This is a genomic window from Achromobacter ruhlandii (genome assembly GCF_002082135.1).
GTDB classification, from domain to species: domain Bacteria; phylum Pseudomonadota; class Gammaproteobacteria; order Burkholderiales; family Burkholderiaceae_B; genus Achromobacter; species Achromobacter ruhlandii.
In genome coordinates this window covers 1,492,676-1,548,675 of the sequence record NZ_CP017433.1, presented here as the reverse complement: position 1 = coordinate 1,548,675, position 56,000 = coordinate 1,492,676, and the positions used below count along the sequence as shown (strand labels likewise).

Annotated in this window: 53 protein-coding genes (2 of these 53 running past the window's edge); 18 read left to right on the top strand and 35 right to left on the bottom strand. The window is 68.8% G+C overall.

Going from position 1 to position 56,000, the window contains the following annotated elements; genetic code table 11:
* The 12 genes from AruCF_RS07045 to AruCF_RS06990 form a co-directional block, all read right to left on the bottom strand.
* Positions 1-944: the 5' portion of an MFS transporter gene (locus AruCF_RS07045; protein ID WP_049072761.1), read on the bottom strand. It extends 343 nt beyond the left edge of the window; the window shows 944 of its 1,287 coding nt (coding positions 1-944); it begins with the start codon at positions 942-944; the stop codon falls past the left edge of the window.
* Between the two features lie 197 nt (positions 945-1,141).
* Positions 1,142-1,714: a CDP-diacylglycerol--glycerol-3-phosphate 3-phosphatidyltransferase gene (gene pgsA, locus AruCF_RS07040; RefSeq protein WP_049072759.1), complete on the bottom strand. Its 573-nt coding sequence runs from the start codon at positions 1,712-1,714 to the stop codon at positions 1,142-1,144.
* A 79-nt stretch (positions 1,715-1,793) separates the two neighbouring features.
* Entirely contained in the window at positions 1,794-3,623 is a 1,830-nt protein-coding gene (uvrC, locus tag AruCF_RS07035; protein WP_083036588.1) for an excinuclease ABC subunit UvrC, read from the bottom strand.
* Positions 3,586-4,641: a beta-N-acetylhexosaminidase gene (gene nagZ, locus AruCF_RS07030; RefSeq protein ID WP_049072757.1), complete on the bottom strand. Its 1,056-nt coding sequence runs from the start codon at positions 4,639-4,641 to the stop codon at positions 3,586-3,588. Before nagZ ends, uvrC begins: the two co-directional genes overlap by 38 nt.
* A gap of 37 nt (positions 4,642-4,678) precedes the next feature.
* Positions 4,679-5,116: a holo-ACP synthase gene (gene acpS, locus AruCF_RS07025; protein ID WP_049072756.1), complete on the bottom strand. Its 438-nt coding sequence runs from the start codon at positions 5,114-5,116 to the stop codon at positions 4,679-4,681.
* A 35-nt stretch (positions 5,117-5,151) separates the two neighbouring features.
* Positions 5,152-5,892 (bottom strand): pyridoxine 5'-phosphate synthase, encoded by a 741-nt coding sequence (pdxJ, locus tag AruCF_RS07020; protein ID WP_049072755.1) that lies wholly within the window; start codon positions 5,890-5,892, stop codon positions 5,152-5,154.
* Positions 5,889-7,376, bottom strand: coding sequence for an efflux transporter outer membrane subunit (locus tag AruCF_RS07015; protein WP_049072753.1), 1,488 nt, complete (start codon positions 7,374-7,376; stop codon positions 5,889-5,891). The genes pdxJ and AruCF_RS07015 overlap by 4 nt, the downstream gene beginning before the upstream one ends.
* The gene (locus AruCF_RS07010; RefSeq protein WP_049072752.1) at positions 7,373-10,594 is read right to left on the bottom strand and encodes an efflux RND transporter permease subunit; all 3,222 of its coding nucleotides are present in this window, start codon (positions 10,592-10,594) and stop codon (positions 7,373-7,375) included. Before AruCF_RS07010 ends, AruCF_RS07015 begins: the two co-directional genes overlap by 4 nt.
* A 63-nt stretch (positions 10,595-10,657) precedes the next feature.
* Positions 10,658-11,902, bottom strand: coding sequence for an efflux RND transporter periplasmic adaptor subunit (locus AruCF_RS07005; RefSeq protein WP_049072751.1), 1,245 nt, complete (start codon positions 11,900-11,902; stop codon positions 10,658-10,660).
* Positions 11,903-12,173: 271 nt separating this feature from the next.
* Positions 12,174-12,635 carry a winged helix-turn-helix domain-containing protein gene (locus tag AruCF_RS07000; protein ID WP_053085996.1) on the bottom strand — a complete coding sequence of 154 codons (462 nt, stop codon included), beginning with the start codon at positions 12,633-12,635 and terminating at the stop codon, positions 12,174-12,176.
* A gap of 151 nt (positions 12,636-12,786) precedes the next feature.
* Positions 12,787-13,983 carry a DUF3734 domain-containing protein gene (locus tag AruCF_RS06995; protein ID WP_049072750.1) on the bottom strand — a complete coding sequence of 399 codons (1,197 nt, stop codon included), beginning with the start codon at positions 13,981-13,983 and terminating at the stop codon, positions 12,787-12,789.
* A 19-nt stretch (positions 13,984-14,002) separates the two neighbouring features.
* A complete protein-coding gene (locus AruCF_RS06990; RefSeq protein ID WP_080977361.1) occupies positions 14,003-14,599 on the bottom strand; it encodes a DUF4136 domain-containing protein in 597 nt (198 codons plus the stop codon).
* A 199-nt stretch (positions 14,600-14,798) separates the two neighbouring features.
* Here AruCF_RS06990 and AruCF_RS06985 point away from each other — a divergent pair, with 199 nt between their 5' ends.
* On the top strand, positions 14,799-15,593 hold the full coding sequence (locus tag AruCF_RS06985; RefSeq protein WP_049072749.1) for a TOBE domain-containing protein: 795 nt from the start codon (positions 14,799-14,801) through the stop codon (positions 15,591-15,593).
* Between the two features lie 88 nt (positions 15,594-15,681).
* Here AruCF_RS06985 and AruCF_RS06980 read toward each other — a convergent pair whose 3' ends face one another.
* The 8 genes from AruCF_RS06980 to AruCF_RS06950 all read right to left on the bottom strand — a co-directional run bounded on the left by AruCF_RS06980 (position 15,682) and on the right by AruCF_RS06950 (position 21,439).
* Positions 15,682-16,368 carry an ABC transporter ATP-binding protein gene (locus AruCF_RS06980; RefSeq protein ID WP_049072748.1) on the bottom strand — a complete coding sequence of 229 codons (687 nt, stop codon included), beginning with the start codon at positions 16,366-16,368 and terminating at the stop codon, positions 15,682-15,684.
* On the bottom strand, positions 16,365-17,048 hold the full coding sequence (gene modB / locus AruCF_RS06975; RefSeq protein ID WP_049072746.1) for a molybdate ABC transporter permease subunit: 684 nt from the start codon (positions 17,046-17,048) through the stop codon (positions 16,365-16,367). Before modB ends, AruCF_RS06980 begins: the two co-directional genes overlap by 4 nt.
* A 31-nt stretch (positions 17,049-17,079) precedes the next feature.
* Complete coding sequence (gene modA / locus AruCF_RS06970) at positions 17,080-17,838, bottom strand: molybdate ABC transporter substrate-binding protein (RefSeq protein ID WP_049072744.1); 759 nt, start codon at positions 17,836-17,838, stop codon at positions 17,080-17,082.
* Between the two features lie 126 nt (positions 17,839-17,964).
* A complete protein-coding gene (gene speD / locus AruCF_RS06965; RefSeq protein ID WP_049072743.1) occupies positions 17,965-18,315 on the bottom strand; it encodes an adenosylmethionine decarboxylase in 351 nt (116 codons plus the stop codon).
* A complete protein-coding gene (locus AruCF_RS29425; RefSeq protein WP_162876642.1) occupies positions 18,312-18,482 on the bottom strand; it encodes a hypothetical protein in 171 nt (56 codons plus the stop codon). Before AruCF_RS29425 ends, speD begins: the two co-directional genes overlap by 4 nt.
* A 3-nt stretch (positions 18,483-18,485) precedes the next feature.
* Positions 18,486-19,955 carry a DUF4178 domain-containing protein gene (locus AruCF_RS06960; protein ID WP_049072742.1) on the bottom strand — a complete coding sequence of 490 codons (1,470 nt, stop codon included), beginning with the start codon at positions 19,953-19,955 and terminating at the stop codon, positions 18,486-18,488.
* A 13-nt stretch (positions 19,956-19,968) separates the two neighbouring features.
* Complete coding sequence (locus AruCF_RS06955) at positions 19,969-21,009, bottom strand: SPFH domain-containing protein (RefSeq protein ID WP_049072741.1); 1,041 nt, start codon at positions 21,007-21,009, stop codon at positions 19,969-19,971.
* A gap of 43 nt (positions 21,010-21,052) precedes the next feature.
* Positions 21,053-21,439 (bottom strand): DUF350 domain-containing protein, encoded by a 387-nt coding sequence (locus tag AruCF_RS06950; protein WP_049072739.1) that lies wholly within the window; start codon positions 21,437-21,439, stop codon positions 21,053-21,055.
* Positions 21,440-21,535: 96 nt separating this feature from the next.
* Between AruCF_RS06950 and AruCF_RS06945 the strand changes: the two genes are divergently transcribed.
* The 4 genes from AruCF_RS06945 to AruCF_RS06930 all read left to right on the top strand — a co-directional run bounded on the left by AruCF_RS06945 (position 21,536) and on the right by AruCF_RS06930 (position 26,812).
* The gene (locus AruCF_RS06945) at positions 21,536-23,047 is read left to right on the top strand and encodes a polyamine aminopropyltransferase (RefSeq protein WP_049072738.1); all 1,512 of its coding nucleotides are present in this window, start codon (positions 21,536-21,538) and stop codon (positions 23,045-23,047) included.
* On the top strand, positions 23,047-24,684 hold the full coding sequence (locus AruCF_RS06940; protein WP_049072736.1) for an NAD(P)-binding protein: 1,638 nt from the start codon (positions 23,047-23,049) through the stop codon (positions 24,682-24,684). The genes AruCF_RS06945 and AruCF_RS06940 overlap by 1 nt, the downstream gene beginning before the upstream one ends.
* Positions 24,685-24,828: 144 nt before the next feature.
* On the top strand, positions 24,829-26,079 hold the full coding sequence (locus AruCF_RS06935) for an NAD(P)/FAD-dependent oxidoreductase (protein ID WP_049072733.1): 1,251 nt from the start codon (positions 24,829-24,831) through the stop codon (positions 26,077-26,079).
* A gap of 94 nt (positions 26,080-26,173) precedes the next feature.
* Positions 26,174-26,812, top strand: a complete 639-nt coding sequence (locus tag AruCF_RS06930) for an aspartate/glutamate racemase family protein (protein ID WP_049072732.1) — start codon at positions 26,174-26,176, stop codon at positions 26,810-26,812.
* Between the two features lie 103 nt (positions 26,813-26,915).
* Here the strand turns inward: AruCF_RS06930 and AruCF_RS06925 are convergent, their stop codons facing one another.
* Together AruCF_RS06925 and AruCF_RS06920 are read right to left on the bottom strand one after the other, a co-directional pair.
* Positions 26,916-27,710 carry an ABC transporter ATP-binding protein gene (locus tag AruCF_RS06925; RefSeq protein ID WP_026384195.1) on the bottom strand — a complete coding sequence of 265 codons (795 nt, stop codon included), beginning with the start codon at positions 27,708-27,710 and terminating at the stop codon, positions 26,916-26,918.
* A gap of 1 nt (position 27,711) precedes the next feature.
* Entirely contained in the window at positions 27,712-28,602 is an 891-nt protein-coding gene (locus AruCF_RS06920) for an ABC transporter permease (RefSeq protein WP_049072730.1), read from the bottom strand.
* Positions 28,603-28,811: 209 nt separating this feature from the next.
* On the opposite strand from AruCF_RS06920, the gene AruCF_RS29070 reads away from it, so the two are divergent.
* On the top strand, positions 28,812-28,964 hold the full coding sequence (locus AruCF_RS29070) for a hypothetical protein (RefSeq protein ID WP_156326857.1): 153 nt from the start codon (positions 28,812-28,814) through the stop codon (positions 28,962-28,964).
* Between the two features lie 28 nt (positions 28,965-28,992).
* Here the strand turns inward: AruCF_RS29070 and AruCF_RS06915 are convergent, their stop codons facing one another.
* Positions 28,993-29,964 (bottom strand): ABC transporter substrate-binding protein, encoded by a 972-nt coding sequence (locus AruCF_RS06915; protein ID WP_049072728.1) that lies wholly within the window; start codon positions 29,962-29,964, stop codon positions 28,993-28,995.
* Between the two features lie 242 nt (positions 29,965-30,206).
* On the opposite strand from AruCF_RS06915, the gene AruCF_RS06910 reads away from it, so the two are divergent.
* Positions 30,207-31,163, top strand: coding sequence for an aldo/keto reductase (locus AruCF_RS06910; RefSeq protein ID WP_049072727.1), 957 nt, complete (start codon positions 30,207-30,209; stop codon positions 31,161-31,163).
* Positions 31,164-31,190: 27 nt separating this feature from the next.
* On the opposite strand, the gene AruCF_RS06905 is transcribed toward AruCF_RS06910, so the two are convergent.
* The 7 genes from AruCF_RS06905 to bktB all read right to left on the bottom strand — a co-directional run bounded on the left by AruCF_RS06905 (position 31,191) and on the right by bktB (position 38,930).
* Positions 31,191-32,165 carry a Bug family tripartite tricarboxylate transporter substrate binding protein gene (locus tag AruCF_RS06905; RefSeq protein ID WP_049072725.1) on the bottom strand — a complete coding sequence of 325 codons (975 nt, stop codon included), beginning with the start codon at positions 32,163-32,165 and terminating at the stop codon, positions 31,191-31,193.
* A 161-nt stretch (positions 32,166-32,326) separates the two neighbouring features.
* A complete protein-coding gene (locus AruCF_RS06900; protein ID WP_049072723.1) occupies positions 32,327-33,868 on the bottom strand; it encodes a malonate--CoA ligase in 1,542 nt (513 codons plus the stop codon).
* 5 nt (positions 33,869-33,873) lie between these two features.
* On the bottom strand, positions 33,874-34,665 hold the full coding sequence (locus AruCF_RS06895; RefSeq protein WP_049072722.1) for an enoyl-CoA hydratase/isomerase family protein: 792 nt from the start codon (positions 34,663-34,665) through the stop codon (positions 33,874-33,876).
* A 47-nt stretch (positions 34,666-34,712) separates the two neighbouring features.
* Positions 34,713-36,026 (bottom strand): malonyl-CoA decarboxylase domain-containing protein, encoded by a 1,314-nt coding sequence (locus AruCF_RS06890; protein WP_049072720.1) that lies wholly within the window; start codon positions 36,024-36,026, stop codon positions 34,713-34,715.
* Complete coding sequence (locus tag AruCF_RS06885) at positions 35,977-36,726, bottom strand: GntR family transcriptional regulator (RefSeq protein ID WP_049072719.1); 750 nt, start codon at positions 36,724-36,726, stop codon at positions 35,977-35,979. Before AruCF_RS06885 ends, AruCF_RS06890 begins: the two co-directional genes overlap by 50 nt.
* A 111-nt stretch (positions 36,727-36,837) precedes the next feature.
* Complete coding sequence (locus AruCF_RS06880; RefSeq protein WP_049072718.1) at positions 36,838-37,608, bottom strand: class I SAM-dependent methyltransferase; 771 nt, start codon at positions 37,606-37,608, stop codon at positions 36,838-36,840.
* A 140-nt stretch (positions 37,609-37,748) separates the two neighbouring features.
* On the bottom strand, positions 37,749-38,930 hold the full coding sequence (bktB, locus tag AruCF_RS06875) for a beta-ketothiolase BktB (protein ID WP_049072717.1): 1,182 nt from the start codon (positions 38,928-38,930) through the stop codon (positions 37,749-37,751).
* Positions 38,931-39,100: 170 nt separating this feature from the next.
* Between bktB and AruCF_RS06870 the strand changes: the two genes are divergently transcribed.
* Positions 39,101-40,252, top strand: coding sequence for an acyl-CoA dehydrogenase family protein (locus tag AruCF_RS06870; protein ID WP_049072716.1), 1,152 nt, complete (start codon positions 39,101-39,103; stop codon positions 40,250-40,252).
* A 9-nt stretch (positions 40,253-40,261) separates the two neighbouring features.
* Positions 40,262-41,275: an acyl-CoA dehydrogenase family protein gene (locus AruCF_RS06865; protein WP_049072715.1), complete on the top strand. Its 1,014-nt coding sequence runs from the start codon at positions 40,262-40,264 to the stop codon at positions 41,273-41,275.
* 11 nt (positions 41,276-41,286) lie between these two features.
* Here the strand turns inward: AruCF_RS06865 and AruCF_RS06860 are convergent, their stop codons facing one another.
* Complete coding sequence (locus AruCF_RS06860; protein ID WP_235432755.1) at positions 41,287-42,183, bottom strand: LysR family transcriptional regulator; 897 nt, start codon at positions 42,181-42,183, stop codon at positions 41,287-41,289.
* A 71-nt stretch (positions 42,184-42,254) separates the two neighbouring features.
* On the opposite strand from AruCF_RS06860, the gene AruCF_RS06855 reads away from it, so the two are divergent.
* The 9 genes from AruCF_RS06855 to AruCF_RS06815 all read left to right on the top strand — a co-directional run bounded on the left by AruCF_RS06855 (position 42,255) and on the right by AruCF_RS06815 (position 52,463).
* Positions 42,255-43,499 (top strand): CaiB/BaiF CoA transferase family protein, encoded by a 1,245-nt coding sequence (locus AruCF_RS06855; RefSeq protein WP_049072713.1) that lies wholly within the window; start codon positions 42,255-42,257, stop codon positions 43,497-43,499.
* The gene (locus AruCF_RS06850) at positions 43,496-43,969 is read left to right on the top strand and encodes a MaoC family dehydratase (protein WP_049072712.1); all 474 of its coding nucleotides are present in this window, start codon (positions 43,496-43,498) and stop codon (positions 43,967-43,969) included. Before AruCF_RS06855 ends, AruCF_RS06850 begins: the two co-directional genes overlap by 4 nt.
* Positions 43,970-44,056: 87 nt before the next feature.
* Positions 44,057-45,022, top strand: coding sequence for a Bug family tripartite tricarboxylate transporter substrate binding protein (locus AruCF_RS06845; protein WP_049072711.1), 966 nt, complete (start codon positions 44,057-44,059; stop codon positions 45,020-45,022).
* Positions 45,023-45,282: 260 nt separating this feature from the next.
* A complete protein-coding gene (locus tag AruCF_RS06840) occupies positions 45,283-46,662 on the top strand; it encodes a carbohydrate porin (protein ID WP_100504572.1) in 1,380 nt (459 codons plus the stop codon).
* A gap of 26 nt (positions 46,663-46,688) precedes the next feature.
* A complete protein-coding gene (xylF, locus tag AruCF_RS06835; RefSeq protein ID WP_049072708.1) occupies positions 46,689-47,705 on the top strand; it encodes a D-xylose ABC transporter substrate-binding protein in 1,017 nt (338 codons plus the stop codon).
* A 14-nt stretch (positions 47,706-47,719) separates the two neighbouring features.
* The gene (locus AruCF_RS06830; protein ID WP_049072707.1) at positions 47,720-49,267 is read left to right on the top strand and encodes a xylose ABC transporter ATP-binding protein; all 1,548 of its coding nucleotides are present in this window, start codon (positions 47,720-47,722) and stop codon (positions 49,265-49,267) included.
* A gap of 5 nt (positions 49,268-49,272) precedes the next feature.
* Positions 49,273-50,460 (top strand): sugar ABC transporter permease, encoded by a 1,188-nt coding sequence (locus AruCF_RS06825; protein ID WP_049072706.1) that lies wholly within the window; start codon positions 49,273-49,275, stop codon positions 50,458-50,460.
* Positions 50,453-51,535 carry a lactonase family protein gene (locus AruCF_RS06820; protein ID WP_049072705.1) on the top strand — a complete coding sequence of 361 codons (1,083 nt, stop codon included), beginning with the start codon at positions 50,453-50,455 and terminating at the stop codon, positions 51,533-51,535. The genes AruCF_RS06825 and AruCF_RS06820 overlap by 8 nt, the downstream gene beginning before the upstream one ends.
* Before the next feature lie 16 nt (positions 51,536-51,551).
* On the top strand, positions 51,552-52,463 hold the full coding sequence (locus AruCF_RS06815) for an NAD-dependent epimerase/dehydratase family protein (protein ID WP_049072704.1): 912 nt from the start codon (positions 51,552-51,554) through the stop codon (positions 52,461-52,463).
* Positions 52,464-52,476: 13 nt separating this feature from the next.
* On the opposite strand, the gene AruCF_RS06810 is transcribed toward AruCF_RS06815, so the two are convergent.
* The 4 genes from AruCF_RS06810 to AruCF_RS06795 form a co-directional block, all read right to left on the bottom strand.
* Positions 52,477-53,496 (bottom strand): LacI family DNA-binding transcriptional regulator, encoded by a 1,020-nt coding sequence (locus tag AruCF_RS06810; RefSeq protein WP_049072703.1) that lies wholly within the window; start codon positions 53,494-53,496, stop codon positions 52,477-52,479.
* Positions 53,497-53,505: 9 nt separating this feature from the next.
* Positions 53,506-53,880 carry a tautomerase family protein gene (locus AruCF_RS06805; protein ID WP_049072702.1) on the bottom strand — a complete coding sequence of 125 codons (375 nt, stop codon included), beginning with the start codon at positions 53,878-53,880 and terminating at the stop codon, positions 53,506-53,508.
* 144 nt (positions 53,881-54,024) lie between these two features.
* Entirely contained in the window at positions 54,025-55,317 is a 1,293-nt protein-coding gene (locus AruCF_RS06800; RefSeq protein ID WP_049072701.1) for a quaternary amine ABC transporter ATP-binding protein, read from the bottom strand.
* Positions 55,314-56,000: the 3' portion of an ABC transporter permease gene (locus AruCF_RS06795; protein WP_049072699.1), read on the bottom strand. Its footprint extends 171 nt past the window's final position; 687 of the gene's 858 nt are visible here — the last part of the coding sequence; its start codon lies beyond the right edge, outside the window; the stop codon is at positions 55,314-55,316. The genes AruCF_RS06800 and AruCF_RS06795 overlap by 4 nt, the downstream gene beginning before the upstream one ends.

Here is a 56,000-nt window from a genome sequence, read left to right as displayed (position 1 = left end):
AGCGTCAGGCCGGCCAGGATCAGCGCCACCATCACCGTGCGTTCGGTGCGCGGGTTGGCCGACACCAGGAAGCCGCCGGCCGCCATGCCCACCGCCGACGCCACCATGTAGCCGGACAGCGCCGAGCTGGCCGCCACCTTGGACAGGTCGTACAGCTGGCCCAGCAGCGGAATGGTGTAGTTCTGCACCGACGACAGCGCGATCGAGGTGCAGGCGAAGAACAGGAACGCGCCCCACAGCGCCGGCTTGGACAGCAGCGTGGCCAGGGTCGTCAACACGCTTTCCTGCGGCTTGGGCGCGGCGCGCGCGCCGGCCTTGGCGTCGTCCGCCTGGGCCGGTTCCGCGCCGCCCAGCAGGTTGCGGCCGAGCACGGTCAGCAGCAGCACGAAGGCCACCAGCGCGGCCGCGCTGTAGGCCGCCACGCGCCAGTTCGCCAGCAGCGTGATCGAGGTCATGAACACGGGCGTGAGCGCCCAGCCCAGGTTGCCGGTCAGGCCATGGGCCGAAAAGGCGTGGCCCAGGCGCGGCGCCGTGACGCGGTGGTTGATGATGGAATAGTCGGCCGGGTGGAACACCGAATTGCCGATGCCGCCGACCACGGCCGCCGCCATCAGCATGGGGTAGCCGGTGGCCGAGCCGATCAGCAGCCCTGACAGCACGAAACAGGCCAGGCCGAACCACAGCACCGGCCGCGCGCCGATGCGGTCCACCACGAAGCCGGACGAGGCCTGGCCAATGCCCGAGACCACGTAGAAGGTCGACACTAGAAGGCCAAGGCGGGCGAAGTCCAGGCCGAACTCGTTGCCAAGCGACACGTATAGCGACGGCAGGACCAGTTGGAAGAAATGCGACGAGGCGTGGGCCACGCCGATCAGGAGGATGATCTGCCAGTCGCGCCGGCGGACGGCGGCGTCCGGGGCCAGAGGGGATGCAGCGGTAGTCATTGCGCAAGGCCGCGGGCAGCGGCGAAAGGCGGCCGCCTGGGGCGGCGCGCGGGTTGTCTCCAGCAACGTCCGGCCCGGCCGGCGTTGTCCCTGTGGCGAATGCGGCGCGCGGCCGGGCCGGTCGCGGTCCACGCCCCGCCGGCTTCGCTCTTGGTCTGTCCTGGCGGCCCCGCACGCGAACCGGGCCGCCGTGATGGTTACTGCGCTTTCTCGCGGATGGCGGGCCAGGCGCGCTGCAGGTAATACAGCATCGACCAGACCGTCAGCACCGCGGCAACGATGATCAGCACGTCGCCCAGCAGCTTGCTGGACACGCCGTAGATCGGCTGGTTGTACAGCAGGCATGGAATCGCCACCATCTGCGCGGCGGTCTTGAACTTGCCCAGCCGGTGCACCGCCACGCTGGCGCTGGCGCCGATCTTGGCCATCCATTCACGCAGCGCCGAAATGGTGATTTCGCGGCCGATGATGATGAGCGAAATGAAGGCATCGACGCGGCTCAGGTCCAGCAGCACGATCAGCGCGGCGCAGACCATCAGCTTGTCGGCCACCGGATCCAGGAACGCCCCGAACGCCGAGGTCTGGTTCCAGCGGCGCGCCAGCCAGCCATCGAACCAGTCGGTCAGGGCGGCGATGATGAAGGCCCAGGCGGCGAACGTGTCGCGCACCGGCACGGACAACCAGCTTTCAGGCAGGTAGAACAGCCCGACTACCAGCGGGATCATGGCGATACGCAGCCACGTCAGGATGATGGGTACGTTAATTGGCATAGTGTCCGTATGCTACATCAGCCGGGTTGCACTGGCTGTCTCGGGGCCGCCGGGCGGCCACGAACCGGCCATCCGGGCCCTATCCGCGCAGCGCCTCATAGATCCGTTCGGCCAATTCCTCGGAAATGCCGTCCACCGACGCCAGGTCCTCGATGCTGGCCGAGGCCACCCCCGAAAATCCGCCAAAGCGGGCCAGCAGACGCTGCCGCCGGCGTGCCCCGACCCCTTCGATCTCCTCCAGCCGCGACACGTTGCGGGTCTTGGCGCGGCGCGCGCGCATGCCGGTGATGGCGAAACGGTGGGCCTCGTCGCGCACCTGGGCAATCAGCATCAGGGCGGCCGATTCCCCGCCCAGCGCCACCGGCGGACGGCCGTCGGCGAACACCAGGGTTTCCAGGCCGACCTTGCGCCCTTCCCCCTTGGCCACGCCCACCAGCGCCTGGATGTCCAGGCCCAGCTCGGCGAATACCTGGCGCGCCACCTCGACCTGGCCCTTGCCGCCGTCGATCAGCACCAGCCCGGGCATCTGCGCCTCGCCGTCGGCCACCTTGGCGAAGCGCCGCGTCAGCACCTGGCGCATGGCGGCGTAGTCGTCGCCCGGGGTAATGCCGGCGATGTTGTAACGGCGGTATAGCGAGGGCTGCATGTCGTGGTGCTCGAACACCACGCAGGAGGCCTGGGTGGCCTCGCCGGCGGTATGGCTGATGTCGAAGCACTCGATGCGCAGCGCGTCCAGCGCCGCCTCGTCGGTATCCAGGTCCAGCGCCTCGGCCAGCGCCAGGGTGCGGGCGGCGCGGGCGCCGGATTCGGTCAGGGCGCGGGCCAATGCCATCTCGGCGTTCTTGAGCGCCTGCTCCAGCCAGGCGCGGCGCGCGCCCTGCGGCCGGGTCAGCACGCGCGACGGGCGGCCCCCGGCCTGCTCCACCAGCAGGTCGATCAGGCCGGCGTCGGGCAGCGCGTGCGAACAGACCAGCACCGGCGGCAGCGCGTTGTCGGTGTAGTGCTGGGCCACGAAGGCTTCCAGCACCTGCGGCGCGGCCTCGCCTTCGGCGTGGGTCGGGAAGAACGGCTTGTCGCCCAAGTGGCGCCCGCCCCGCACCATGGCCAGATTGACGCAGACCTTGCCGCCGGCAATGGCGACCGCGACGATGTCGGTGTCCTCGCCGCTGACGTTCTCCATGGTCTGCTGGTGCAGCACCCGCGCCAGCGAGCCCATCTGGTCGCGCAGCGCGCCGGCCTCCTCGAAGCGCAGCGCCTCGGCGGCCTCCAGCATGCGGGCCTCGATCTCGCCCATCACGTCCTTGGCCTCGCCGTTCAAGAAGCGCACCGCGCGCTGCACGTCCGAAGCGTAGTCCTGCGCCTGGATGGCGCCCACACAGGGCGCCGAACAGCGCCCGATCTGATGCAACAGACAGGGCCGCGAACGGTTGGCGAAGACGGTGTCCTCACAGGTGCGCAGGCGGAACACCTTCTGCAGGATCTGGATGGTCTCGCGCACCGCCCAGGCGTTGGGGAACGGGCCGAAGTATTGGCCGCGCTTGTTGGTGGCGCCGCGGTAATAGGCGATGCGCGGCCAGTCGTGGCCGGTGATCAGCAGATACGGGTAGGACTTGTCGTCGCGGAACAGGATGTTGTAGCGCGGCTTCAGGCTCTTGATGAGGTTGTTTTCCAGGATCAGCGCTTCGGCCTCGGAGCGCGTGACGGTGACCTCCAGCCGCGCCACCTTCGCCACCATCTGGGCGATGCGCGGGCTGGACAGGTTCTTCTGGAAATACGACGAGACGCGCTTTTTCAGGTCGCGCGCCTTGCCGACATACATGACCTCGCCGGCCGCATCCAGGTGCCGGTAGACACCCGGCAGATGCGGCAGGTCAGCCAGGAACGATTTGAGATTGAAGTCGTCGGGCATTCTGGTAACGGCTTTCGGCCTGCAGGGAATCCCAGTCGAGCGCGTCGAAACGCGGCATCAACCGGCGGATGCGGGCCACGGACTCGGGCGCGTGGTCGAATTCGAGCCGCGCCAGCAGCTCGTCGGCCAGGTCGGGCCGGTTGCACACCAGCACCATGTCGCAGCCGGCGCCGAGCGCGGCCTGGGCGCGCGCCAGGATATCGCCGGCGACGGACGCGCCTTCCATGGTCAGGTCATCCGAGAACACCACGCCATCGTAGCCCAGGCGGGTGCGCAGGATGTCCTGCACCCAGCGCCTGGAGAAGCCGGCCGGATGCTTGTCGACCTTGGGGTAGATCACGTGCGCCGGCATCACCGACGGCAGAACCGCGTCGCCCAGCCAGGCGTAGGGCGCGGCGTCGTCCTTGAGGATGCGTTCGAGCGGACGCGGATCGACCGGGATCTCGTGGTGCGAATCCGCGCCGACGAAGCCGTGTCCCGGGAAATGCTTGCCGCAGGCCGACATGCCGGCCAGCGCCAGGCCCTGGATCAACGCGCGCGACAGCATCGTCACCACCCGCGCGTCATGATGGAAAGCGCGGTTGCCGATCACCTTGCTGACGCCGTAGTCCAGGTCCAGCACCGGCGTGAAGCTCATGTCCACGCCGCAGGCGCGCAGTTCGGCGGCCAGCACGTAGCCGGCCTCGGTCGCCAGGCGCATGGCGGTCAGCGGATCGCGGTCCCACAGCGCGCCCAGGTCGCGCATCGCCGGCAGCGGCGTGAAGCCGTCCTCGCGGAAGCGTTGCACCCGGCCGCCCTCGTGGTCGACCAGGATCAGCAGGCGCTCCTTGCGCGCCTTGTGGATCTGGCGGGTCAGCTCGGTCAGCTGGCGGCGGTTCTCGAAATTGCGCGCGAACAGGATGACGCCGCCCACCAGCGGGTGGCGCAGGCGTTTCTTTTCTTCCTTGGTCAGCACGGTGCCGGCCACATCGACCATCACGGGACCGGGCGGCAGCGCCCGGGATTTCTTCTTGGCCATCGGCGTGTCCTTCTGTGTTGCTAGCCGGCCCGCGGGCTCACGGCTTGCGTTCGACCACCACGTAGGCGGCGGCCATGTCGGATTCATCGGTAATGGAAACGTGCGCGGCGCCAAAGCGCTGCACGTACCATTCCAGCAGTTCAGGGGCGATCACCAGCACCGGCCGGCCGCCGGGCGCGTTCAGCGTCTGCACCCGGCGCCAGGTCATGGGCATGCGCATGCCCAGCCCGACCGCCTTGGAGAACGCTTCCTTGGCGGCAAAGCGCGTCGCCAGGAAACGCACGCCGCGCACCGGGTCGCGGGCGCGGCGGGCATGGAACTTGGCCAGTTCCTCGGGCCCCAGGATCTTCTCGGCGAAACGGTCGCCGTGGCGCGCCAGCGCGCGCTCGATGCGATCGATGCGCAGCAGGTCCATGCCGATGCCGCCGATGGCGGCCGGCGCGGGGACGGCGAGAGGGGCTTCGGGCTGGGACATCGCTGCGGCGCCGTTCAAGGGGATCGGGCCCGGGCTCAACGGCCGCGCAGCGCTTCCAGGCGGGCCTGCACCATCAGCGCCTTCATGTCGCGCACGGCCTTTTCCCAGCCGTCGAACACCGCCTGCGCCACGATGGCATGGCCGATGTTGAGTTCGGAAATGCCGTCCAGCGCCGCCACCGGCTTGACGTTGCCATAGTGCAGTCCATGGCCGGCGTTGACGCGCAGGCCATGGCGCAGCCCTTCGGCCACCGCCACGCGGATGCGCTCCAGCTCGGCCAGGGCGGCGTCGCCATCGGCTTCGGCATAGGCGCCGGTGTGCAGTTCGATGACCGGCGCGCCCGCGCGGGCGGCGGCGGCGATCTGCGCCGGATCGGGATCGATGAACAGCGACACGCGGATGCCGGTCTCGGTCAGCAGGCCGACCGCGTCCGTCACCGCCGACAGCGCGCCGGCCACTTCCAGCCCGCCTTCGGTGGTCAGTTCGGTGCGTTTTTCCGGCACCAGGCAGACGTCATTGGGCTTGACCGCGCAGGCGATCTCCAGCATCTCGGGCGTGACCGCGCATTCCAGGTTCATGCGCGTGCGCAGTTGCGGCCGGATCGCGTAGACGTCGGCGTCCTGGATGTGGCGGCGGTCTTCGCGCAGATGCAGCGTGATCAGGTCGGCGCCGGCGTCCTCGGCGCGCAGTGCCGCGGCCACCGGGTCGGGATAGGTCGTGTGACGCTGCTGCCGCAGGGTCGCGACGTGATCGATGTTTACACCAAGTTCTATCATTGCACTTTCGTTGTTTCTTCCCAGCCGCCGCCCAACGCCTTGTAGAGTTCCACACGGTTGATCAGCGCGGCCAGGCCGGTTTGCACCAGCGCCAGCTGGGCATTGAAAAAGTCCACTTGCGCGGTCTGCACCTGCAGGTAGCTGTCGATGCCATTGGTATAGCGCAGGTTCGACAGTTCCAGGGTGCGCGCCGACGAATCCTGCAACGCGCGCTGGGCGTCCAGCTGCGCGCCATAGGTAGCCTCGCCCGCCAGCGCGTCCGAGACCTCGCGGAACGCCTGCTGGATGGTCTGCTCGTACTGCGCCACGGCAATATTGTCGCGCGCCTTGGCCAGGTTCAAGCCTTCGCGGATGCTGCCGCCGGCGAACAGCGGCGTGGTGATCGACGGCGAGAAGCTCCAGTAGCCCTGGCCGCCCTTGAACAGGGTATCCAGCGACGGGCTGGCCACGCCGAACAGCCCGGTCAGCGAGATGGTCGGGAAGAACGCCGCGCGCGCCGCGCCAATGTTGGCGTTGGCCGACTTCAGGTTGTTCTCGGCGGCCAGGATGTCCGGACGACGCTCCAGCAGGTCGGACGGCAATCCGGCCGGCACCGTGGCCAGCAACTGGTCGCGGCCGAACGTGGCCGGCGGCGGCAGGTCCTCGGGCAGCGGCGTGCCCAGCAGCAGCACCAACGCATTGACGGCCTGGGCCTGGGCCCGGGCCAGTTGCGCCAGGTCGGCCGATGCCGTGTCCAGCAGCGACTTGGACTGGTTCAGGTCCAGTTCGGACGCCACGCCGCCATCGAAGCGGCGCTTGACCAGGTTGTACGACTCCTGGCGCGAGGCCAGCGTGCGCTGGGTCAGTTCCAGCTGCACCTGGGCGGCGCGCAGGTTGAAGTACGACTGCGCCACCGCGCCGATCAGCGTGATGTGGGTGCTCTTTTGCGCCTGCTCGGTCGACAGGTACTGCTGGTACGCCGCTTCCGACAGGCTGCGCAGGCGGCCGAACAGGTCGATCTCGAACGTGGTCAGGCCGATGCCGGCCTGGTACGAACTGCTGATCGAACCGGCGCCCGGCTGGCGCATGTTCTCGGGCAAGCGCTGGCGCTGACCCTGGATGCCGGCGCCGATGCTGGGCCATTGCGCGCCGCGCTGCACGCCGTACTGGGCGCGCGCCTCTTCGACGCGCTGCACCGCCACGCGCAGGTCGCGGTTGTTGACCAGCGCCAGTTCGATCAGACGCTGCAGGCGCGGATCGCGGAAGAAATCGCGCCAGCCCAGGTCGGCTGCCGGCGCGCCGGCCTGCGGCGCCACCGCCGCCGCGGGCTGCGTGCCCAGCGACATGGGCGTGGCGTACGCGCCGTACTGCACCTTGGGCTGATCCGGCCAGTTGCCGGAAACCGGCGCGTCGGGACGCTTATAGTCGGGCGCCAGCGAGCAGCCGGCCAACGCCACCGCCACGAAGGCGGACAAGGCGGTCTGTTTGAACATCAGGGCGCTCATTCCTTGCCCTCCTGGCCACCGTTGGGTTGTGCGGGAGCGTCCGGCGGGGTCTGCCCCGCGGCCGCCTTCTTGGCCGCCTGCTCTTCCTCGAAGGCGCGCAGCTCGGCGCCCAGCAGGCGCGGCTTGGTCTTGAACAGGCCCAGCACCACCACGAAGAAGGTCGGCACGAAAATCACCGCGAACGGCGTGGCGGCCAGCATGCCACCCAGCACGCCCAGGCCCACCGCGCGCTGGCTGGCGGCGCCGGCGCCGGTGGCCATGGCCAGCGGCACCACGCCCAGGATGAAGGCCAGCGAGGTCATCAGGATCGGCCGGAACCGCAGGCGCGCGGCTTCCACCGCCGCTTCATATAGCCCCATGCCGCGCGCGTACTGGTCCTTGGCGAATTCCACGATCAGGATGGCGTTCTTGGCCGCCAGCCCGATCACGGTCACCATGCCCACCTGGAAGTACACGTCGTTGGACATGCCCAGCGCGCTGACCAGCGCCACCGCGCCGAGCATGCCCAGCGGCACCACCAGCATCACGGAGATCGGAATGGCCCAGCTTTCGTACAGCGCGGCCAGCACCAGGAACACCACCAGCAGCGACAGGCCCATCAGGATCGGGGCCTGGTTGCCGGCCTGGCGTTCCTGGTAGGACAGCCCGGTCCACTCGTAGCCGAAGCCCTGCGGCAACTGGCCCACCAGCTTCTGCATTTCCTCCATGGCCTGGCCGGTGGTGTAACCGGCCGCGGCGCTGCCGCCGATCCGCATCGATTCGTAGCTGTTGTAGCGCACCACCTGCACCGGGCCTTGCGACCACTTGGCGGTGACGAACGACGACAGCGGCACCATGCCACCCTGGGTGTTGCGGGCGTTCAGCTTGAGCACGTCGGACAGCTGCATGCGGTACGGCGCATCCGCCTGCACCCAGATGTTCTGCATCCGGCCCAGGTTGGGGAACTTGCTCAGGTAGGCTGAACCGACGGCGGTGGAGATCAGCGAGGCGGCCTCGTCGAAATTCACTCCCAGCGCGGCGGCCTTGTCGCGGTCGATGTCCAGCGTCAGTTGCGTGCCGGCCGACAGGCCGGTGATGCGCACCTGCGACAGCACCGGGCTCTTCATGGCCATGCCCATCAGTTGCCCCGTGGCCGCGGCCAGCGCCTCGGTGCCGGCCGCGCCGCGGTCCTGCAGGCGCAGGTCGAAACCGGTGGCGTTGCCCAGCGACGAGATGGCCGGCGGCACGAGCGTGAACACCTGGGCGTCGTGGATGCCCATGAGCTGCTTCTGGAATGCATTGAACGCAATCGCGCCGGCCGAATCGCCCTTGCCCTTGCGGTCCTTGAAGTCCTTGAGCGTGGTGAAAGCGATGGCCGCGTTCAGGCCGTTACCGTTGAAGCTGAAGCCCTGCACGGTAATGATGTTCTCGACCGCGGGGATCTGGCGGAAATAGGCCTCGACCTCCTCGATCACCTCCACCGTGCGGTTGGCGCTGGCGCCCGTGGGCAGCTCGATGTTGCTGATGACGTAGCCCTGGTCTTCTTCCGGCAGGAACGAAGACGGCAGGCGCAGGTACAGCCAGCCCAGCAGGATCACCAGCACCAGGAACGCCAGCATCATGCGGCCGCCCTTGTGCAGGATGCGCGAGACCCAGTTCTGGTAGCCGTGCGTGGTGGCGTCGAACTTGCGGTTGAACCAGCCGAAGAAGCCCTTTTTGTCGTTGTGGTGTCCCTTGGGCACCGGCTTGAGGATGGTCGCGCACAGCGCCGGCGTGAAGGTCAGCGCCAGCAGCGCCGAGAAGAAGATCGACACGGCCATGGCCACCGAGAACTGGCGGTAGATCACGCCCACCGACCCGCTCATGAAGGCCAGCGGCAGGAACACCGTCACCAGCACCAGCGTGATGCCGATGATGGCGCCGCTGATCTGCGGCATGGCCTTCTTGGTGGCTTCCTTGGGCGGCAGGCCTTCGGTCGCCATGATCCGCTCGACGTTCTCGACCACCACGATGGCGTCGTCCACCAGAATACCGATGGCCAGCACCATGGCGAACATGGTCAGCACGTTGATCGAGAAGCCCAGCCCCAGCATGACCGCGAACGACCCCAGCATGGCCACCGGCACCACCAGCGCCGGGATCAGGGTATATCGCACGTTCTGCAGGAACAGGTACATCACCAGGAACACCAGCACCATGGCTTCGGCCAGGGTGTGCAGCACCTGCTCGATCGAGACCTTGACGTACGGCGCGGTGTCGTAGGGGATGGCGTAGGTGATGTTGCCGGGGAAGTACTTGGACAGCTGATCCATCTGCTGACGCACGCCCTGGGCGGTGGCCAGCGCGTTGGCGTCAGGCGACAGCACGATGGCGAAGGCCGCCGTCGGCTTGCCGTTCAGGCGCGCGCCGAACTGGTAGTTGTCGGCGCCGACCTCAATGCGGGCGACGTCGCGCAGCAGCACCTTGGAGCCGTCGGTGTTGGCGCGCAGCACGATCTTGCCGAAACCTTCCACCGTGCTGAGCTGGCCGTTGGCCACCACCGTGGCGGTGATGCGCTGCGAGTCGGGGTTGGGCGGCGCGCCGATGCTGCCGCCGGACACAAGCACGTTCTGCGACGAGATGGCCTGGTTGACCTCGGCCATGCTCAGGCTGAAGCCCACCAGCTTGGCCGGATCGACCCAGATGCGCATGGCGCGCGGCGCCGCGAACAGCTGGAACTGGCCCACGCCCGACACCCGCGACACCGGGTTCTGGACGTTGCGGGTGATGTAGTCGGCCAGCGCCGTCTGGTCGAGCGAGCCGTCGGTGGACGACAGCGTCACGATCATCAGGAAGCCGGTGCTGGTCTGCTCGTACTTCAGGCCCTGCTGCTGCACGGCGGCGGGCAACTGGGCGATCACGTTGGACACGCGGTTCTGCACGTCCACCTGCGCCAGGTCGGGATCGCGCCCGGGCGCGAAGGTGGCGGTGATGGTCGAGGTGCCGTAGGAATCGCTGACCGACTCGTAGTAGATCAGGCCCTTGGCGCCGTTGAGCTTGTCCTCGATGATACTGGTGACCGATTCGGCCACTTCCTTGGCCGACGCGCCCGGATAGGTCGCGGTGATGGTGATGGCCGGCGGCGCCACGTCGGGGTACTGCGACACCGGCATGTTCGGGATGGCCAGTATCCCCGCCAACAGGATGAACAGGGCGACTACCCAGGCGAAGATTGGTCGATCAATGAAAAATTGCGGCATGTGGGCTGACTCTGAAAGCGATGCTCACCAAAGAGGAACGCAGCGCGTTGCGCTGCGAGCCGCTTACGATTTCTGCGGGGCCTGTTGCGCCGGCTGGGCCGGCTTGGCGCCCGGATCCGCGGGCTTGGCGCCGGGCTGCGCCGGCTGCCCGCCCGCGGCGGGCGCGCCGCCCGCCTTGTTCCAGGGGCTGGCCTGCACCGGCGCGCCGGGTCGGATCTTCTGGAAGCCTTCGACCACGACCACGTCGCCAGCCTTCAGGCCGCTGGTGATGATCCAGTCGTTCTTGATGGCCCCGCCGGTGGTGACGGGCAACTGTTCGATCTTGTTGTCCTTGACCAGCATCAGGCTCTGCGAACCGTCGGCCGTGCGCTGCAGCGCCTGCTGCGGCACCAGCAGGGCCTGGTCGTCCACGCCCTGCTCCAGGCGCACGCGCACGTACATGCCGGGCAGCAGGATGCCGTCGGGGTTCGGCACCTCGGCGCGCAGGTTGACCTGACCGGTGCTGGGATCGACGGTGATGCCGGTGAACAGCAGCTTGCCGGGGCGGTCGTACTCGGTGCCGTCCTCGAGCACCACGGTGGCGCGCGCGGCGTCCTTGCCCACCTGCTGCAGCTTGCCGCTGGCGAAGGCGCGGCGCAATGCGGCGAGGTCGGAGGTGGACTGGGTGAAGTCGACGTAGATCGGGTCGAGCTGCTGCACGGTGGCCATCTGCGTGGCCGAGGTGGCCTCGACCAGCGCGCCTTCGGTCACCAGCGGCTTGCCGATGCGGCCCGTGATGGGCGAAACGACGTCGGTGTAGCCGAGGTTGATCGAGGCGTTGTCCTGCGTCGCCTTGGCGGCGGCCACGGTGGCCTCGGCCTGGCGGTACGCCGCCACGGCGTTGTCGTATTCCTGCTTGCTGACGGCATTGGCCTTGACCAGCGGCGCGTAGCGATCGGCCAGCAGCTTGGCGCTGAACAGATTGGCCTGCGCCTGCTTGAGCTGCGCGGTGGCCTGGTCGTAGGCGGCCTTGTAGGGCGCCGGATCGATCTTGAACAGCAGCTGGTTTTCCTTGACGTCACCCCCTTGCTCGAAGGTGATCTTCTGCACGATGCCGGTGACCCGCGAGCGGATCTGGGCGTCGCGCACCGCGTCGACGCGGCCGGGCAGTTCGGAAACGATGGGGGTGCGCTGCGGCTGCACCGTGATGACGCTGACCTGGGGCATGCCAGGGTTCATTTGCGGTTTTTCACCGCAGCCCGCCAACAACAGCGCGAGGACACCACCGGAAAGAGCCAGACCTGAGACACGTTTAGGCGAAAACCGCATTGAAACCCCCGCGAAGTTAACCGCGTCAAGCGACCGCAACAATGTAACGGCGTCTGCCGACTGCCAAGTCCGGTTGCCGAAGGGCGGTCGCGGGCTTGCGCGGCCGTGTCCGACCGCCGTATTTGACCGCAATAAACGTTTGCGATCAAAGCAACACCCTGCGCCCCGCCGATGACACGTGAATAGCCCGTTAATGTAACTCAGTTATTGGGGAAATCACGGATTTTCACGGGCTCGCAAGGCGTTGCGGAGGGGAAGAAAACAACGCCGATCAGACGTCGGCCACTTCTTGCAGGTTGCCCAGGAACACATAGCCCACGCCGTGCACGGTATGCAGCGGCAGGCGCCCGCCCGCCTGGCGCACCTTGCGCCGCAGGCGGCAGATCGCCACGTTCAGCGCACGCAGATTGGTGCTCTGGCGCGGCAGCATCAGTTCCTCGCGCAGCAGCGCCAGTTCTTCGCGCAGCAGTTCCTTGCGGGGGTTGCGCAGCAGGCACTGGAAGCAGGCGCGCTCGACTTCGGTCAGGTCCAGCCGGGTGCCCTGTGGCGTCAGCAGGGTCCAGCCATGGTAGAGCAGGCTCCACCAGCCATCCAGGCGCACCGGGAAGGGTCCGCCGGCCCGCTCGGCGGTTGCGGCCACCTGGGGATCGCCCGGCGGCATCGTCGCGGCGGCGGGTCCGGACGGCGCGGATTGCGGGGCGTACGGGGCGGAATATGGGGCGGGCTGGCTCATGCGGTGTCTCCATCGGGCCGGGCCACCGGAATGACGGTGGCCCGGCGCCGAAACAAGGTTTCAAGTCTTGCCGAAAGACTACCGTTCTTGACGCCGTTATGCGGCCCCCCGCCCCGGGAATCAGACACGTCCTAGTCAATCCGTGCCCGGGTCAAGCCGTATGCGTGCCGTTGCGATGGATGTCGTGCGTGACAAAACAACTGTCCTGGGTGGGACGCGCCAGGATGCCGGGCTTGGCCAGCGTCTGGCGGATATCGGCCAGGCCCGATTCCCAGTGCTCGCGCATGGCCTCGGTGCCGAATTCATAATCCTTGGAGAAACGCTCGCGATGCTTGGACTCGTAGATCAGGTTGATGATGTTGGTGGCCGGCGTCTTGGCCAGCCGGCGGATCTCGGCCAGCTCGGGCGCGCCGCGTTCCTTTTCGGGCAGGCGCTCGAGCAGTTGCTGCAAGCCATGGCGCAGCTTCAGCACCCGCCGCAGCTGGTCCGTGACCATGCGGGTCCGGCTGGAATACTGGATGTCCTTCTGGCGCTCGGCCACCTCTTCGAGCGTGGTCGGCAGGCCGCCCCGGGCGGGCCACAGGTCCACCTGGAACGCCAGCGTGTCGCGCATGGTGTCGCTGGTCAGCACCTGGGCCAGCGGCGTGTTGGAGACCACGCCGCCATCCCAGTAGTGCTCGCCGTCGATCTCGACCGACGGGAAACCGGGCGGCAAGGCGCCCGAGGCCATGATGTGCTCGGGGCCGAGCGTATGGGTCCGGCTGTCGAAATAGGCGAAGTTGCCGCTGCGCACGTTGACCACGCCGAAGCTGGCGCGCACCGCGCCCGAATTGAGCAGGTCGAAATCGATGTACTGGCGCAGCGTCGCGGCCAGCGGCGTGGTGTCGTAGAAACTGGTGGAGGCCGCGCCTTTGCCATGCATCCAGTACGGCGGCGGGAAACGCGGCTTGAAGAAACCCGGCTGGCCCGAGAACAGCGCCTGGAAGGCCGACAGCTGGCCATTCATGGCCGGCGAGCCGAAACCGAATGGAATCCCCTCGAACATGCCGGCCAGGGTGTCGCCCCAGGGCACCGAGGCGAACCCCGCCGGCCGGCAGATGCTTTCCCAGAACCCGCGCAACCGCTCGACCCGCTCGTCCTCGGGCGAGCCGGCGATGATGGCCGCGTTGATCGATCCGATGGAGATGCCGGAAATCCAGTTGGGGCGGATCCCCGCCTCGTGCAGCCCCTGGTACACCCCGGCCTGGTAGGATCCCAGGGCGCCCCCGCCCTGCAGCACCAGGGCCACGGTTTCATAGGACGGCGTCGCGCCGGTGTCGGGGGATGCGGCCTTGCGGCGAGTACTCATGCGGCGGTTCCTTGGGATACTAGGGCTTGGTCTTGTCCGGCCCCTGCGGCGCGGCCACGCCGGCGCGGAACGGATACTTGGCGAAGATGTCGGCCACGGCCTTGTCGATGCTCTGCGGCGAGGTCGCCATTTCGGGGTTCCGTACCTCGCCGACGGCCACGCCTTCCCACACCATCTGCTTGCGGCGCGCGTCCACCAAATCGATGTTGAGGGTGCCTTCGGTGTACTGGTAGACGGTGTCGCCCCAGCCGTAGCCGGGCCAGCCGCCGTAGAAGCCGGCGCGGTAGCCGTAGTACGGCCCCATGGCCGGCGGCGCCTCGGTCACCTGGGTCTTTTGCTGCAGCTTGCCATTGAAATTGACCAGCAGGTCGGGATTGGCGGCGTCGTAGACATAGCCCCGCATTTCCATCTGGCCACGGGTGGCGTCCTTGAGCCGCTCGGTCAGCAGGGTGCTGTAGCCCGCCTTGTCGGTGCCCAACGGCGACATGTAGCCAAAGGTGCGGTACCGCGAGAAGTCGGCCTGGCGATCGTAATCGCCCTTGACGGCGGGTCCGGAGGCGCAGGCCGCCAACAGTGTCGCCATGGAACCCGATGCCAGCATTTTCAGCGCTTTCATGTCGATCTCCAAGAAGGCGGGGCCGCGAGCCGGCCCCCGATGTCAACATCCATCAACACACCCTGAGCGCGTTAATAGTACCGCGAAGCGGATAAAGTTTCAACAGCATCTCATTCTCATCGGATATATCTCAAAGGACAGCGGACCTGGCTCCATTACACTCGGGGTTGCTTCCAGACCCTGACCACACCTGATACCGATGTTGGAACTCGACGGCTCGATTTGGTTTCGTTCCGGCGCCCAGAACTGGGGCGGCAGGAACCGCATAGACCTGCTGGCGCAGATCGACGCCACCGGCTCGATCACGGCCGCCGCGCGCGCGGTTGGCATGAGCTACAAGGGCGCCTGGGATGCCATCGACGCCATGAACAACCTGGCCGGCGAACCGCTGGTGCTGCGGGCGGCCGGCGGCAAGGGCGGCGGCGGCACGCGCCTGACCGACCGCGCCCGCGGCCTGATCGCGACCTTCCGGGCGCTGGAAGCCGAGCACCGCAGATTCATGGAAAACCTGGCGCGCGCCGGCCTGGATGCCAGCGGCGACATTGACCTGATGAGGCGATTCATGCTGAAAACCAGCGCGCGCAACAAGCTCATGGGCACCGTGATGGAAGTCCGTCCCGGGGCCGTCAACGACGAAATCCGGCTGCGCATCGCTGGCGGCCAGGTCATCACCGCCACCATCACGCGCGAAAGCACGCAGGAACTGGAGCTGGCTCCCGGCAAGGAAGCGCTGGCGCTGGTCAAGGCCTCGTCGGTCATCGTCGGCGCGCCAGGCGCCGGCCTGCGCCTGTCGGCGCGCAATCAGCTGGCGGGCACCATCACGGCGGTGCGCACCGGCGCGGTCAACAGCGAGATCCTGATCGGGCTGGAAGGCGGCGCCACGCTGGCCGCCATCGTCACCAACGATAGCGCGCAGGACCTGGGGTTGGGCGAAGGCGCGCCCGCAGTCGCCATTTTCAAGGCGTCAAGCGTGATCCTGGGCGTGCTGGACTGACCGCGCGCCCGCCGGGCGGACACCCGCCCCCGAGCGGCCGCCCCCGGGGCGGCTATGACATCCACGCGCGGCACGCCGCCCCTGTCCGTCAGAGCCCGACATCCTCATCGCGGCGGCGCACCTTGCCGTCGCGCAGCTCGAACACCTCATCGGCCAGCGCCTCGACGTCGGCCGGGTCGTGCGTGATCAGCAGCATCGGCACGTCCAGCTGGCGCTGCAGCGTATCCAGTTCCTGGCGCATCTTGCCGCGCAGTTGCGCGTCGAGCGCCGAAAACGGTTCGTCCAGCAGCAGAATCTCCGGCTTGAGCATCAGCGCGCGCGCCAGGGCCACGCGCTGCTTCTGGCCGCCCGAGATCTCGTGCGGATAGCTGCCCAGGATCGCGCCCAGCTCGAAGGCGTCGACCCAGCGCCGCGCCTCGGCCGACACGGCCCGCCGCGGCGGATTGAGCCACCCGCGGCGCGAGCCGAAGGCGATGTTCTGCGCCACCGTCAGATGCGGGAACAATGCGTAGTCCTGGAACAGATAGGCCACGCGGCGGGCCTGCGGCGCGACGCTCAGGCGCGCGTCGGAATCGAACAGCACCCGGCCGTTGATCTCGATGCGGCCGGCGTCCGGCCGCAGCAGGCCGGCCACCGCCCGCAGCGTCAGGCTCTTGCCGGCGCCCGACGGGCCGAACAGCGCGATGCGCTTGGACTTGGACGAGAACGCCACGTCCAGGGAAAAGTGACGCTCACCCGACACCATGTTCTTGCGGATGCGCAGATCGACGCTCATCGCCCGCCTCCGCGCCGGCTGGAACGGATCGGCACCAGCCTGCCCGCCGCCAGCAGCACCACGATGCAGGTGATGGACGTGACCAGCACCAGGAAGTTGGCGGTGGCGTCATCGCCCGCCTGCACCGCCTCGTAGATGGCGACCGACAGCGTCTGGGTGCGGCCCGGCAGGTTGCCGGCGATCATCAGGGTGGCGCCGAACTCGCCCAGCGCGCGGGCGAAGGCCAGCAGCACGCCGGCCACGATGCCGCGCGCCGCCAGCGGCAAGGTCACGCGAAAGAACACGCCGGCCTCGCGCACGCCCAGCACACGGGCCGCGCTTTCCAAGTGGGGATCGACGTTTTCGAAGGCGGCGCGGGCCGACTTGAACACCAGCGGAAAGGCCACCACCGACGCGGCGATGACCGCGCCCTGCCAGGTGAACACCAGTTCAATGCCCAGCGCCGCCAGCTTCTCGCCCAGCACGCCGCGCCGTCCCAGCAGCACCAGCAGGTAATAACCCAGCACCGTGGGCGGCAGCACCAGCGGCAGGGTCAGGACGGCATCCAGCAGGTCGCGGCCCGGCCAGCGCCAGCGCGACAGGCCATAGGCGGCCGCGGTGCCGGCCACGGCGGCCAGCAGCGTTGCCCAGCCCGCCACTTTCAGGGTAAGCAGCAGGGGCACCCATACCGGATCACTCATCACAGACCGCGTGGGCTACCCGCCCGCGTCCTCAAGGCTTCTGGAAGCCGTAGCGTGACAGGATTTCCTGTCCGGCGGGCGACATCACGTAGGCCACGAAGCGCTTGGCTTCCTGGGCGGAGGCATCGCGCGCCGTCACGGCGATGGGATAGGTGACCGGCGTCTGCGACGGCACGCGCACCGCCACCTTGACCTTGTCCGGCATGATTGCCGCGTCGGTGGCGAACACGAAGCCCGCGTCCACTTCGCCGCGCGACACGTAGTCCAGGCTCTGGCGCACGTTCTGCGCCAGCACGCTCTTGGCCTGCACCGCGTCCCACAGGCCGGCGGCCTGCAGCGCGCCCTGCGTGTAGCGGCCCACCGGCACCGAGGCCGGGTTGCCGTAGGCGATGCGCTTGATGTCGTCGCGCGTCAGGTCCTTGAGCGCGGTGATGTTGGCCTTGCTGTCGGTCGGCACGATCAGCACGACCTGGTTGGCGGCGAAATCCACCCGCGATTCGGGCTTGACGGCCTTTTCCTCGACGGCCTTGTCCATCGCCTTCTGGTCGGCGGACGCGAACACGTCGGCGGGCGCGCCCTTGACGATCTGCTGCAGCAGCACGTCGGAAGCGCCGAAGTTCAGGATGACCTTGGTGCCGGCATGCTCCTTCTCGTACGCCTGGGCCACGTCCTTGAACGCGTTGGTCAGGCTGGCGGCGGCGGACACGACCAGGTCGCCGGCGTGAGCGCTGGGGCCCCAGGCGGCGGCGAGGGCCAGCGACAGCGCCAGGACCGGGTGTTTGCGGAACATGCGTCTCTCCTCGGACAAGATCAATCTCGGTAACGAAATATATATAGGTATATAACGCTCGTCAATTTGTGCCCGCGGCCGACTTGCGCCCGATCAACGAAGGGAGGAAATCGGCCCGGAACCCGCTCAGCCGCGGTCGACCGTGGTGACGCGCACCGTGTCGGGGGCCAGCGCGGCCCGCAGCCGCTCGAGCGCCAGTTCGGGCCGGGCGGCCCCGCACATGAAGATGTCCAGCGCCGCGAACCGGTGCTCGGGCCAGGAATGCACGCTGATGTGCGATTCGCTCAGCATGACCACGCCCGTCACGCCCGCGCCTTCGCCGAAATGGTGGAAGTGGGCGCCCAGCACGCGCGCGCCGGCGGCCTCGGCGGCCCCCAGCAGCTCGCGCTCGAGCGCCTGGGCGTCGGCCAGCAGGCCGGCGTCCACGCCACGGAAGTCGGCCAGGATGTGGCGGCCGGGCGTCGCGTGCGGCGTCACTTGTGCGATCCGCCCGACGACCAGCCCGAGCTGCCCGACGATCCGCCGCCCCAGCTGCTGCTGCTGCCGCCGCTGCCACCGCTGGTGAAGCGGGCGCCGGGCGAGCTGGCGCCGGTGGCTGCGATGACCACGATCAGGGCGTAGATGGCGTAGAAGAACTTGCCCATGCCTCAGTCGTCCTTTGCCGACATCTTGTCCGCGAGGCTGGCCGGCAGCCACAGGAAGGCCAGGCCGATCAGGATCGGCAGGATGCGGCCGCTGAAGATGTTGCCCAAGTTGAGGAATCCCATGGCGATGGTGGCGAACCAGGCCCATTTGCGATAACCGCCCAGCGAGGGCGAGCCCGGCATCGCCTTCTGCCTGGCCAGTTCGGGATTGTCGAACCACTGGGCCAGTTGCGCCGGCGCCACCGGCGCGGCGGCCGACCAGCCCACCTCGGCCGGCCCCTGTTCGCGGGTGAGCTTGAGGTTGCCGGCCTTGTAGTCGGTGATCTTGGTGCTGTCGCCGACCCTGACGCGCCAGTTGAAGGCGCCAAGCGCCAGCTCGACGCGCGAGGTGTAGTCGTACAGCTTCTGGTACAGCTTGGAGCGCCAGCGCACGCTGGTGGCGTTGTTGTAGCTGGGCCAGGTATCGCAGACCTGCACGCGCTCCCAGCCCTCGTCCGTCTCCACCAGCCAGATGAAGCCCTTGGCGGGGTTGAACAACAGATATTCGATCCAGTCCGAGGGCTCTTCGGGGTCCGGATCGGCGCATTTCATCAGGCCGATCAGGGTGTAGGCGGCGCCATCGATCTTGGCGGTGGCGCCCAGCGCCAGCGTGGTCTTGATGGCGTTGATCTTGCGCGCCTTGCCGATGACTTCGGCGGTCTCGCCGGCGCAGTCGACCGTGGCCGCGCACGACGGGCACACCACCTGCGTCGCCATGGCGGCGACGAAGCTGATCGGCGCGCCGCAGCTGGGGCAGTCCAGCGCCTTGATCTGGCCGCGGAAGCGCCCGGCGGTTTCCTCGACCTGTTCGTTCGAACGCAGCGTCGCCGCCTGCATGCCCGCCAGGTCGAAGGCCTTGCCGATGTAGAGCTCGGGTTCGGGGCCATCGGAGAAGTCCAGCGTCAGGAAAGCGTCCAGGCTGCGGAAATCGGCCACCTTGGCTTCCCAGCCATCGCCCGGCACGAACGGCAATTCGCCCTGCGCGCCGCCGGCGCGGCAACGGCGCACGTCGGAGGCGGTGAAGCGCTGGCCGTCCAGCTTGAGGTCATCGCCCGCGGCGATGTCGGCAAATGCCGGCAGGCCCTGCACCGTCTTGACCTTGCGGCGGCGGGTAATGGCGTACTGGCCGGAGGCGTCCGACAGCCAGCCGTCCGAGCCGTCATCGAACCACAGGTACCACTCGTTCCAGAAGCCGTCCTCGTAGCGCAACTGGATGCGGCCGATCAGGTCGAAGCGCTTGCCCTCGAACTGGCCGGCGGCGCCCAAGCACAGCGGCGAATAGTCTTCCAGGACATCGGCGGTCTCGCCGATGCGCTTGACCGACTCGGCGTCCTTGAGCAGCGTGCTGCGGCAGGCGCCGCAGACCGCCATGACCGATGCCGTGGAAGTGAACTTGACGGGCGCTCCGCACTGCGGACACAGGACCTGCTGCATGGGCGTGCGGCGCTCAGCTGGTGAGTTTCTTCAAGACTTCGGCCTTGGCCGCGTCGTAGTCGGCCGGCGTGATCAGGCCCTTGTCGAGCAGGTCCTTGAGCTGCTGCAGGCGCTGCACCGGGTCGGCGCCCGAAGCGGCCGCCGCGCCCGCCGCCGTGCCGGCCGCCGCCTGGGCGCCGGCCGCCGGTTGCCCCGCGGCCACGCCCAGTCCGGCCGCCATGGTCTGGCCCAGCGCCGCGCCGGCCGCCAGGCCCGCGCCGATGCCGGCGATGCCGCCTTCGTTCTGCGCCGCCAGCGGGATCGAGGTGGCGGTCTGGTACTGGGTGAACTTGCCCAGGTCGCCCGCCATGCCCATCGAGATCCGCGTGTCCAGCGCCTTCTGCAGTTCTTCCGGCAGCGACACGTTCTCGACCGTGAAGTTGTCGAGCTTGACGCCATAGCGCTCGAACACCGGGCCGAGCTGTTCGCCGATGCTCTGCGACATCAGGCCCTGGTTGCCGGCGATGTCCAGGAACGGCACCTTGGAGCCGCCCAGCGCGGTGGTCATGGCCGCGACCACCATGTTGCGCAACTGCGCTTCCAGGTCATCGACGGTGTAGACGTCGCGCGTGCCGCTGATCTCGCGGTAGAACTTGGCCGGGTCGGTGATCTGGTACGAATACACGCCGAAGGCGCGCAGCCGCACCATGCCGAATTCGCTGTCGCGCAGCGTCACCGGCTGCGCCGTGCCCCAGCGCCGGCCCAGTTGCAGGCGGGTGCTGAAGAAGATCACGTCCGACTTGAAGGGCGACTCGAACAGCTTGTCCCAGTTCTTCAGGTACGTCAGCACCGGCAGCGTCTGGGTGGTCAGCTTGTACATGCCGGGGCCGAACACGTCGGCCACCTTGCCTTCGTTGACGAACACCGCCATCTGCGATTCGCGCACGGTCAGGCTGGCGCCGTACTGGATTTCGAAATCCTGCATCGGGTGGCGCCAGGCCAGCACGCCGTCGCCGTCCTCGTTCCATTGCAGGATGTCGATGAACTGTTTGCGGATAAATGAACCGAGACTCATGGCTAGTTCTCCTGTGTCAGAGATGGGTCGACGCGCGGGCCGCTCAGGTCAGGCAGGCGGCGTTGACCACGCCGGCGGCCAGCGAGATCGAACCGATCAGGCCGCCCATGGCGATGTTGTTTTCCTCGATGGCCTCGTGCAGGCCCTGGATGGCGCGCGACACGACGGCATAGACGACCAGTTGCACCACCATGGCGGCCACGCCCCAGACCAGGAACATGACGAAGCTCGCATGGATGGCGATGCTGGAGCAGAGCGTGAACGAAAAACCGACCAGCGCGCCGCTGTATGAGAGCACCGCGGCAATGTTGCCCTGGCGGATCAGTTCGAATTCCTTGTAGCGCGTCACCGTGGTGTAGACGGCGGTGAAAATGCCCAGCATGACCAGCGCCGAAACAATGTAGATCAGATAGGTCACCGCCGGATGCATCGCTTCTCCCATAATCGCCCCTCCAGGCCCTGATTGCGCGCAGTATATACGCCGCCTTCGATATACTGCGAACGCATTTTTCGAGTCGGAACCCTCATGCGCGACCGCGTCCTCATCCTGTCGGTATTGATCGTCGCTTCCTGCGGCCTGGGCTACGAGCTGATCAGCAGCGCGCTGGCCAGCTATCTGCTGGGCGATTCCATCCTCCAGTTCTCGTCCGTCATCGGCTGCTATCTGTTCGCGATGGGCATCGGATCGTGGTTGTCAAAATATGTAAGAGACGACGACGTTTTGAATCGATTCATCGACGTCGAACTGGCCGTCGCCTTGTTGGGCGGGGTTTCCGCCGCGGTGCTGTTCCTGGTGTTCGCCTGGCTGTCGGCGCCGTTTCGCGCGGCGCTGTACGCGGGCGTCTTCATCATCGGACTGATGGTGGGCATGGAGATCCCGCTGGTGATGCGCGTCTTCAACCAGCGCAAGGCCGAGTTCCGCGAGATCGTCAGCCGCGTGCTGACTTTCGATTATCTCGGCGCGCTGGCCGTGTCGCTGATCTTTCCGCTGCTGCTGGCGCCCAAGCTGGGCCTGCTGCGCACCAGTTTCCTGTTCGGCATGCTCAACGCCGGCGTGGCGCTGTGGACCACCTGGCTGTTCCGGGGCGAGATCCGGCGCCCTGCCGAACGCGCCATACGCGGCGGCGTGGTGCTGGGGCTGCTGGCGCTGGGCTTCCTGTTTTCCGGCCAGATGACGGCCTGGGCCGAGAAGGGCCTGTACGGCGACGACGTGGTGCACGCCGAGACCACGCCCTACCAGCGCCTGATCGTGACGCGCTGGCACGACGACCTGCGGCTGTACATCAACGGCAACCTGCAATTCTCGTCGCGCGACGAACACCGTTACCACGAGTCGCTGGTGATCCCGGGCCTGCAGGCCCTGCCCTGGGCCCGCAACGTGCTGGTGCTGGGCGGCGGCGACGGCCTGGCGGTGCGCGAGATCCTCAAGTACAAGCATGTGGAGCACGTCACGCTGGTGGACCTGGACCCGGCCATGACCGGCCTGTTCTCGCGCTCCGAGCCGCTGACCAAGCTGAACCAGGGCTCGCTGACCGATCCGCGCGTCACCGTCATCAACGACGACGCCGGCCGCTGGCTCGAAAGCCACGCCGAGGTCTACGACTTCATCGTGGTGGACTTTCCGGATCCGTCCAACTTCGGCCTGGGCCGGCTGTACTCGGTGCCGGTCTACCACCTGATGGCGCGGCACCTGGCCGAGAACGGCTACATGGTGATCCAGTCGACCTCGCCCTACTTCGCGCCGCGCTCGTTCTGGAGCGTGGACGCCACGCTCAAGGAAGCCGGCCTGAACACCTGGCCGTACCACGCCTACGTGCCGTCGTTCGGCGACTGGGGCTTCATCCTGGCCGGCAAGCGCCGCGACTACACGCCGCCGGACGCCGTCACCGTGCCGACCCGCTACCTCGATCCGGCCACGCTGCGCGAGCTGTTCCACTTTCCCGCCGACATGCCGGCGCTGGCCATGCCGCCGAACCGCCTGAACGAACAATCGCTCGTGCGTTACTTCGACGAGGACTGGCGCAAGGTCATCCGCTGATGCGGCGCCGCACCTTCCTGCTGGGCGTCGCCACCGCCGCCGCCGCCGGCACGGCGGGCTACTACCGTTCGCGCGTGGTCGAGACCACGCCCGAGGTGCGCTACCCGGGCATGCAGGCCGGCCATGCGCTGCGCGATGGCGCGGCGCTGCCGCCGTCGTCCGGCGCCCGCCGCTGCCAGGTGGCGATCCTGGGGTCCGGCGTGGCCGGCCTGTCGTGCGCCTGGAAGCTGGCGCGCGAAGGCTTCACCGATTTCGTCGTGGTCCAAGGCCCCGAGTACGGCGGCAACGCCGCCGCCGGCGCCCGCGACGGGCTCGACTACCCGCTCGGCGCGCACTACCTGCCGCTGCCGTCGATGCAGTCCACCCACGTGCGCGAGATGCTGGCCGATTTCGGCATCGCCGAGCGCGACGCCTTCGGCGAGCGGCCCTATTACGACGAGGCCATCCTGGCGCACTCGCCGCAGGAACGGCTGCTGCGCGACGGCCGCTGGGAAGACGGTCTCTTGCCGATGCACGGGCTGCCCGAAGCCGATATCGAACAGCACCGCAAGTTCCTGGCGCTGGTGGAGCGGCTGCACGGCGCGTTCGGCAACGACGGCCGCAAGGTCTTCTGCATCCCGATCGTGCTGTCCTCGCGCGACCCGGCCTGGCGCGCGCTGGACGCGCTCACATTCAAGCAGTGGCTGGACCGCGAAGGCTACACCTCCCCCGCCCTGCACTGGTACCTGAACTACTGCTGCCGCGACGACTACGGCGCGCCCTACGACCGGGTCTCGGCCTGGGCCGGGCTGCACTACTTCGCCAGCCGCGACGGCCATGCCGCCAACGCCGCCGAGGGCGCCGTGCTGACCTGGCCCGGCGGCCTGGCGCCGCTGGTGCAACGGCTGCGCAACGCCATCAGCGCCCGTCTCGGCCATGAGGGCTGGCTGCTGCCCGGCACCGCCGCGCGGTTGCAGGAAAGCGCGGCCGGCCCGCGCATCGATTGCCTGGCGCCGGGGCCCGCCGCCCGCGTCTTTACGCTGCAAGCGCAACGCGCGGTCTGCGCCATGCCGCTGTTCGTGGCCCAGCGCCTGCTGCCCGACATCCGCGCCTACGGTTACGATCCGGCCGCGCACGCGTCGCCGCACGCGCCCTGGCTGGTGTCGAACTTCGTCATGGACGGCTATCCGCGCGAAGCGCCGGGCGAACCGCTATCGTGGGACAACGTGGTCTACCAGGGCCAGGCCCTGGGCTACGTGGTCTCGACCCACCAATTGCTGCGCGTGGCGCGTTCGCCGCGCACGGTGTTCACCGCCTACCATGCCCTCAGCAACCAGACGCCACAGGCCGCGCGGCAATGGCTCGCCGAGGCCCGCCCCGAGGCGCTGCGCGACGAGGCCGCCGCCGACTTGGTCGCCGCCTATGGCGACGAGTTCTGGCGGCGCGCCCGGCAGTTGGAGATCACGGTGCGCGGCCATGCCATGGCCTCGCCCTATTGCGGCTATCTATCGAACGCCGGCCTGGCGGCGTTGCGCGAGGTGGACGGCCCGGTGCTGTTCGCCCATGCCGACCTGTCCGGCTATTCGGTGTTCGAAGAAGCCGCGTGGTGGGGCGTGGCGGCGGCCGGCCGCATCCTGGGGCAGCGGCCGCCGGCGTGACCGGCGCCGGCCCACCCGCCTGGTGGCCGCCCGGCGCGGCGTCGCAATCCTGGAATGCCCGCCTTCGCTGGCGCCCGCCCGCTGCCCTACAATCGGCCGCTCACCTCCCTTGGTTCCATACCGACTCAAGCAGCGACAGCGACGATGGGAAAGCAAGTCATAGTGCTCGGCGCCGGCATCGTCGGCGTCTGCTGCGCGCTGGAACTGCAGCGGCGCGGCATGCAGGTCACCCTGGTCGACCGCCAGGCCCCCGGCCGGGAGACCTCATCCGGCAACGCCGGCGTCCTGGCCCGCAGCTCCCTCATGCCCTTCAACCATCCCGGCCTGTGGCGCCAGTTGCCCCGGCTGCTGCGCAACGACACCGTCCAATTCCGCTACCGCGCCGCGTACCTGGCCCGCAACCTGGGCTGGGCGGCGGGCTTCCTGGCGCGCGCCCGGCCGTCGGTGTTCGGCGAAACCACGGCGGCGCTCGACGGCCTGATCCGGCGCTCCGCCGTCGAACACCTGCGCCTGCTGGAGGCGGCCGGCGCGCGCCAACGCCTGCGCGACAGCGGCTGGATCTTCCTGTTCCGCAGCGAACAGGCGTGGCAGGGCGGCGCCCTGGCGCGCGAGGCCTACGCCCGCCACCAGGTGCCGACCCAGGCGCTGGCCCCGGCCGAACTGGCGCAACTGGAGCCGGCCCTGGCGCCGATCTTCCCGCGCGCGCTGTGGATCCAGGGTTCCTATTCGGTGGACGATCCCGGCGCCGTGACCACGGCCTACGCCGACCTGTTCCAGCGCTCGGGCGGCGTCTTCCGCACACTGCGGGCCGCCGCCATCCGCCGCGATGGCGGACGTGGCTGGATCGTGCAAGGCGACGCCGGCACGGAAACGCTGACGGCGCCCGACCTGGTGGTGGCGCTGGGCCCGTGGTCCAAGGCCCTGCTCAAGACCACCGGCATCGACCTGCCGCTGGCGTTCGAGCGCGGCTATCACATGCATTACGGCGCCGCCGGCGGCCCGGCGCTGGGCCGCCCCATCTACGACACCGGCGGCGGCTACGTGCTGTCGCCGATGGCGCGCGGTCTGCGGCTGACCACCGGCGTCGAGCTGGACGACTGCGACGCGCCTGCCCGTCCCATCCAGTTGGACCTGGCGGAAACCCGGGCGCGCGAGGCCATCGACCTGGGCGAGCGGCTGGACCCGCGGGCCTGGCTCGGCCGCCGCCCGACGCTGCCGGACAGCCGCCCGATGATCGGCCAGGCGCCGCGCCATCCCGGCCTGTGGCTGGCGCTGGGCCACCAGCACATCGGTTTCAGCACGGCGCCCGGCACCGCGCAGATACTAGGGGAATTGATGACCGACGGCGACGCCACCGGCCGCCACGACGCCTTCCGTCCGGGACGATTCCTCTAGGGCGTATCGACATTCACGGGAGCCCCGCGTGGCCACGAACGATGCAACCCTCCCGGCCGCGCCCGCGGCCCCAGGCGCCTTTCTCGGCCTGCTGATGCTGGACACGCGCTTTCCGCGCCCGCCCGGCGACGTCGGCAACCCCGAGACCTACGCCCGCGCCGGCATCCCGGCGCGCTTCGTCACGGTGCCGGGCGCCTCGCCGCGCAAGATCGTGCAGGAAGCCGACCCGGCCTTCCTGCGGCCGTTCATCGATGCCGCCGTGGGTCTGGCGCGCGACGGCGCGGCGCTGATCTCCACCAGTTGCGGGTTCCTGGCGCGCTACCAGGACGCCTTGCAGGCCGCCGTGCCGGTGCCCGTCGTGTCGTCCAGCCTGCTGCAATGCCATGGCCTGGCGCGGGTGGGCATCGTCACCTTCGATGCGGCCTCGCTCGATCGCGTCTTGCTGGATGCGGCCGGCGTGCCCGCCAACGCCGTGGTCGAAGGCCTGGCGCCCGGCTGCGAGATGCAGGCGCGCATCCTGGAAAACGCGCCGGACATGGATCTGGCGCGCGTCGAACGCGACGTGGTCGAGGCGGCCGAACGGCTGGCGCGGCGCGCCCCGGACCTGACCGACATCGTGCTCGAATGCACCAACATGCCGCCCTACCGCGAGGCCGTGGCGCGCGCCACCGGCCTGCCAGTGCACGACATCGAGACGCTGCTGCTGCGCAGCTGGCGCGCGCTGGCGGCCTGACCGCCAATCCGCGCGGGCGCCGCGCGCCGGCATGAAAAAAACCCGGCGTGATCCCGAGGGATCCGCGCCGGGTCTTGCGCCTGTCGGCGCCCGGAGCGTCCGTTCAGCCCAGCAGCAAGGCGTCGTCCGACAGCTTCTCGCCGCGCACGCGCTCGAACATGGCCAGCAGGTCGGGCACGTCCATGCCGCGGCGTTCATCGCCGGACACGTCCAGCACCACCTGGCCCTGGTGCAGCATCACCGTGCGGTCGCCCACGTCCAGCGCCTGGCGCATGCTGTGCGTGACCATCATGGTGGTCAGCTTGCTTTCGGCCACGATGCGCGCCGTCAGTTGCAGCACGAAGTCGGCGGTGCGCGGGTCGAGCGCGGCGGTGTGTTCGTCCAGCAGCAGGATGCGCGACGGCTGCAGCGCCGCCATCAGCAGGCTCACGGCCTGGCGCTGGCCGCCCGAGAGCAGGCCGATGCGGTCGGTCAGGCGGTTTTCCAGGCCCAGGCCGAGCGTGGCCAGGCGTTCGCGGAAACCTTCCTTCATCGAGGCCTTGACCGCGCGGCCATAGCCACGGCGCGCGCCGCGCAACTGCGCCAGCGCCATGTTCTCTTCGATGGTCAGGTCTTCGCAGGTGCCAGCCATCGGATCCTGGAACACGCGCGCCACGCGCGAGGCGCGGGCCCAGACCGGCTGGCGCGTGACGTCGGCGCCGTCGATCTCAATGCGGCCGGAATCGACCGGCAGGTCGCCCGACACGGCATTCAGGAAGGTCGACTTGCCCGCGCCGTTGGAACCGATGACGGTGACGAACTGGCCCGACGGGATGTCCAGCGACAGCCCGCGCAGCGCCCGCGTCTCGATCGGCGTGCCGGCGTTGAAAGTGATCTTGAGGTCTTTTGCGGACAACATATCAGCGCCCCTTCTTGCCGACCAGCCGGCGCTTGAGCATGGGAATGACCAGGGCGATCGTGACCAGCACCGCGGTGACGAGGTTCAGGTCCTGCGCCTTCAGGCCGATGAAATCGCTGTTCAGCGCCAGCGCGATGAAGAAGCGGTAGACGATGGCGCCGATGATGACGGCCAGCGTGGCCAGCACCAGCTTGCGCGACGGCAGGATGCTTTCGCCGACGATCACCGCGGCCAGGCCGATGACGATGGTGCCGATGCCCATGGAGATGTCGGAACCGCCCTGGGTCTGCGCGAACAGCGCGCCCGCCATGGCGACCAGCGCGTTCGACAGCGCCATGCCGCCCAGGATCATGCGGCCGGTGTTCACGCCCTGCGCGCGGGCCATGCGGCCGTTCGAGCCGGTGGCGCGCACCGCCAGGCCGGTCTGGGTGGCGAAGAACCAGTCCAGCGCCAGCTTGGCCAGGATCACGATGACCACCAGGATCAGCGGCCGCGCCACGTAGTCCGACAGCCAGCCCGGCTGCAGGATGGTGAAGACGGTGGGTTCGGTGATGAGCGGCACGTTGGGCTTGCCCATGATGCGCAGGTTCACGGAATACAGCGCGATCATCATCAGGATGCTGGCCAGCAGATCCATGATCTTGAGCTTGACGTTGAGCCAGCCGGTGACCAGCCCGGCGGCGGCGCCGGCGAAGGTGGCGGCGATGGTGGCCACGAACGGGTCGGTGCCCGAGGCGATCAGCGTGGCACAGACGGCGCCGCCCAGCGGGAAACTGCCATCAACGGTCAGGTCCGGAAAGCGCAGCAGGCGAAAGGAGATAAATACGCCCAAGGCCACCAGGCTGAAGATCAGGCCGATCTCCAGTGCGCCTAACAACGAGAACAATGACATGGGTCAAATCCAATCAGGTAGGGAACGAGCATATTAGAGATTAGGAACGTCCAACTTCTTGCGTTTCGGGGTCAGTTTTACCCGAGCTTTCGCAATAAACGTTTCCTGCCGTGCGATTTTCTCTCGATTCCTGCCAAGGCGTTGCCGGGCTTGGCGGCCAGGGCCGCAAGCGGGCTGCTTGAGGGACGCTCCGGGGAGCAAAACGCGGCATGTGGTCCGTGACCAACCTGCCGTTCAAGGCCAACGCCATCGCGCCGGGCCGCGCGCACCTTGTGGATGCTGCCGCCCTGTGGACCCCGCGTACCGGCGCGGGGCAAACACAAGAAAACAAGATAAAACAAAACCCCGCTCATGCCGGGTAGGCACGGGCGGGGCCGAACGACTTGCGCTTTACTTTACCACCACCGCGGCCGACTTGATGATCGCGTCGGACAGGGTCACGCCTTGCTTGGCGGCCGCGCCCGGGTTCACGTAGAGCTCCAGCTTGGAGATGGTTTCGGACGGAATCGCGCCGGGCTTCTCGCCCTTGAGGATGCGCACCACGACCTTGCCGGTCTGCACGCCCAGGTCACGGTAATTGATGCCCAGGGCGGCGATGCCGCCGCGCTTGACGCTGTCGGTGTCCGAAGCGATCAGCGGGATCTTGGCGTCGTTGCCGACCTTCACCAGCGACTCGTAGGCCGAGACCACGTTGTTGTCGGTGTTGGTGTAGATGACGTCGACCTTGCCGATCAGGCTGCGCGCGGCGGACGCAACGTCAACCGAACGCGGGGCGGCGGCTTCGACCAGGCTCATGCCCGACTTGGGCAGGATTTCCTGCAGTTTCTTGACCACCACGACCGAGTTGGCCTCGCCCGGGTTGTAGACCATGCCGACGCGCTTGGCGTTGGGCACGATCTTCTTGATCAGCTCGACCTGCTTGTCCAGCGCCAGCAGGTCCGACACGCCGGTGACGTTGGTGCCCGAGGCGTCCATGCTGGCGACCAGCTGGGCGGCGACCGGGTCGGTCACGGCGGAATACACCACCGGCACGTCCTTGGTGGCGGCCACGACGGCCTGGGCCGACGGGGTGGCGATGGCGACGATGGCGTCGGGCTTGTCGCCGACGAACTTGCGCGCGATCTGGGCGGCGGTGCCGGTGTTGCCCTGGGCGCTCTGGTACTGCCACTTCAGGTTCTTGCCCGGCTCGTAGCCGGCTTGCTTGAGGGCGTCCTGCACCCCGTCACGCACGGCGTCCAGCGCCGGGTGCTCGACGATGGCGGTGACCGCCACCGACTTCTGCTGCGCCGCCACCGGCGCGGCGATCGCCATCGCCAGCGCCATTGCGCCAACCGTCAGAAAATGTTTTTTTCCGATCAGCATAGGTAAGCTCCTTGAACCCTTGGTATTTGTTCATTATTACGGCTGTTCCGCGGGCTTCCCCACGGTCCGGACAGCCGTAAAGCCGTATAGTCTAACGTGTCGCAACACAAATTCACTTGGGGGGAATCCCTGAAATGGTGCATGCGTGGCGCGGCTGCCCCATGCCGGGGCGGGCGGCGCCAATATACTAAAAGCGCCGCGCCCGCGCGACACGACATCCGCGACATCCAAAGGGCCACATCATGATCAAACGCGCATTGGGCCGCTCCGGCCTGCAGATCCCTCCCCTCACCTTCGGCGGCAACGTCTTCGGCTGGACCGTCGACGAGGCCGGCACGTTCTCGCTGCTGGACGCGCTGGTTGACGCCGGCCTGAATTTCATCGACACCGCCGACGTCTATTCGCGCTGGGTGCCCGGCAACCAGGGCGGTGAATCCGAAACCCTGATCGGCAAGTGGCTCAAGCGCTCGGGCAAGCGCGACCGCTTGCTGATCGCCACCAAGGTCGGCATGGAGATGGGTCCGGACGCCAAGGGCCTGGCGCCGGCCTACATCCGGCGCGCGCTGGAGGCGTCGCTGGCGCGGCTGCAGACCGACCACGTCGACCTGTACCAGTCGCACAAGGACGACCCCGACACGCCGCTGACCGACACGCTGGGCGAATACGCCAAGCTGATCGAGGCCGGCAAGGTGCGCGCCATCGGCGCCTCCAACTACACCGCGGTGCGGCTGTCCGAAGCGCTGATCGCCAGCGAACGCCACAACCTGCCGCGCTACGAGAGCATCCAGCCGGAATACAACCTGTACAGCCGCGAACCGTTCGAGGGGCACCTGCAGGCGCTGGTCAAGGCGCAGGACCTGGGCACCATCAACTATTACGCGCTGGCCAGCGGCTTTCTCAGCGGCAAGTATCGCGGTCCGGCCGACGTCGGCAAGAGCGCGCGCGGCAAGAAGATCGTCGACACGTACCTGAACGACCGCGGCTACCGCATCCTCAAGGCGCTGGATGAAGTCGCCGAGGACGCCAACTGTACGCCCGCCCAGGCCGCGCTGGCCTGGCAGATCGCGCAGCCCGGCATCACCTCGCCGATCGTCAGCGCCACGTCGCTGGCGCAGTTGGACGAACTGGTCAAGGCCGCCAGCCTGACGCTGACGCGCGACCAACTGGCCAGGCTCAGCCTGGCCAGCGACTGGCGTTGACACGCGCCCGCGCCCACGCCGCGGGCGTCAATCCAGCTTGACGCCCGAGTCCGACACCACCTTGGCCCAGCGCGACACCTCGCTGTCGACGAACTTGCCGAAGGCCGGCCCGGTAAGGGTCGGAATGGCGGTGCCGTTGCTCTCCCAGGTCTCCTTGATCTTCGGCGTGTTCAGGGCCTTGGTGATTTCCGCCGTCATGCGGTCCACCGCCTCCTGCGGCGTGCCCGCGGGCGCCCAGATCGCGTACCAGGTCGACACCACGTAGTTCGGCACCCCGGCCTCGGCCGCGGTCGGCACGTCCGGCAGCGACGGCGAGCGCTTGTCGGCGGCCACCGCCAGCGGCTTGATCGCGCCCGAGCGGATATGGCCCGATGACGAACCCAGGCCGTCGAACGCCAGGTCCACCTGCCCGCCGATCAGCGCGGTCAGCATCGGCCCGGCGCCCTGGTACGGCACGTCGACCAGCTTGATGCCGGTCTGCATGGCGAACAGTTCGCCGGCCAGGTGGTGGGTACTGCCCTTGCCGGCCGTGCCGAAGTTGATGTCGCCGGGATGCTGCTTGGCGTAGGCAATGAATTCCTGCAGCGTCTTGACGGGCAGCTTGGTGGCATTGATGACCACCACCTGCGGCGGCTGCGCCACCAGCGCCACCGGCACGAAGTCCTTCTGGATGTTGTAGTTCAGGCTCTTGTACAGCGACGGCGCCAGCGCATGGTGCGCGCCCCCCATGAAGAAGGTGTAGCCGTCCGGCCGCGCCTTGGCGGCCACGCCCGCGCCGACGGTGCCGCCGGCGCCGCCCTTGTTGTCGATCACTACCGACTGGCCCAGTTGCATCGTCAACTGCTGGGCCAGGGGCCGGGCGAAGGTATCGGTGCCGCCCCCGGCGGGAAAGGGCACGATGAGCGTGATGGGCCGTTCCGGCCAGGACGCGGCGCTGGCGGTGCCGGCGAAACCGGCGGCCAGCGTGGCCAGCAGGGTCGCGGCGAACATGCGGTATTTCATATTGTCTCCTCTTGCTGCAGCGTGGGACGGCGCGTTTCCCGCGTCTCGTCTCTTGTGTTCTTGGGTTGGGATGCTGCCTGGTTCGGGAATCGTTCTGGAAAGGGGGCGGGCTCCTTGGAAAAAAATGGCCGGTCCGCGTGGACCGGCCTGGCATGACGACGCTACAGCGCCTGATAGGTTTCGCGCAGCACGTTCTTCTGCACCTTGCCCATGGTGTTGCGCGGCAGCTGGTCAACGATGTGCACGCGCTTGGGCACCTTGAAGTTGGCGATGCGCGCCTTCAGCTCGGCCTGCATCGCGGCGGCGTCCAGCGTGGCGCCGTCCTTGGGCACCACCACCGCCACCACCGCTTCGCCGAAATCGGCATGCGGCACGCCGATGACGGCCGACTCGGCCACGCCCGGCATGTCGTCGATCAGCGTCTCGATCTCTTTCGGATAGACGTTGAAGCCACCGGAGATGATCAGGTCCTTGCTGCGGCCGACGATCGACAGATAGTCGGCAGGCACGTCGCGGCCGGCGGATTCGCCGCCCCAGCGGCCCACGTCGCCGGTCTTGAACCAGCCGTCCTGCGTGAATTCCTCGCGCGTCTTTTCCGGCATGCGCCAGTAGCCCGAGAACACGTTGGGTCCGCGCACCTGCACGTTGCCGATCTCGCCCGGCGCCAGCGCGATGCCGGCATCGTCCACCACCCGCACCTGCACGCCCGGCAACGCCCGGCCCACGGTGCCGGCCAGGCGTACGCCATCGGCCGCGTCATACGGATTGGAGGTCAGCATGACGGTCTCGCTCATGCCGTAGCGTTCCAGGATGGCGTGGCCGCTGCGCTCGCGGAAATCGTTGAAGGTCTCGGACAGCAGCGGCGCCGAGCCCGAGATGAACAGGCGCATGTTGGCGCACACGTCGCGATTGAAGCGCTTGTCGGCCAGCAGCCGCACGTAGTAGGTCGGCACGCCCATCATTACCGTGCTCTGCGGCAGGTAGCGCAGCGCCTGGTCGGCGTCCAGCTTGGGCAGCCAGATCATCTTCGCCCCCGCCAGCAGCGCGCCGTGCGAGGCCACGAACAGGCCGTGCACATGGAAGATCGGCAGCATGTGCAGCAGCACGTCGTCCGAGCGCCAGCCCCAGTACTTGTGCAGCACCTGCGCGTTGGACGCCAGGTTGCCATGCGACAGCATCGCCCCCTTGCTGCGGCCGGTGGTGCCGGACGTGTAGAGGATGGCGGCCAGGTCGTCCGGCTTGCGCTTGACGGTCCTGAAGGTCTGCGACAGGCCGCCGGCGGCTTCCAGCAGCGTGCCGGTGCGGTCTTCGTCGAGCGTGTACACATGCGCGCAGCCGGCCTTGTCGGCGGCGCGCTGGACCCAGTCGCGGTTCTTGCTGGCGCAGACCACCACGGCCGGCTCGGCGTTGCCCAGGAAATACTCGATTTCAGCTTCGCGATAGGCGGTATTCAGCGGCAGGTACACCAGGCCGGCGCGCAGCGTGGCCAGGTACAGCAACAGGGCTTCGGGCGATTTCTCGACCTGCACCGCGACCCGCGCGCCCTCGGGCAGCTTGAGCGAGGCCAGCAGGTTGGCCAGGCAGGCCGTGGCGCGGTCGATGTCGTCCCAGGTGTAGGCCAGCTCGGGGGTTTCGAGCGCGACCTGTTTGCGATCGGCGGGGAATCCGCCCTCCAGCACAGCGTATAGATTGGCGTTGCTCACCGTTTTCAGTCTCCGGAAAAGTGGGGGTCTACGCCGGCCAGGAAGGCGCGCACGCCCTCCTTGTGGTCCCGGCTGTCGGCGTAGGAGAAATAATCCTGGTATTCGGCTTCGGTCAAGGCGCCGCCCTGCGCCAGGCGCGCCGACAGGCGCTTGTTGATGCGGGCGGCCAGCGGCGCGCCCTGGCAGATGCGTTCGGCGCTGCGCCGGGCCTGCGCGGCCACCTCGGCATCGGCCACGATGCGCGTCAGCAATCCCAGGTCGCGCGCCTCGGCGGCGCCGAACACGCGGCCTTCGAGCAGGATGGCCAGCGTCGCGGCGCGGCCGGCCAATGCCAGCAGGCCGCGCATCTCGTCGGGCGCCATGGGAAAGCCCAGCCGGTTGATCGGCACGCCAAAGCGCGCCGATTCGCCGGCGATGCGCAGGTCGCACTGGCAGGCGATCTCCAGCCCGCCGCCGACGCACACGCCTTCGATCTGCGCCACCACCGGCTGCGGGCATTGCGCCACGGCCATCAATGCGGGCGCCAGTATCTCGCGGTGGTAGCGCTGCACGCCCGCGGCGTCGGCGCGCTCGGCCGGAAACTCGCGGATGTCCGCGCCCGCGGCGAAATTGCCGCCCTCGCCGCGCACGATCACGCAGCGCAGCGCGTCGTCGGCGGCGATGCGCGTGAAGACGTCGCGCAGTTCGCGCCACATGCCCACGGTGATGGCGTTCAGGCGCCCCGGGTGCGACAGCGTCACCCAGGCCAGTTGCCCGTCGCGTTGCAGCAGCACACGGCCTGCCGTGTTGTCCGTCATGTCCCCTCGCTGGTTATCGCTTTTTTCTTTTGACGACGCGCCGCCGCTCAGGCCGCGCGTCCCACGCCGCGGCTCACTTGCGGCTTGCCTTCATGCAGGCGCGCCAGGTTGCCGTCCAGTTCATCCAGGTCGTACAGGTAATTGACCATCAGGCCGCAGGACTGCTTGAGTCCCTTGGCCGACGTATCCGCCGCCCAGTTCAGGCGCTCGATGCGCGCGCCGTTGCCCAGGTGGAAGCGCGCCACCGCGTCCAGCGGCAAGCCGTTCTTCATCGCCTGCAGGTAGTGCGCGGCCAGGCGGAACGCGGCGCGCTTGACCACGTCGGACGTCTTCCTGCCCTGTGCCGCGCGCGTCAGCCGCGCCACCCAGCGCCGGCCGTCGGGCACGCCGGCACGCTGGCGCGCCTGGGCGCGCGACTTATCCTCGCGCAGGACCGCCTCGACCGCGTCGGCGTCGAGCTTGCCGAGCCAGTCGGCGAAGCCGGGAATCGGCGACAGCGTGGCGAACGACTTGAGCTTGGGCAGTTCCTCCAGCAATTGCTCGACCACGCGCTTGAGCAGGAAATTGCCGAAACTGATGCCCTTCAGGCCCGGCTGGGTGTTGGAAATGGAATAGAAGATCGCCCAGCGCGCCTTGTCCAGGTCCTGCCGTGGCGCGGCGCTGTCCAGCAGCGCCTGCACGTTGTCGGCCATGCTGCCGGCAAAGGCCACTTCGACGAAGATCAGGGGCACGTCGGGCAACTGCGGATGGAAATAGGCGTAGCAGCGGCGATCCGGCGCCACGCGGTGGCGCAGGTCGTCCCACGACTGGATCTCGTGCACGGCCTCGTAGATGATCAGTTTTTCCAGCAGCGAGGCGGGCGAGTCCCAGGTCAGCGGCCGCAGTTCCAGCAGGCCGACGTCGAACCAGGCCGACAGCAGGCCTTCGAGATCCTTGTCCAGCGCCTGGATGCCGGCGACCTGCTTGCGCCAGCGCAGCATGTCGGCGCGCAGCTCGACCAGGAAGCGCAAGCCCATCGGTTGCGCGTTGAAGCGCTTGAACAGGCGCGCGCCCTCGGCGGCATCTCCCGCGAAGGTGCCGCGCACCTGCGCCAGGGCGGCCAGCATCAGGCGCCGGTCCTTGCCGTCGGCGGCGCTATAGCGCTCGCACCAGCGCCGCGCCAGCTTGTTGGCGGCCACGTCGGTCAGGCGCGCCTCGAACAGCCGCCGCACTTCGGATTCACTGGGCAGGCGGCCGCGTTCCCACAACCGGCCCAGGCGGGTGATCAGGCTTTCGCCGGCCTCGGCGGCGTCCGTGTCGACCGGTTCGGCATCAGGCGTGCGTGCGCCGCGCGCGGGCGCGAGATTGGCGGGTGCGTTCATGGGCGGTTTCCTCGGCTGCGGGAAGATCGGAAAGCGGTGGCGCGTCGTCGGCGGCGGCCAATGCGCGCAGCACCTCGAGCTGGCGCATCAGGTGATGACGCGCCAGCGCCTCGGCGCGTTCGGGCTCGCGGGCCCGGAGGGCCTCGAAGATGGCCAGGTGCTCGGCACAGGACTCCTGGATGCGGCCGGGCCAGGCCAGGCTGCGGTGGCGCGACAGGCTCAGCACCTTGCGCAGGTTGCCCACCATGTCGACCAGCCACTGGTTACCGGCCAGCGCCTGCACCGCTTCGTGGATCAGGTAATTGGTCTGGTAATAGGCGTCGATGCGGCCGGCGGCGGCATGGCCGGCCAGCGCCTCGTGCAACGGCGCCAGCGCCGCCAACTGCGCGTCCGACGCCTTGCACGCGGCTTCATGGGCGCAGCGGCCTTCCAGCATGGCCATCAACGGAAAGATGTCTTCCAGGTCCTGCACCGACAATTCATTGACGAAGCAGCCGCGGCGCGGCTCCAGCCGCACCAGGCCCTCGGTGGCCAGCACCTTCAACGCCTCGCGCAGCGGCGTGCGCGAGATGCCCAGTTCACCCGCCAGGCGCAGTTCGTCGATCCACTCGCCGTTGCGCAGCGCGCGCGCGTGGATCATGCCGCGCAGGCGATCCGCGACTTCCAGGTACAGGGCTTGCCGGACGATGGGTGAGGTCATGGGCAGACGGCCTGACGGCGCCGTAATTCATAATTATGAATAAGGCCATCATATCTCCGGTCTGTGGAAGCGGACCAGTCCGATGTTGTAAGGACTTGCCCTAACCCGTCCCTAAAAATGCAGAACGCCGTCGACCGCGTGACGGGTCAGCGCACGCGCCCAGCGGCGCGCCGGCAGGCCATACTGGGATTCGACCACCTCGGCCCGCGCCAGCAGCTCGGCCGGCGTGACCGCCAGGCGCGGACCGGAAAACGCCAGCACGATCTGGTTGCCGGCGTCGATCTCGGGCAGCAGCACAATGCGGTCGTCGAAGGCCTTGGCCAGATTGTCGATGTTCTTGCCGAAACTTTCGTGACGGCCGAACAGGTTCACCGCCACCACCCCGACCTCTCCCAGCACGCGGCGGCAATCACGGTAGAACTTGACGCTGTCGCGCACCGGCCCCTGCGCCGAGGCGTCATACAGGTCGACCATCAGCACGGGACAGCGGCCGGCGTTGAGCGGATCCGCGGCCCATTCGGCGGCGTCGGCGTGCTCGACCCGCAGGCGGTTCTCGCCCGGCAGGCGGAAGAACATGTGGCAGGCGGCCGTGACGCGCGGGTTCCATTCCACCGCCAGCAGCGGCGCGCGCGTCTGCCTGGCGCAGAAGCGCGCCAGCGAGCCGGCGCCCAGGCCGAACATGCCGATGGCCTCGTCCTTGGGCGGTTCCAGGAACAGCAGCCAGGCCATCATCTGGCTGGTGTATTCCAGCACCAGCTCCGCCGGGTTCTTGATGCGCATGGCGCCCTGGACCCATTCGGTGTTGAAGTGCAGATAACGCACGCCGTCCAATTCCGACAGGGTCGGCTGGTCGAGTTCGGAGGGGAATTTGGATTTGTACATGGGCGCGATTGTAGGCCCGGCGCGCACAGCCGTCGGCGCCACGCCGCCATGCGACCGGAATGCGGGCCGGCGCGGGCGGACCGTCGCGGCCCGCCCCGGGATACCGATGCGCGGTCAACGCCGCACCGGCGAAGCGTCGCTCAGATGCGCTCGAAGATCGCCGCGATGCCCTGGCCGCCGCCGATGCACATGGTCACCAGCGCGTAGCGGCCTTGCACGCGCTGCAATTCGTGCAGCGCCTTGACCGTGATGATGGCGCCGGTGGCGCCAATCGGGTGGCCCAGGCCGATGCCGCTGCCGTTGGGGTTGACCTTGGCCGGGTCCAGCTTCAGTTCGCGGGTCACGGCGCACGCCTGCGCGGCGAAGGCCTCGTTGGCCTCGATCACGTCCAGCTGGTCCACGGTCAGGCCGGCGCGCTTGAGCGCGGCCTGCGTGGCCGGCACCGGGCCGATGCCCATGATGGTCGGGTCGACGCCGGCGTGCGCGTAGGCCACCAGGCGCGCCAGCGGCTTGACGCCGCGCTTGGCCGCCACCGAGGCGTTCATCAGCACCAGCGCGCCGGCGCCGTCGTTCAGCCCCGAGGCATTGCCGGCGGTGACGGTGCCGTTTTCCTTCTGGAACACCGGCTTGAGCGCGGCCAGGCTGTCGGCCGTGACGTCACGACGCACGTGCTCGTCGGTGTCGAACACCACTTCGCCCTTGCGCGTCTTCTGCACGATCGGCACGATCTGGTCGCGGAAGTAGCCGGCCTCGATGGCGTTGGCGGCGCGACGATGCGATTCGGCGGCCAGCGCGTCCTGGTCCTGACGGCTGATGCCGAACTGGGCGGCGACGTTCTCGGCGGTCACGCCCATGTGCATGCGGCCGAACGGATCGGACAGCGCGCCGGTCATCATGTCCTGCATGATGCTGTCGCCCATGCGCGCGCCCCAGCGCTGCGCCGGCGCGATGTAGGGCGCGCGGCTCATGCTCTCGGCGCCCGCGCCGATGGCGATGTCGGCATCGCCCAGCAGGATGGTCTGCGCCGCCGACACGATGGCCTGCAGGCCCGAACCGCACAGGCGGTTGACGTTGAAGGCGGGGGTTTCCTTGGCGATGCCCGCGTTCATGGCGGCCACGCGCGACAGGTACATGTCGCGCGGTTCGGTGTTGATGACGTGGCCGACGGCGACATGGCCCACTTCGTCGCCCTTGACGGCGGCGCGTTCCAGCGCGGCCTTGATGACGGCGGCGCCCAGATCGCAGGGCGGCACGTCCTTCAGCGCGCCGCCGAAATCGCCGATGGCGGTGCGGACGGCGGATGCGACGATGACTTCGTTCATGATGTGTTTCCTCCTGGTGATCCTTTCATCATACTCGCGCCGCCGCGCGCTCCCGGTCCGATATCGGATCCTTATCGGCAGGCAAGAATTTACTATTGGACAGCCCGCGCGCGGCTCGCGGATAGTGGCCAGCGGCGCGCCGCCCCGGCGCCCGCCAGACCGGACCCGCCATGATCGAAACGCTGGAACTGACCGCCATCCCCCCGCAGGACGAGGCGCTGCGCGCCGACGTACGCGCCTTCCTGGCCGACGCGCTGGACGGGCTGGAACCCGATGAACGCGCCCGCTCCTGGATGGGTTACGACGCCGGTTTCAGCCGCCAGTTGGCCGAACGCGGCTGGCTCGGCCTGACGCTGCCGCGCGAATACGGCGGCGCCGGGCGCGGCCATTTCGCGCGCTTCGTGCTGTCCGAGGAATTGCTGGGTGCGGGCGCACCGGTGTCGGCGCACTGGATCGCCGACCGCCAGAGCGCGCCGCTGATCCTCAAGCTCGGCACGCCGGCGCAGAAGGCCTTCTACCTGCCGCGCATCTGCCGCGCCGAGGCCTTCTTCTGCATCGGCATGAGCGAGCCCGGCTCGGGCTCCGACCTGGCCAGCATCCGCACCCGCGCCGAGCCCGTGGCGGGCGGCTGGCGCCTGAACGGCAGCAAGGTCTGGACCACCAATGCGCACCGCTCGCACTACATGATCGCGCTGGCGCGCACCTCGGGCACGCCGGAGGACCGTCACCAGGGCCTGTCGCAGCTCATCGTCGACCTGTCGCTGCCGGGCGTGTCCATCCGGCCGATCAAGGATCTGGCCGGCGACGCGCATTTCTCCGAAGTGTTCTTCGACAACGTCGAGCTGGCGCCGGACGCGCTCATCGGCCAGGAGGGCGCGGGCTGGGCCCAGGTCAACGCCGAGCTGGCGTTCGAGCGCAGCGGGCCGGAACGCCTGTATTCCTCCATCTCGCTGTTGCAGTGCTGGCTGGCGCACGGCCGCGCCGGCGGCGGGCTGGACGCCGCCGACCAGGCCCTGCTGGGCGCCCTCCTGGCGCAGATGGCGGTACTGCGCGCCCTGTCGCTGGCGGTCGCCGGCAAGCTGGCGGCGGGCCAGAGTCCGGCCATCGAGGCGGCCCTGGTGAAGGACCTGGGCACGGAACTGGAGCAGGACATCCCGCGCCTGATCGCCGACGCGCTGGGCCGCCGGCCCGAGCGGCCGCCCCCCTTGCCGCTGCTGCGCACGCTGGCCTACCTGGAACAGGTGGCCCCGACTTTCTCGCTGCGCGGTGGCACCCGCGAAATCCTGCGCGGCATCATCGCGCGCGGCCTCGGCCTTCGATAGGAACCCATCATGGAATCGATGCTTGGCGATGCCGCCAACCGCCTGTTCGCGCAGACCTGCACCCCCGACGTGATCCGCCAGGCCGAACAGAGCCAGCCGCCGGCGCAAGCCTGGCAGGCCTGCGAAGACGCCGGATTCGCCGACGCGCTGGTGCCGGAATCCCGAGGCGGCGCCGGGCTGGCGCTGGCCGACGCGCTGCCGCTGGCCACCGCCGCCGGCCGCCACCTGTGCCCCTACCCCATCGTCGATACGCTGCTGGCGCGCGCCTGGCTGGCACACGCCGGTCATGCGCCCGCCCCCGGCGCGATCGCGCTGGCGCCGCATGGTTGGCAGGCATCCGGGCGCCAGGCAGCGGGCGCCAACGTGCCCTGGATCCGCGGCGCCGACGCGGTGCTGGCGCGCATCGGCGAACAGACCTGGCTGCTTCCGGTCCGCGCCGCAACCATTGAATCCAGCGGCGTGCACGGCAGCCTGGACGCGCCGGCGCGCTGGTCGCTGGAGGACGGCGAGCGCATCGACGCCGGCGCCGGCCTGCCGGCCCTGGACGAACTGGCGGCCACCGCCTGCGCCGGCCTGATCGCCGGCGCCATGGACCGGGTGCTGGCCATGACACTGGACCATGCCAACCAGCGCCAGCAATTCGGCAAGCCGATTGGCCGTTTCCAGGCCGTGCAGCAACAGATCAGCGTCATGGCCGAACAGGTCTGGGCCGCGCGCATGGCGGCGCAACTGGCCTTCCAGGGCCGCGACGGCCTGCCACGGCCCTTGCTCGCCGCGCTCGGCAAGGCCCGCGCCAGCCTGGCGGTGGCGCGCGTGGCCGACATCGCCCATGCGGTGCACGGCGCCATCGGCATCACCGAGGAATACGACCTGCAGCTGTACACGCGCCGGCTGCGCGAATGGCGGCTGGCGGCCGGCTCGGAATCGCACTGGCACGCGCGCATCGGCGCGCATGCGCTGGCCGACGGCGGCGACGCGGTGTCCTACCTGCGCACCGCGCTGTTCGATCGCGAGACCGCCTGAGGCGGCGCCGCTCAGTCCATTTGCGCCAGCATGCTGTCGCGCAGGCGCAGCACCGAGGCACAGGACGTATCGCGGTGCGTCACCAGCGACAGCGACAACGCGGCGCGCGCCTCGGCATCGGCCAGCGGCACGAATGCCACCAGCGGCGTGCTGTAGGCGCGCGTCACGCCCGGCACCAGCGCCAGCCCCATGCCGCTGGCCACCAGGCTGACCAGCGTCTGCACCTGGATCGCTTCCTGGCTGATGCGCGGCGAAAAGCCGGCCTTGCGGCACAGCGCCTGCGCCACGCCGTGCAGGCCCGGCACCTTGGCCGGCGAATACATCACGAAACGCTCGCCGCGGGCGCGGGACAGTTCGACCGGCGCGGCGCCGGCCAGCGGATGCCCCGCGGGCACCGCCAGGATCAGGTCGTCGTGCTCGACCACCCAGGAATCCAGCGCCGGATCCTCCGCCAGCGGACCGCGCACCAGGCCGGCATCGATATCGTTGGCGCGCAGCATCGCCGCCAGGCCCACGGTGCTGTCCTCGCGCAGCTCCAATTGCACGTCCGGATACTGCGCGCGGAAGGCCGGCAGGCAGCGCGGCAGCAGCGTGTAGGTGGCCGAGCCGACGAAACCCAGCCGCAGCGTGCCCCACTCGCCCAGCGCCACGCGGCGCGCGGCCTGGCGCGCCTGCTCGGTATGGAACAGCGCGCGGCGGGCGTCGGCCATCAGCGCCTCGCCGGCCGGCGTCAGCGTCACGCCCTTGGCGCCGCGCGCCAGCAGCGGCACGCCGACCGCGTGCTCCAGTTTCTGGATCGACACCGACAGCGCGGGCTGCGCGATATGCAGCGCGTCGGCGGCGCGGCGATAGCTGCCCAGTTCGGCGATGGTGACGAACTGGCGCAGTTGCCGTAGATCGATAGCCATAACGGATTCCATATCAAGCAATACCGAAGCCATATTAGACGGGTATCAACCGCGCCGATAGGATTCCCGCCATGAGCTCCGCTACCCTCCCCCAAGCCGCCGCCCTGGGCGGCCTGCGCGTGCTGGACCTGACGTCCGTGGTGTTCGGTCCCTACGCCTCGCAGATCCTGGCCGACTACGGCGCCGACGTCGTCAAGATCGAGGCGCCCGCCGGCGACTCCACCCGCAACACCGGCCCGGCCCAGGAACCCGGCCTGGCCGCCATCTTCCTGGGCCTGAACCGCAACAAGCGCAGCGTGGTGCTGGACCTGAAACAGGCCGCCGCGCGCCAGGCGCTGCTGACGCTGGTGGACGGCGCCGACGTACTGATGCACAGCATGCGGCCGGCCAAGATGGCCGCGCTGGGCCTGGATCCCGCAACGCTCTGCACCCGTAACCCGCGCCTGGTGTATGCCGGCCTGTATGGCTTCGGCGCCGGCGGCGCCTACGACGGCAGGCCGGCCTACGACGACATCATCCAGGGCCTGTCGGGCTTTGCCGACCTGGCCGACCGCCAGACCGGGACGCCGCGCTACCTGCCGACGGTCGCGGCCGACAAGACCTGCGGACTGATCGCCGCGCACGCCATCCTGGCCGCGCTGTTCCAGCGCGAACGCACCGGCCAGGGCCAGCAACTCGAAGTGCCGATGTTCGAAAGCATGGCCTCGTACGTGCTGATCGAGCACTACTACGGCCGGCACCTGGCGGACACGCCCGGCGAGGCTGGCTACCCCCGGGTGCTGACGCCGTGGCGGCGGCCCTGCCGCACCGCCGACGGCCACGTCTGCCTGATGCCATACACCGATGCCCACTGGCGCAGCTTTTTCGAGGCCGCCGACCGCCCCGACCTGGCCGCGGACCCGCGCTTTGCCGACATCGCCGCGCGCACCCGCCACATCGAAACGCTCTACGAGCTGCAGGCCGGCATCGTCGCGGCGCATGACACCGCCTATTGGCTGGCGCTGTGCGAAAGGCTGGAGATCCCGGCAGCCCGCGTCAACCGCCTGCAGGACCTGGAGACCGATCCGCACCTGCGCAGCGTGGACTTCTTCCAGCCCCTGCAAAGCGTCGCCGGCAGCCGGTATCGCTTCCCGCGCAACCCCGTGCGGCTGCAGCGTTCGCAGGTGCCGCCCGCGATGCCGCCGCGCCTGGGGGAACACACCCGCGAGGTGCTGGCGCAAGCCGGCCTGGGTGGCGCCGCCATCGACGCGTTGCTGCAAACCGGCGCCGCCCGGCAAGCCGACGCCCCTTCCGCTTCCACCAAGGACTCCGCATGACCCAAGACCGCTCCGCCCCCACCCCGCTCGGCCAGGGCTATTACTGGCAGGACCTCGCCGTCGGCCAGCGCTTTCGCACCTTCCGCCGCACGGTCACCGAAACCGACATCGTCAACTTCATCAGCGCCACCGGCATGCTGGAGACGATCTTCATCGATGCCGCCTATGCGCATGGCGCGATCCAGGGCCGTCCCGCGCCGGGCGCGCTGACGTACGGCCTGATCGAGGGCCTGATCATGCAGGGCATGGTGCAGGGCACCGGCCTGGCGCTGCTGGAAGTGCACAAGAAAATGCTGGCGCCAGTGGTGGCCGGCGACACCATCTGGGCCGACATCGAAGTCACCGGCGTGCGCCCGACCTCGGCGCACAACCGCGCCGTGGTCACCTCCGCCATCGAGGTTTTCAACCAGCACGGCAAACCCGTGATGGCCTACACCGCGACGCGCATGCTGGCCGGCCGGCCGGACTGACGCGGCGCGCGGCGGACAAGCGTCCCATCCAGAGGACGCTGCCGCCACGGGGCTTCGGTCCCGCCCACCAAAGCAAGGAGACAAACCATGAAACGCGCATTGCTCGCGGCCGGCGTGGCCGCGCTGACATTCATCGGCGCCCCCACCGCCCGGGCCGCCTGGCCCGAACGCCCCATCACGATGGTGGTGCCCTTCCCGCCGGGCGGCCCCACCGACCTGGTGGCGCGGGTACTGGCCAAGCAACTGACCGACCAGTTGGGCCAGACCGTGGTGGTGGAAAACAAGGGCGGCGCCAATGGCAACATCGGCATGCAGTATGCGGCCGCCGCCAAGCCCGATGGCTACACCGTGCTCTACAACACCTCGTCGATCGCGCTCAGCCCCAACCTGTACCGCGCACTGGCGTTCGACCCGGTCAGGGACTTCGCGCCAGTGTCGTCCACGGCGGTGATCCCGCTGGTGCTGCTGGTGCATCCCTCGGTGCCGGCGCGGGACGCGCGCGGCTTCGTCGACTACGCGCGTCAGCATCCGGGCAAGCTGTCGTACGGTTCGGCCGGCGCCGGCAATGTCACGCACCTGGGCGCGCTGTTGCTGTTGCGTTCGTTGGACATCGACGCGGTGCACGTGCCCTATCGCGGCAGCGCGCCGGCCATGACCGATCTGGTCGGCGGCCAGGTGCAGCTCATGACCAACACGCTGAACGACTCGCTGGGTTTCATCCGCGAAGGCAAGCTGCGCGCCCTGGCGGTCACCAGCCGCGAACGCAGCGCGCAATTGCCCGATGTGCCCACGGTGGCGGAGACCGTGGCGCCGGGCTTCGAAATGGGCGCCTGGCAAGGCGTGGTGGTCCCCGCCGGCACGCCGCAACCGGTGATTCAGAAGCTCAATGCCGAGATCCGCCGCGCCCTGCAATCGGACGAGATGCAGAAACAGCTCAAGGCGCAGGGCGCCCAGGCCCTGGGCTCGACCCCGCAGGCGTACGGCGCCTACATCCAGAGCGAGATCCAGCGCTGGGGCGCGGTGATCAAGGAAGCGGGCGTCAAGCTCGACTAGGCGCGGGCGTGCAGGGCGCGCCGCCGCGCGCCAACGCCCGCTTTTCCCCGGCCGCCGCCCTGGCGCGGCGGTCCGGCATCGACCTCTCCAGACGGCAAAAACGCGCTTGCAAAAATGGGATTGCCCCCGGGCAATCCCTAGTCCCAGCCACAATTGACAGCGCTGTCATTTTTGCAGACACTAGCTTCGCCGGTACCCGCCGGCCCACAAAAAGCAAGCCGCAACGGCCTCAGGCACGGGCGGCGTCAGGAGACAAAGACATGGCAACACCTCCCTGCTTCACGGCAGCGGCAGGCACCGGCGTGCACCTCCGGCCTCCGCGCTTCCCATTTCACTCGTCGCGGCCATCGCGCCTGCTGTCCTGCCTGCTGGGAGCCAGCCTGCTGTCGGTCGCGGCCTCGGCCCAGGCCTACGACCTGCAGACCAGCCCCTACCTCTTCGGCGACTGGGGCGGCCTGCGCACCCGCCTGGCCGAACGTGGCGTCACCCTGAACCTGGGCTACACCGGCGAAGCCGCGCACAATTTCAGCGGCGGCCAGGACAAGCTGACCCGCTACACCGACCAATGGGTGTTCGGCGCCACCATGGACCTGGACAAGCTGCTCGGCTGGCACGGCGGCACCTTCCAGATGACCATCACCGACCGCAACGGCCGCAACCTGGGCGCCGACGCCGGCATCGGCAACAACATGCTGATCCAGGAGGTCTACGGCCGCGGCCAGACCTGGCACATGACGCAGTTCTGGCTCAATCAATCGTTCCTGGACGACCGGGTGCAATGGAAGATCGGCCGGCTCACCGTCGGCGAGGATTTCGCCAGCTTCTCGTGCGACTTCCAGAACCTGACCTTCTGCGGCGCGCAGCCCGGCAACCTGGTCGGCAGCTACTGGGTCAACTGGCCCACCAGCCAATGGGCCACCCGCCTGAAGGTCAGCACGTCCGAACGGACCTACGTGCAGGCCGGCGTCTACCAGGTCAACCCCAACTACGTCGACGACGGCTACGCGCGCCGCCACGGCCTGTCGCTGGACAATCCCAACGGCACCACCGGCGCCCTGATCCCGGTCGAAGTCGGCTGGCTGCCGGCCTGGAACGGCCTGCCCGGTTCGTACAAGTTCGGCGCCTGGTACAACACCTCGAACGGCAAGGACCTGTACCAGGACGTCAACCACGCCCCGCGCGGCGAAACCGGCCTGGCGCCGCGCGAGCGCAACGGCCAGTACGGGATCTACATCAACTTCGAGCAACAGGTCAGCGGCACCGCCGGCGGCCGCGGCGCTTCGGTGTTCCTGAACGTCTCGCAGGCCGATCGCGACACGGCGGCGCAGGACCACCAGATCGCGCTCGGGCTGCAATACAAGGGACCGTTCGCCCAGGCCCGCGACGTCATCGGCGTGGCCGTCGGCGCCACCCACAACAATGGCCGCTACGCCGACTACGTGCGCCAGCAGGACCAGCGCCTGGGCACCAGCACCAAGGTTGGAGACGGCTACGAATACGTGGCCGAGGCGTATTACAGCTGGTCACCGATCCCCTCCATTTACCTGCGCCCCAATCTGCAGTACATCAGGCATCCTGGGGGCACCAGCGCCAACCACGACGCCTTCATCGTAGGCCTGAAGACCGGCATCACATTCTGAGCGCATCGCGCCACAAGGAGACTGACATGACCCCAATCCTGCGCCGCCTGCTGGCCTGCGCGCTGGCGTTGCCCGCCGCGCTGTTCGCCGCCCACGCCGCCCATGCCAGCAAGGAGGCTCCGGTGATCGGCTTTTCCATCGACGACCTGCGGGTCGAGCGCTGGACCCGCGATCGCAATTATTTCGTCGAGGCCGCCACCGCGCTGGGCGCCAAGGTCAACGTGCAATCGGCCAACGCCAGCGAATCGCGCCAGATCGCCCAGGTCGAAAACCTGATCGCCGAGGGCGTGGACGCGCTGGTGATCGTGCCGTTCAATTCCAAGGTGCTGGGCAGCGCCATCGCCAAGGCCCAACGCAACGGCATCAAGGTCATCGCCTACGACCGCCTCATCCTGGGCGCGCCGCTGGATGGCTACGTGTCGTTCGACAACGTCAAGGTCGGTGAAATGCAGGCCCAGGGCATGGTCGATGCCGTGCCCAAGGGCCGCTACTACCTGCTGGGCGGCGCCGCCACCGACAACAACTCGCGCATGTTCCGCGAAGGCCAGATGAACGTGCTCAAGCCGCTGGTCGCCAAGGGCGATATCACCATCGTGGGCGAGCAGTGGACGCCCGAATGGGACCCGTCCAAGGCGCAGAGCATCATCGAGAACGCGCTGAACGCGAACAACAACGACATCCAGGCCATCGTCGCCTCCAACGACGGCACCGCCGGCGGCGCCATCCAGGCCCTGGCCAGCCAGAAGCTGGCGGGCAAGGTGGCGGTATCGGGCCAGGACGCCGACCTGGCGGGTGTGCGCCGCGTCGCCGCCGGCACGCAGACCATGACGGTGTACAAGCCGATCAAGGCCATCGCCGAAGCGGCCGCGCACATGGCGGTCGACCTGGTGCAAGGCAAGACGCCCGCCTTCAACGCCAAGCTCGACAACGGCAAGGGCGAGGTCAATTCCCTGCTGATCAAGCCCACGCTGGTGACGCGCGACAATCTGGACATCCTGGTCAAGGACGGCTTCTATACGGCTGACCAGATCGCGGGCAAATAGCCGGGAGACGCGTCATGGACCAGCGACAGCCGCTGTTTGAAATGCGTGACATCGTCAAGGAATTCTCGGGCGTGCGCGCGCTCTCGGGCATCAGCCTGGGCGTGCGGCCCGGCGAATGCCTGGGTCTGTGCGGCGAGAACGGCGCCGGCAAATCGACCCTGATGAAAGTGTTGTCCGGCGTCTATCCCCATGGCAGCTACGGCGGCCGGATACTTTGGGAGGGCCGCGAACTGCGCGCCCGCTCGACCCGCGACAGCGAACGCGCCGGCATCGTCATCCTGCACCAGGAACTGATGCTGGTGCAGCAACTCAGCGTCACCGAGAACATCTTCCTGGGCAACGAACTGCGGCTGCCGGGCGGCCGCATGGACTACCCCGCCATGCACCGGCGCGCCGCCGAGCTGCTGGCGCGCCTGAAGCTCACCGACGTCAACGTCGCCGCGCCCGTCATGAACTACGGCAACGGCCACCAGCAACTGTTCGAGATCGCCAAGGCGCTCGCCAAAGAGGCCCGGCTGCTGATTTTCGACGAGCCGACCTCCTCGCTCAGCGCCAAGGAGATCGACGTGCTGCTGTCCATCATCGACGACCTCAAGCGCGCCGGCGTGGCCTGCATCTACATCTCGCACAAGCTCGACGAGGTCAAGCGCGTCTGCGACACCATCACGGTGATCCGCGACGGCCAGCACATCGCCACCCGCGCGGCGGACACGCTGGACGAAGACGGCATCATCGGCCTGATGGTCGGCCGCGCGCTCGAATCGCGCTTTCCGCGCACCGAACGCCAACCCGGCGCGGTCATGCTGGAAGCGCGCGGCGTGACCTGCTGGGACGTGACCAACCCGCGGCGCAAGCGCGTCGACGACGCCTCCCTGCAGGTGCGCGCCGGCGAGATCCTCGGCATCGCCGGACTGGTGGGCGCGGGCCGCACCGAATTCGTGTCGGCGATCTACGGCGCCTACGCCGGCCGCGGCGCCGCCCAGGTGTGGGTGGCGGGCCAGCCGGCCCGCATCGCCTCCCCCGCCGACGCCATTGCGCTCGGCCTGTGCCTCGTGCCCGAGGACCGCAAGCGCCACGGCATCGTGCCGCTGATGAGCGTGGCCGAGAACATCACGCTGGCCAGCCTGGCCGACCACGCTCGCGCCGCGCGGGTGGACGGCGATTCCGAGCTGGCGACCGTCGAACGCGAGATCGCCCGCCTGCGCATCAAGACCGCCAGCCCGGGCCTGCCGGTGGCCAGCCTGTCCGGCGGCAACCAGCAGAAAGTCGTGCTGGCCAAGATGGCGCTGAAGCACCCCAAGGTGCTGATCCTGGACGAACCGACGCGCGGCGTGGACATCGGCGCCAAGTACGACATCTACAAGATGATCTTCGACCTGGCCGATCGCGGCGTGGCCATCATCATGGTGTCGTCGGAACTGCCCGAGATCCTCGGCATGAGCGATCGCGTGCTGGTCATGAACGCCGGCCGCATCACGGGCGACTTCCCGATCCAGGGCCTGACGCAGGAACGCGTGCTGGCCGCCGCCCTCCAATCCGAACCGTCGCGGCACGCCGCCTGAACGCCATGACCCAGATGCTCGCTTCCTCATCCTCCGAACCCCGGCCGCGCGGCGGCCATCCGCCGCTGCGGCAACTGTTCGCGCGCCACAAGCTGCTGGCCATGCTGCTTGCGCTCGGCCTGATCTGGCTGTTCTTCTGGCACCAGACCCACGGCAGCTTCCTGCGTCCCAACAGCATTTCCAACCTGCTGCTGCAGATGTCGGTCACCGGCATGCTGGCCTGCGGCATGGTGCTGGTCATCATCGCCGGCGAGATCGACCTCTCGGTGGGCTCGCTGCTCGGCCTGCTGGGCGGCCTGGTCGCCATCCTGACCGTCAACCTCGGCTGGAACACCTGGCTGTCGGTGGCCGTGGTGCTGGCGGCCGGCGCGGGGCTAGGGCTGGTCAACGGCTGCCTGACCACGCGGCTGCGGGTGCCGTCCTTCATCGTCGGCCTGGGCGGCATGCTGGCCTATCGCGGCCTGCTGCAATTGAGCACCGACAGCGTCACCATCGCCCCCGTGCCCGACGATCTGGGCGCCATCGCCCAGGCCTTCGTGCCGCCCGCGTTGTCGTGGGCCATCGCCACCTTGATCATCGCGCTGGCCTGCGGCCTGACGCTGGCGCGGCGCCGCCGCCATCGCCGGCTGGGGCTGGAGGTGGCGCCGCGCTGGATCGACGGCCTGAAGATCGGCGCCATCGCCGCCGCGGCCGCCGGCTTCGTGCTGGTGCTGAACCAGGCCCATGGCGTGCCGCTGCCGGTGCTGATCCTGCTGGCGCTGCTGGGGGTGTTCTCGTGGATCACCACCCAGACCGTGTTCGGCCGTCACGTCTACGCGGTCGGCGGCAACGTCGAAGCCAGCCGCCTGTCCGGCGTCAACGTCAAGCGCGTCAAGCTGATGGTGTTCATGCTGATGGGGCTGATGTGCGCCTTCGCCGGCATCGTCACCACGGCGCGCTCGGCGGCCGGTTCGCCGTCGGCCGGCGTGGGCGGCGAACTCGACGCCATCGCCGCCTGCTTCATCGGCGGCACCTCCATGCGCGGCGGCTCCGGCACCGTCTACGGCGCGCTGATCGGCGCATTGGTCATGGCCAGCCTGGACAACGGCATGCAGCAGATGAATGTCGACACCTCCTGGCAGATGATCGTCAAGGGCGCCGTGCTGGTGCTGGCAGTGTGGATCGACGTGGCGACGAGGTCCGAACGTGCATAGCCCGCCCCTATTCGACGCGCCCGGCAGCTGCGTGCTCGCCGTCGGCACCTATACCGAGATCCTGCCTCACGTGCAGGGACGCGGCCGCGGCATCCAGCTGCTGGCGTTCGACGGCGCGACCGCTTCGTTCCACGAACGGCAGGTGCTGACCGGCCCGGTCAACCCGTCATACCTGTGCGCGGCCGCGGGGCGGCTCTACAGCGTCAGCGAGCGGGAACAGGACGCGGTCCTGGAAATCTTCGCCATCGAGGACGGGGCCGCCGCGCTGCGCGCCGTCGGCCGCGTCGCGGTGCCCGGCGCCGCGCCCTGCCACGTCAGCGTCAACCTGCCCGCGCGGCAGCTATACGTGTCGAACTACGGCTCGGGCGAGCTGCTGTGCTTCGCGCTGGACGCCGACGGCCTGCCGCTGGGCGCGCCGCAGGTGATCGCGCGCCGCGGCGCCGGCCCGCGCGCGGACCGCCAGGAAGGGCCGCACGTGCACTATGCCGCCGCCACCGGCGACGGCGCCTGGGTCTACCTGTGCGACCTGGGCACGGACACCATCGCCCGCCACCAGGTACGGCCCGATGGCCTGGCCCCCGCGCCGGCGCGGGAACTGCGCGCGCGGCCCGGCGCCGGGCCGCGCCACCTGGTCCTCACGGCCGATGGCACGCTGGCGGCGGTGGCCGAGGAACTCTCGAATACCGTGGCCGTGTATGCGCTTGACGAGCCGGCGGGAGAACGCGCCCGCGCCAGCACCCTGCCGCGCGACTGGCGCGGCGCCAACACCGCCTCCGCCATCCGCCTGCATCCCAATGGCGAACTGCTCTATGCCGCCAATCGTGGCCACGACAGCATCGCGGTCTACCGCCTGCGCCACGCCGCTCCCTGGCTCGATCCCGTCGGTTTCATCGAGGTCGGCGGCCGCGCCCCGCGCGACATCGCGCTCACTCCCGACGGCGCGTTCCTGCTGGCCGCGTCCCAGGACGACCACTTCATCCGCGCGTGGCGCATCGACCCGGCCACGGGCCTGGCGCACGCGCAGGGCGAGCCCTATCCCCTGGCCTCGCCCGCCTGCCTTTGCCCCTTGCCTTGAACCGGAAGCTTTCACCGTGACCTCTCCCCTGCCCCCCGCCCGCATTGTCGTCACCGGCGCCACCGGCCAGCTCGGCCGCAAGGCGCTCGCCATCCTGGCGCGCCAGCCCTGGTGCGAGCACCTGATCGGCATCGACCTGCAGGCGGACGATACCGTCTTCAGTCCGGAAGTGCGCGAACGCCTGACGCTGGTCGCCGCCGACCTGGAGCGCCCCGCCCCCGCCTGGACCCGCCATTTCGAGGGCGTCGATGCCGTGCTGCACCTGGCGGCCCGGCACTCCACCCCCGACGCCAGCTGGGAAGAAGCGCTGGGTTCGTACAACATGACACTCAACGTCCTGACCACGGCCGCCACGCATGGCGCGCGACGATTGGTGTTCGCGTCCTCCAACCACGCCATGGGCGGCTACAAGGACCCGCCACTGGCCGCCGCCATGGGCCCGGGCAAGCTGACCGCCAGCACCGAACCGGCCCCCGGCACGCGCTGGTTCGATGGCGAGCGCGAGGTGCATTCGCTGGCCTACGGCACCTCGAAGGTCATGGGCGAACGCCTGTGCCGCGCCTATGCCGCCGTCACGCAAGGCCGGCTATCCACCGTGATCGCGCGCATCGGCTGGATCCTGCCGGACGACAACGACCCGCGCGACATGACTTACTCCGGCGTGGCCCACCGGCGGGCGCCCGAACCGGATGCGCACGACGAACCGGCGCGCCGCGCGCTGGCGTGGTTCCACGACATGTGGTTATCCAACGGGGATTTCGAACGCCTGCTGGTCGCCTCGCTGACGGCGGACGCGGCCGGCTGGCCCGGCGCCAGCGTGACGGTCAACGGGGTGTCCGCCAACCGGGGCAGCGCCTGGGACGTGACGGAGGGGCGCGCCAGTCTCGGCTACGACCCGCGCGACGACGTGCGCCGCCATCTGGGATAGCGGCCGGGGAGGTTCAGGCCGGCGCGCGGGTCGAATCGCGCAGCACGATCTCGTACCCCAGGGTCCGGACCCTCGCCTGCGGCTCGCGCGAAGCCAACTGCTCGACCGCCGCGTAGGCCATGTCGCGGATCGGCTGGCGCAGGGTGGTCAGCTTGGGCCAGGTCTGGCGCGACAGCGGCGTGTCGTCGTAGCCCGCCACCGACAGCTCCTGCGGCACCTTGATGCCGCGCGCGTGCGCCGCGTACAGCACGCCGGCCGCCATGTCGTCGTTGGCCGCGAAGATCGCGCTGGGGCGGTCGGCGCGATCGAGCAACCGTTCGCCGCAACGCACGCCGGAATCGAAGGAGTGCAGTCCCTGCTCCACCAGGTCCGCGTCATACGCCAGGCTGCGCTCGGCCAGCGCGTCGCGATAGCCCTGCAAGCGGCCGCCGACGGCGCCATGGTCGGGATGCCCGGCCACGAAGCCGATGCGGCGGTGACCCAGGTCCAGCAGGTAGCGCGTCATGTCGCGCGCCGCCGAACGGTCATCGGTGCTGACTTCCAGCCCCCTGGCGCTGGGCGAACTGGGCGCCAGCCGCACGAACGGCACGTCGCTCCGGTCGAGCGCGTCGATCAGGGCGCGCACGTCCGACAACGGCGGCGTCAGCACCAGGCCGGCACAGGCGTGCTGGCGCGCCGACTGTTCGATCTGCGCGGCCAGGTCGGGCGCGCGGTAGTCGCAGGGGTGCAGCAGCAGGCTGTAGAAATAGCGCTTGCAGGCGTCGAGCGCGCCTTGCTGGATGTTGATCAGGTAGTTGTCGCTGGGATTGTCGTAGACCAGCATGATCAGGTCCGAGCGCTTGCTGGCCAGGCGGCGGGCGGAAGGGTTGGGCTGGTATTTCAGCAGCGCGATCGCCGCCATCACCTTGGCGCGGGTCTTCTCGCTGGTGTTGGGCTCGTTGTTCAACACGCGCGAAACGGTCTTGATGGACACGCCCGCCTCGGCCGCCACGTCGTCGACGGTGACGGAACCCTTTTCCTTGCCGGTCGCCATGCTCCGGTCTCAGCGGCCGGCGGCCTTGGCGCTCAGGCCGTTGGCCACGCCCATGTCGGTCTTGGGCACGTCGCGGATCAACACCCGGACGTCTTCACCCGAAATGCCGATGCTGGCGCACACGGCCTGGTTCAGCGCCGCGATCAGCGCCGATTTCTTGGCCTCGTCACGCCCCTCGATCAGGGCCGCGTCGACGCGCGCCATGGGCTTGCCGATCTGGCCGGCCACGATCACGTGTTCGGCGGGGATTTCCTGCAACACGATGCGCACGCTGGACAGCGGTGCGGCGATGCTCTCGACCACCGCCTGCGATGCCGCCTTCAGCAGCGCGGTCTTCTGGGCGGCCGAATGGCCCTGCATGATCTGGACATTCAAGATGGGCATGACGGGTTCCGATATTCCGAATAGTGTCGAACCGGCGATCATTGCCGGCCAGCCATCATATCCGGACTGGCCCCGGGCGCAAGCCTGCCGCCCGGGAACCGGGCCGCGGCGACGGGTCGCCCCGCCGCCGCGCGGCTTGCGCCGTCAGGCTGCCTCGCCCCGTTGCGCGGGCTGCGGCTGGCCTTGCAGCTCGGCCTCGGCCGGGTCGCCGCCGTCGGTGGCCGGCGCGGAGTCGGAAGCCTCCGTTGCGGGCGCGGTCTCGGCCAGCACCGGCGTCACCAGCTCGACCACCTTCTTGCGCGACAACATGCCGATGAACTCATCGTTCTCACCCGTCACCGCCACCGGCTGGTCGCTGTGCACCAGCTGCGCCAGCACCTCGCCCAGGCCGGCCGTGGCCGGCACCGAGGCCAGGTCCTCGACGAAGCGCGACACGTCGCGTCCGCCCTCGCGAACCGCCTGCTCGGCCGCTTCCAGCGTCAGCACGCCGGCCAGCCGCTTGCCGTCCAGCACCGGCGCGTACTCATAGTTCAACGCGCGCATGCGATCCACCGCGTGGGCCGGACGCGACCGCATGGTCAGCGTCAGGCGCGCCGGGTTCACGGCATGGGTCGCGTTCAGCACCTTGGTGCGGTTCACGTCCTGCAGGAACGACTGCACGTAATCGTTGGCCGGGTTCAACAGGATGTCTTCCGGCGTGCCTTCCTGCACCAGTTCGCCGTCCTTCAGGATGGCGATGCGGTTGCCCAGGCGCAGCGCCTCGTCCAGGTCATGGGTGATGAAGACGATGGTCTTGTTGAGCTTGGATTGCAGCTGCAGCAACTGGTCCTGCATCTCGCGGCGGATCAGCGGATCGAGCGCCGAGAAGGCCTCGTCCATCAGCAGGATCTCGGCGTCGGTCGCCAGCGCGCGCGCCAGGCCGACGCGCTGCTGCATGCCGCCCGACAACTGGTGCGGATACTGCTGCTCGAAGCCCGACAGGCCGACCTGCTCCAGCCATTCGCGGGCGCGCTGCTCGCGCTCGGCGCGGCCCACGCCCTGCACGGCCAGGCCGTAGGCGGCGTTATCCAGCACGGTGCGGTGCGGGAACAGGCCGAAGCGCTGGAACACCATGCTCATCTTCTTCTGGCGGAAGGTCTCCAGGTCGCGCTTGTTCAGGCTGACCACGTCGACGCCGTCGACCAGGATGTGGCCCGCGCTGGGCTCGATCAGGCGGTTGAAGTGGCGGATCAGCGTCGACTTGCCGGAACCCGACAGGCCCATGATGACGTAGATGCTGCCCTCTTCGATCGACAGGCTGATGTCGCGCAGGCCCAGCGTGTGGCCGCTTTCGGCCAGCAGCGCTTCCTTGCTCATGCCGCCCTGGGCGGCTTCCAGCCATTTCTTCGGATGCGGCCCGAAAATCTTGTAGATGTTCTTGACTTCGATCTTGCTCATCGCTGGCCTCCCATGCGCATGCGCTGTCCATACGATTGCGTGATCCGGTCGAACAGCACGGCCAGCACCACGATGCCCAGGCCCGCCAGCAGGCCGCGGCCCACTTCCAGGCGATTGATCCCGAGCAGCACTTCATAGCCCAGGCCGCGCGCGCCGATCATGGAGGCGATCACCACCATCGACAGCGCCATCATCGTGGTCTGGTTGATGCCGGCCATGATGTTGGGCAAGGCCAGCGGCAACTGAACGCCGAACAACTGCTGGCGCGGATTGGCGCCGAAGGCGCGCGACGCTTCCAGCACCTCGCGGTCGACCAGGCGGATGCCCAGGTCGGTCAGGCGGATCAGCGGCGGCACGGCGTAGATCACGGTGGCGATGATGGCCGGGATCTTGCCCAGGCCGAACAGCATCACGACCGGAATCAGGTACACGAAGCTGGGCATGGTCTGCATCACGTCCAGCACCGGCAGCATGATCGAGCGCAGCCAGTTGACGCGCGCCATCAGCACGCCCAGCGGAATGCCGATGATCACCGACAGCCCCGCCGCCATGATCATCAGCGCCAGCGTCTGCATGCCGGCGTCCCACAGGCCGAGCACGCCGATCACGCACAGCAGCGCGCCCATGGCCAGGCTCAGGCCGATGCGGCGGCTGACCAGCCAGGCGATGACGATGGTCACGCC

Coding starts and splice junctions, on each gene's coding strand:
- AruCF_RS06935 (WP_049072733.1), top strand. CDS start 24,829: ATGGGAAAGCAAGTCATAGTGCTCGGCGCCGGCATCGTCGGCGTCTGC.
- AruCF_RS06865 (WP_049072715.1), top strand. CDS start 40,262: ATGGAATCGATGCTTGGCGATGCCGCCAACCGCCTGTTCGCGCAGACC.
- AruCF_RS06945 (WP_049072738.1), top strand. CDS start 21,536: ATGCGCGACCGCGTCCTCATCCTGTCGGTATTGATCGTCGCTTCCTGC.
- AruCF_RS06910 (WP_049072727.1), top strand. CDS start 30,207: ATGATCAAACGCGCATTGGGCCGCTCCGGCCTGCAGATCCCTCCCCTC.
- AruCF_RS06950 (WP_049072739.1), bottom strand. CDS start 21,439: ATGCATCCGGCGGTGACCTATCTGATCTACATTGTTTCGGCGCTGGTC.
- AruCF_RS06860 (WP_235432755.1), bottom strand. CDS start 42,183: ATGGCTATCGATCTACGGCAACTGCGCCAGTTCGTCACCATCGCCGAA.
- AruCF_RS07010 (WP_049072752.1), bottom strand. CDS start 10,594: ATGCCGCAATTTTTCATTGATCGACCAATCTTCGCCTGGGTAGTCGCC.
- AruCF_RS06940 (WP_049072736.1), top strand. CDS start 23,047: ATGCGGCGCCGCACCTTCCTGCTGGGCGTCGCCACCGCCGCCGCCGCC.
- AruCF_RS06840 (WP_100504572.1), top strand. CDS start 45,283: ATGGCAACACCTCCCTGCTTCACGGCAGCGGCAGGCACCGGCGTGCAC.
- bktB (WP_049072717.1), bottom strand. CDS start 38,930: ATGAACGAAGTCATCGTCGCATCCGCCGTCCGCACCGCCATCGGCGAT.
- AruCF_RS06980 (WP_049072748.1), bottom strand. CDS start 16,368: ATGAGCGTCGATCTGCGCATCCGCAAGAACATGGTGTCGGGTGAGCGT.
- nagZ (WP_049072757.1), bottom strand. CDS start 4,641: ATGGCCAAGAAGAAATCCCGGGCGCTGCCGCCCGGTCCCGTGATGGTC.
- AruCF_RS07005 (WP_049072751.1), bottom strand. CDS start 11,902: ATGCGGTTTTCGCCTAAACGTGTCTCAGGTCTGGCTCTTTCCGGTGGT.
- AruCF_RS07000 (WP_053085996.1), bottom strand. CDS start 12,635: ATGAGCCAGCCCGCCCCATATTCCGCCCCGTACGCCCCGCAATCCGCG.
- uvrC (WP_083036588.1), bottom strand. CDS start 3,623: ATGCCCGACGACTTCAATCTCAAATCGTTCCTGGCTGACCTGCCGCAT.
- AruCF_RS06925 (WP_026384195.1), bottom strand. CDS start 27,710: ATGTTGTCCGCAAAAGACCTCAAGATCACTTTCAACGCCGGCACGCCG.
- AruCF_RS06960 (WP_049072742.1), bottom strand. CDS start 19,955: ATGCAGCAGGTCCTGTGTCCGCAGTGCGGAGCGCCCGTCAAGTTCACT.
- AruCF_RS06905 (WP_049072725.1), bottom strand. CDS start 32,165: ATGAAATACCGCATGTTCGCCGCGACCCTGCTGGCCACGCTGGCCGCC.
- acpS (WP_049072756.1), bottom strand. CDS start 5,116: ATGTCCCAGCCCGAAGCCCCTCTCGCCGTCCCCGCGCCGGCCGCCATC.
- AruCF_RS06870 (WP_049072716.1), top strand. CDS start 39,101: ATGATCGAAACGCTGGAACTGACCGCCATCCCCCCGCAGGACGAGGCG.
- AruCF_RS06810 (WP_049072703.1), bottom strand. CDS start 53,496: ATGGCGACCGGCAAGGAAAAGGGTTCCGTCACCGTCGACGACGTGGCG.
- AruCF_RS06885 (WP_049072719.1), bottom strand. CDS start 36,726: ATGACCTCACCCATCGTCCGGCAAGCCCTGTACCTGGAAGTCGCGGAT.
- AruCF_RS06850 (WP_049072712.1), top strand. CDS start 43,496: ATGACCCAAGACCGCTCCGCCCCCACCCCGCTCGGCCAGGGCTATTAC.
- AruCF_RS06880 (WP_049072718.1), bottom strand. CDS start 37,608: ATGTACAAATCCAAATTCCCCTCCGAACTCGACCAGCCGACCCTGTCG.
- xylF (WP_049072708.1), top strand. CDS start 46,689: ATGACCCCAATCCTGCGCCGCCTGCTGGCCTGCGCGCTGGCGTTGCCC.
- AruCF_RS06930 (WP_049072732.1), top strand. CDS start 26,174: ATGCTGGACACGCGCTTTCCGCGCCCGCCCGGCGACGTCGGCAACCCC.
- AruCF_RS29425 (WP_162876642.1), bottom strand. CDS start 18,482: ATGGGCAAGTTCTTCTACGCCATCTACGCCCTGATCGTGGTCATCGCA.
- AruCF_RS06995 (WP_049072750.1), bottom strand. CDS start 13,983: ATGAGTACTCGCCGCAAGGCCGCATCCCCCGACACCGGCGCGACGCCG.
- AruCF_RS06895 (WP_049072722.1), bottom strand. CDS start 34,665: ATGACGGACAACACGGCAGGCCGTGTGCTGCTGCAACGCGACGGGCAA.
- AruCF_RS07015 (WP_049072753.1), bottom strand. CDS start 7,376: ATGAGCGCCCTGATGTTCAAACAGACCGCCTTGTCCGCCTTCGTGGCG.
- AruCF_RS06990 (WP_080977361.1), bottom strand. CDS start 14,599: ATGAAAGCGCTGAAAATGCTGGCATCGGGTTCCATGGCGACACTGTTG.
- AruCF_RS06955 (WP_049072741.1), bottom strand. CDS start 21,009: ATGAGTCTCGGTTCATTTATCCGCAAACAGTTCATCGACATCCTGCAA.
- AruCF_RS06830 (WP_049072707.1), top strand. CDS start 47,720: ATGGACCAGCGACAGCCGCTGTTTGAAATGCGTGACATCGTCAAGGAA.
- AruCF_RS06805 (WP_049072702.1), bottom strand. CDS start 53,880: ATGCCCATCTTGAATGTCCAGATCATGCAGGGCCATTCGGCCGCCCAG.
- AruCF_RS06845 (WP_049072711.1), top strand. CDS start 44,057: ATGAAACGCGCATTGCTCGCGGCCGGCGTGGCCGCGCTGACATTCATC.
- AruCF_RS29070 (WP_156326857.1), top strand. CDS start 28,812: ATGTGGTCCGTGACCAACCTGCCGTTCAAGGCCAACGCCATCGCGCCG.
- pgsA (WP_049072759.1), bottom strand. CDS start 1,714: ATGCCAATTAACGTACCCATCATCCTGACGTGGCTGCGTATCGCCATG.
- modA (WP_049072744.1), bottom strand. CDS start 17,838: ATGTTCCGCAAACACCCGGTCCTGGCGCTGTCGCTGGCCCTCGCCGCC.
- modB (WP_049072746.1), bottom strand. CDS start 17,048: ATGAGTGATCCGGTATGGGTGCCCCTGCTGCTTACCCTGAAAGTGGCG.
- pdxJ (WP_049072755.1), bottom strand. CDS start 5,892: ATGATAGAACTTGGTGTAAACATCGATCACGTCGCGACCCTGCGGCAG.
- AruCF_RS06920 (WP_049072730.1), bottom strand. CDS start 28,602: ATGTCATTGTTCTCGTTGTTAGGCGCACTGGAGATCGGCCTGATCTTC.
- AruCF_RS06985 (WP_049072749.1), top strand. CDS start 14,799: ATGTTGGAACTCGACGGCTCGATTTGGTTTCGTTCCGGCGCCCAGAAC.
- AruCF_RS06800 (WP_049072701.1), bottom strand. CDS start 55,317: ATGAGCAAGATCGAAGTCAAGAACATCTACAAGATTTTCGGGCCGCAT.
- AruCF_RS06855 (WP_049072713.1), top strand. CDS start 42,255: ATGAGCTCCGCTACCCTCCCCCAAGCCGCCGCCCTGGGCGGCCTGCGC.
- AruCF_RS06890 (WP_049072720.1), bottom strand. CDS start 36,026: ATGAACGCACCCGCCAATCTCGCGCCCGCGCGCGGCGCACGCACGCCT.
- AruCF_RS06915 (WP_049072728.1), bottom strand. CDS start 29,964: ATGCTGATCGGAAAAAAACATTTTCTGACGGTTGGCGCAATGGCGCTG.
- AruCF_RS06825 (WP_049072706.1), top strand. CDS start 49,273: ATGACCCAGATGCTCGCTTCCTCATCCTCCGAACCCCGGCCGCGCGGC.